45 protein-coding genes (1 of these 45 running past the window's edge) are annotated in these 57,671 nt (G+C 68.6%); 30 read left to right on the top strand and 15 right to left on the bottom strand.

All coding sequences use genetic code 11. The features are described from left to right. The 7 genes from V6D00_02570 to thrS form a co-directional block, all read left to right on the top strand. Positions 1 to 873: right-handed parallel beta-helix repeat-containing protein (locus V6D00_02570; GenBank protein ID HEY9898043.1), on the top strand; the 873-nt coding region annotated here is incomplete at its 5' end. A 57-nt stretch (positions 874 to 930) separates the two neighbouring features. Beyond that, positions 931 to 2,355, top strand: a complete 1,425-nt coding sequence (locus V6D00_02575) for a flippase (GenBank protein ID HEY9898044.1) — start codon at positions 931 to 933, stop codon at positions 2,353 to 2,355. A 220-nt stretch (positions 2,356 to 2,575) separates the two neighbouring features. After that, positions 2,576 to 4,672: a polysaccharide biosynthesis tyrosine autokinase gene (locus V6D00_02580; protein HEY9898045.1), complete on the top strand. Its 2,097-nt coding sequence runs from the start codon at positions 2,576 to 2,578 to the stop codon at positions 4,670 to 4,672. Further along, on the top strand, positions 4,669 to 5,868 hold the full coding sequence (locus V6D00_02585) for an O-antigen ligase family protein (GenBank protein HEY9898046.1): 1,200 nt from the start codon (positions 4,669 to 4,671) through the stop codon (positions 5,866 to 5,868). Before V6D00_02580 ends, V6D00_02585 begins: the two co-directional genes overlap by 4 nt. An 18-nt stretch (positions 5,869 to 5,886) precedes the next feature. Beyond that, positions 5,887 to 6,534, top strand: a complete 648-nt coding sequence (locus tag V6D00_02590; protein ID HEY9898047.1) for a polysaccharide biosynthesis/export family protein — start codon at positions 5,887 to 5,889, stop codon at positions 6,532 to 6,534. Positions 6,535 to 6,604: 70 nt separating this feature from the next. Then, complete coding sequence (locus V6D00_02595) at positions 6,605 to 8,035, top strand: sugar transferase (protein HEY9898048.1); 1,431 nt, start codon at positions 6,605 to 6,607, stop codon at positions 8,033 to 8,035. A gap of 99 nt (positions 8,036 to 8,134) precedes the next feature. Continuing rightward, entirely contained in the window at positions 8,135 to 10,147 is a 2,013-nt protein-coding gene (gene thrS / locus V6D00_02600; protein ID HEY9898049.1) for a threonine--tRNA ligase, read from the top strand. A gap of 56 nt (positions 10,148 to 10,203) precedes the next feature. Here the strand turns inward: thrS and V6D00_02605 are convergent, their stop codons facing one another. After that, complete coding sequence (locus V6D00_02605) at positions 10,204 to 11,706, bottom strand: hypothetical protein (GenBank protein ID HEY9898050.1); 1,503 nt, start codon at positions 11,704 to 11,706, stop codon at positions 10,204 to 10,206. Between the two features lie 319 nt (positions 11,707 to 12,025). Between V6D00_02605 and hemA the strand changes: the two genes are divergently transcribed. From hemA to V6D00_02620, 3 genes are all read left to right on the top strand, one after another. Continuing rightward, the gene (hemA, locus tag V6D00_02610; GenBank protein ID HEY9898051.1) at positions 12,026 to 13,339 is read left to right on the top strand and encodes a glutamyl-tRNA reductase; all 1,314 of its coding nucleotides are present in this window, start codon (positions 12,026 to 12,028) and stop codon (positions 13,337 to 13,339) included. A gap of 175 nt (positions 13,340 to 13,514) precedes the next feature. Continuing rightward, positions 13,515 to 14,276 carry a winged helix-turn-helix domain-containing protein gene (locus V6D00_02615; protein ID HEY9898052.1) on the top strand — a complete coding sequence of 254 codons (762 nt, stop codon included), beginning with the start codon at positions 13,515 to 13,517 and terminating at the stop codon, positions 14,274 to 14,276. A gap of 179 nt (positions 14,277 to 14,455) precedes the next feature. After that, the gene (locus tag V6D00_02620) at positions 14,456 to 15,361 is read left to right on the top strand and encodes a diguanylate cyclase (GenBank protein HEY9898053.1); all 906 of its coding nucleotides are present in this window, start codon (positions 14,456 to 14,458) and stop codon (positions 15,359 to 15,361) included. Here V6D00_02620 and V6D00_02625 read toward each other — a convergent pair. After that, entirely contained in the window at positions 15,358 to 17,634 is a 2,277-nt protein-coding gene (locus V6D00_02625; GenBank protein HEY9898054.1) for an N-6 DNA methylase, read from the bottom strand. The two genes, V6D00_02620 and V6D00_02625, sit on opposite strands and share 4 nt — an antisense overlap. Before the next feature lie 129 nt (positions 17,635 to 17,763). Here V6D00_02625 and V6D00_02630 point away from each other — a divergent pair, with 129 nt between their 5' ends. The 4 genes from V6D00_02630 (at position 17,764) to V6D00_02645 (ending at position 24,277) form a co-directional block, all read left to right on the top strand. Then, complete coding sequence (locus V6D00_02630; GenBank protein ID HEY9898055.1) at positions 17,764 to 18,300, top strand: class IV adenylate cyclase; 537 nt, start codon at positions 17,764 to 17,766, stop codon at positions 18,298 to 18,300. A gap of 408 nt (positions 18,301 to 18,708) precedes the next feature. Then, positions 18,709 to 19,107, top strand: coding sequence for a PDDEXK nuclease domain-containing protein (locus V6D00_02635; GenBank protein ID HEY9898056.1), 399 nt, complete (start codon positions 18,709 to 18,711; stop codon positions 19,105 to 19,107). Then, entirely contained in the window at positions 19,104 to 21,719 is a 2,616-nt protein-coding gene (locus V6D00_02640) for a PD-(D/E)XK nuclease family protein (protein HEY9898057.1), read from the top strand. The genes V6D00_02635 and V6D00_02640 overlap by 4 nt, the downstream gene beginning before the upstream one ends. Beyond that, positions 21,716 to 24,277, top strand: a complete 2,562-nt coding sequence (locus V6D00_02645; protein HEY9898058.1) for a UvrD-helicase domain-containing protein — start codon at positions 21,716 to 21,718, stop codon at positions 24,275 to 24,277. The genes V6D00_02640 and V6D00_02645 overlap by 4 nt, the downstream gene beginning before the upstream one ends. 51 nt (positions 24,278 to 24,328) lie before the next feature. Here V6D00_02645 and V6D00_02650 read toward each other — a convergent pair whose 3' ends face one another. The 3 genes from V6D00_02650 to lepA all read right to left on the bottom strand — a co-directional run bounded on the left by V6D00_02650 (position 24,329) and on the right by lepA (position 28,552). Further along, positions 24,329 to 25,606, bottom strand: a complete 1,278-nt coding sequence (locus tag V6D00_02650; protein ID HEY9898059.1) for a clostripain-related cysteine peptidase — start codon at positions 25,604 to 25,606, stop codon at positions 24,329 to 24,331. Between the two features lie 154 nt (positions 25,607 to 25,760). Then, positions 25,761 to 26,705 (bottom strand): hypothetical protein, encoded by a 945-nt coding sequence (locus tag V6D00_02655; protein HEY9898060.1) that lies wholly within the window; start codon positions 26,703 to 26,705, stop codon positions 25,761 to 25,763. Between the two features lie 41 nt (positions 26,706 to 26,746). Next, positions 26,747 to 28,552 (bottom strand): translation elongation factor 4, encoded by a 1,806-nt coding sequence (gene lepA / locus V6D00_02660; GenBank protein ID HEY9898061.1) that lies wholly within the window; start codon positions 28,550 to 28,552, stop codon positions 26,747 to 26,749. Between the two features lie 201 nt (positions 28,553 to 28,753). On the opposite strand from lepA, the gene V6D00_02665 reads away from it, so the two are divergent. Beyond that, positions 28,754 to 29,551: an EF-hand domain-containing protein gene (locus V6D00_02665; protein HEY9898062.1), complete on the top strand. Its 798-nt coding sequence runs from the start codon at positions 28,754 to 28,756 to the stop codon at positions 29,549 to 29,551. Positions 29,552 to 29,732: 181 nt separating this feature from the next. Continuing rightward, positions 29,733 to 30,998, top strand: a complete 1,266-nt coding sequence (locus V6D00_02670; protein ID HEY9898063.1) for a nitronate monooxygenase — start codon at positions 29,733 to 29,735, stop codon at positions 30,996 to 30,998. Between the two features lie 62 nt (positions 30,999 to 31,060). Here V6D00_02670 and V6D00_02675 read toward each other — a convergent pair whose 3' ends face one another. Both V6D00_02675 and V6D00_02680 read right to left on the bottom strand, forming a co-directional pair. Next, on the bottom strand, positions 31,061 to 31,609 hold the full coding sequence (locus tag V6D00_02675) for a hypothetical protein (GenBank protein HEY9898064.1): 549 nt from the start codon (positions 31,607 to 31,609) through the stop codon (positions 31,061 to 31,063). A 158-nt stretch (positions 31,610 to 31,767) separates the two neighbouring features. After that, positions 31,768 to 34,494 carry a pitrilysin family protein gene (locus V6D00_02680; protein ID HEY9898065.1) on the bottom strand — a complete coding sequence of 909 codons (2,727 nt, stop codon included), beginning with the start codon at positions 34,492 to 34,494 and terminating at the stop codon, positions 31,768 to 31,770. Between the two features lie 244 nt (positions 34,495 to 34,738). Between V6D00_02680 and V6D00_02685 the strand changes: the two genes are divergently transcribed. Together V6D00_02685 and V6D00_02690 are read left to right on the top strand one after the other, a co-directional pair. Beyond that, positions 34,739 to 35,149, top strand: coding sequence for a hypothetical protein (locus V6D00_02685; GenBank protein ID HEY9898066.1), 411 nt, complete (start codon positions 34,739 to 34,741; stop codon positions 35,147 to 35,149). Positions 35,150 to 35,331: 182 nt separating this feature from the next. Then, the gene (locus V6D00_02690) at positions 35,332 to 36,111 is read left to right on the top strand and encodes a hypothetical protein (GenBank protein ID HEY9898067.1); all 780 of its coding nucleotides are present in this window, start codon (positions 35,332 to 35,334) and stop codon (positions 36,109 to 36,111) included. A gap of 961 nt (positions 36,112 to 37,072) precedes the next feature. On the opposite strand, the gene V6D00_02695 is transcribed toward V6D00_02690, so the two are convergent. After that, positions 37,073 to 37,933 carry an MBL fold metallo-hydrolase gene (locus V6D00_02695; protein HEY9898068.1) on the bottom strand — a complete coding sequence of 287 codons (861 nt, stop codon included), beginning with the start codon at positions 37,931 to 37,933 and terminating at the stop codon, positions 37,073 to 37,075. A gap of 118 nt (positions 37,934 to 38,051) precedes the next feature. Between V6D00_02695 and V6D00_02700 the strand changes: the two genes are divergently transcribed. The 3 genes from V6D00_02700 to V6D00_02710 all read left to right on the top strand — a co-directional run bounded on the left by V6D00_02700 (position 38,052) and on the right by V6D00_02710 (position 41,758). Continuing rightward, positions 38,052 to 39,131 carry an NAD(P)/FAD-dependent oxidoreductase gene (locus V6D00_02700; GenBank protein HEY9898069.1) on the top strand — a complete coding sequence of 360 codons (1,080 nt, stop codon included), beginning with the start codon at positions 38,052 to 38,054 and terminating at the stop codon, positions 39,129 to 39,131. 53 nt (positions 39,132 to 39,184) lie between these two features. Next, positions 39,185 to 40,186: a hypothetical protein gene (locus V6D00_02705; protein HEY9898070.1), complete on the top strand. Its 1,002-nt coding sequence runs from the start codon at positions 39,185 to 39,187 to the stop codon at positions 40,184 to 40,186. A 129-nt stretch (positions 40,187 to 40,315) separates the two neighbouring features. Then, positions 40,316 to 41,758, top strand: coding sequence for a S8 family serine peptidase (locus V6D00_02710; protein HEY9898071.1), 1,443 nt, complete (start codon positions 40,316 to 40,318; stop codon positions 41,756 to 41,758). 58 nt (positions 41,759 to 41,816) lie between these two features. On the opposite strand, the gene V6D00_02715 is transcribed toward V6D00_02710, so the two are convergent. After that, positions 41,817 to 42,131, bottom strand: coding sequence for a MazG-like family protein (locus V6D00_02715; GenBank protein ID HEY9898072.1), 315 nt, complete (start codon positions 42,129 to 42,131; stop codon positions 41,817 to 41,819). 112 nt (positions 42,132 to 42,243) lie between these two features. Here V6D00_02715 and V6D00_02720 point away from each other — a divergent pair, with 112 nt between their 5' ends. From V6D00_02720 to V6D00_02730, 3 genes are all read left to right on the top strand, one after another. Beyond that, positions 42,244 to 44,487: a CHASE domain-containing protein gene (locus V6D00_02720; protein ID HEY9898073.1), complete on the top strand. Its 2,244-nt coding sequence runs from the start codon at positions 42,244 to 42,246 to the stop codon at positions 44,485 to 44,487. A gap of 72 nt (positions 44,488 to 44,559) precedes the next feature. Further along, a complete protein-coding gene (gene queF, locus V6D00_02725; GenBank protein ID HEY9898074.1) occupies positions 44,560 to 44,952 on the top strand; it encodes a preQ(1) synthase in 393 nt (130 codons plus the stop codon). A gap of 16 nt (positions 44,953 to 44,968) precedes the next feature. Next, positions 44,969 to 45,457 (top strand): hypothetical protein, encoded by a 489-nt coding sequence (locus V6D00_02730; GenBank protein HEY9898075.1) that lies wholly within the window; start codon positions 44,969 to 44,971, stop codon positions 45,455 to 45,457. A gap of 63 nt (positions 45,458 to 45,520) precedes the next feature. Here V6D00_02730 and V6D00_02735 read toward each other — a convergent pair whose 3' ends face one another. Beyond that, positions 45,521 to 45,970 carry a hypothetical protein gene (locus tag V6D00_02735; protein ID HEY9898076.1) on the bottom strand — a complete coding sequence of 150 codons (450 nt, stop codon included), beginning with the start codon at positions 45,968 to 45,970 and terminating at the stop codon, positions 45,521 to 45,523. Between the two features lie 12 nt (positions 45,971 to 45,982). Beyond that, the gene (locus tag V6D00_02740; GenBank protein HEY9898077.1) at positions 45,983 to 46,798 is read right to left on the bottom strand and encodes a DUF2382 domain-containing protein; all 816 of its coding nucleotides are present in this window, start codon (positions 46,796 to 46,798) and stop codon (positions 45,983 to 45,985) included. 192 nt (positions 46,799 to 46,990) lie between these two features. On the opposite strand from V6D00_02740, the gene V6D00_02745 reads away from it, so the two are divergent. Beyond that, a complete protein-coding gene (locus tag V6D00_02745; GenBank protein HEY9898078.1) occupies positions 46,991 to 48,307 on the top strand; it encodes an MFS transporter in 1,317 nt (438 codons plus the stop codon). Here V6D00_02745 and V6D00_02750 read toward each other — a convergent pair. From V6D00_02750 to V6D00_02760, 3 genes are all read right to left on the bottom strand, one after another. Next, positions 48,281 to 49,870, bottom strand: coding sequence for an ABC-F family ATP-binding cassette domain-containing protein (locus V6D00_02750; GenBank protein HEY9898079.1), 1,590 nt, complete (start codon positions 49,868 to 49,870; stop codon positions 48,281 to 48,283). The genes V6D00_02745 and V6D00_02750 overlap by 27 nt on opposite strands. Positions 49,871 to 50,010: 140 nt before the next feature. Beyond that, positions 50,011 to 50,973: a methionyl-tRNA formyltransferase gene (fmt, locus tag V6D00_02755; protein ID HEY9898080.1), complete on the bottom strand. Its 963-nt coding sequence runs from the start codon at positions 50,971 to 50,973 to the stop codon at positions 50,011 to 50,013. Beyond that, positions 50,973 to 51,419 (bottom strand): DUF1284 domain-containing protein, encoded by a 447-nt coding sequence (locus tag V6D00_02760; protein HEY9898081.1) that lies wholly within the window; start codon positions 51,417 to 51,419, stop codon positions 50,973 to 50,975. The genes fmt and V6D00_02760 overlap by 1 nt, the downstream gene beginning before the upstream one ends. Positions 51,420 to 51,563: 144 nt before the next feature. Here V6D00_02760 and V6D00_02765 point away from each other — a divergent pair, with 144 nt between their 5' ends. The 5 genes from V6D00_02765 (at position 51,564) to V6D00_02785 (ending at position 57,468) form a co-directional block, all read left to right on the top strand. Beyond that, a complete protein-coding gene (locus V6D00_02765; protein HEY9898082.1) occupies positions 51,564 to 51,812 on the top strand; it encodes a hypothetical protein in 249 nt (82 codons plus the stop codon). Positions 51,813 to 51,875: 63 nt separating this feature from the next. Further along, on the top strand, positions 51,876 to 52,580 hold the full coding sequence (locus V6D00_02770) for a response regulator transcription factor (protein HEY9898083.1): 705 nt from the start codon (positions 51,876 to 51,878) through the stop codon (positions 52,578 to 52,580). After that, positions 52,577 to 53,965 (top strand): ATP-binding protein, encoded by a 1,389-nt coding sequence (locus tag V6D00_02775; GenBank protein HEY9898084.1) that lies wholly within the window; start codon positions 52,577 to 52,579, stop codon positions 53,963 to 53,965. The genes V6D00_02770 and V6D00_02775 overlap by 4 nt, the downstream gene beginning before the upstream one ends. Before the next feature lie 52 nt (positions 53,966 to 54,017). After that, entirely contained in the window at positions 54,018 to 56,423 is a 2,406-nt protein-coding gene (locus V6D00_02780; protein ID HEY9898085.1) for an endonuclease MutS2, read from the top strand. Between the two features lie 262 nt (positions 56,424 to 56,685). Beyond that, positions 56,686 to 57,468 carry a recombinase family protein gene (locus tag V6D00_02785; protein ID HEY9898086.1) on the top strand — a complete coding sequence of 261 codons (783 nt, stop codon included), beginning with the start codon at positions 56,686 to 56,688 and terminating at the stop codon, positions 57,466 to 57,468. A 141-nt stretch (positions 57,469 to 57,609) separates the two neighbouring features. Here the strand turns inward: V6D00_02785 and V6D00_02790 are convergent, their stop codons facing one another. Beyond that, positions 57,610 to 57,671, bottom strand: partial view of a hypothetical protein gene (locus V6D00_02790; protein ID HEY9898087.1) — the end only. 574 nt of this gene lie beyond the right edge of the window; the window shows 62 of its 636 coding nt (coding positions 575–636); its start codon lies off the right edge, out of view; it ends in the stop codon at positions 57,610 to 57,612.

The raw sequence follows: 57,671 nt of genomic DNA on the forward strand, positions 1-57,671 counted from the left end.
AAGGCCGACAACCTGGTGATTCAGGGCTGCACGATCGGCGAGATCCAGAACCACGGGATCACCAACCACCTGGCCTACCACCCGGCGGGGACCGAGCCCCGGCTCAAGAACCTCGTGATCAAGGACAACAAGGTCTACAACACCTGCCTGGAGAACCCCAAGAAGTCGGGCCAGGGGATCAGCGTCGCGGCGGACGGCTTTTTGGTCAGCGGCAACGAGGTGTGGGGCTGCAAGGACATCGGGATCGACATCTGGCTCGGGGCCACGCACGGGGAGGTGGTGGACAACTGGGTCCACGACAACGCCATGGGCATGTACGTGGACGGGGCGCGCTACGTCCGGATCCACCGCAACCGGATGAACGCGAACCGGCGCACGGGCCTGACGGTCTCCTCGGAGGACCCGGCCTTCACCACCCGCCACATCTGGATCTTCAACAACCTCTCCTACGATCACACCGCCGGCGACGGCATGTCGATGTGGGACAACTCGGGCATCGGGGCCACCGACGTGCTGTTCGCCAACAACACGCTGCTGAACAACCGCTCGACATTCACCTTCTTCGGAAGGGGCAACACGGCCGAGCTCATGAACAACCTGGGCTACGCGACCGGTCTTGCGACCTACGACGAGAGCGCCAGGTCGTCCTACGCCATGCACGACAACCTCTGGCTGACGAGCCCGACGGGCTTCGTCTCGGCGAGCGGCAAGGACTTCCGCCTGACGTCGTCCTCGCCGGCCATCAACAAGGGCAAGGCCCTGCCGGTGCTCAGGGACGACCTGGGCAACACCTACGCGATCAGCACCGACTACCAGGGGCTCGGCAGGGCGGTTTCCGCCGCTCCCGACGCCGGAGCCTACGAGCTGCAGTGAATCATCGCCCACGTCGCACCACGCATCAGCGACACATGCAACAGAGAAAAGGACGCCATGCGAAACAAGGTCACCTTCAACACGGTGGTTCAGATCGGCTCTCGCGTGCTCGAGCTGGGGAGCGCGCTCTTCGTCAACGCCTGGATCGCCCGGCACTGGGGCAGCGAGGCCTTCGGGCAGATTGGCCTCTACATGAGCCTCTCCGGGGTGTTCATCTTCATGTTCGACTTCGGGCTCGGCAACCTGCTGATCCGGACCATCGCCCAGAACCGAGCCCAGGCGCGTCACTTCGTGCTCAACGGTCTGGTCGCCCTGCTGCCCTTCTCGCTGCTCGGCAGCGCCGCGGTGATCGGGATCGGGGTGGCCATCACCTCCTCTCGAAATCTGGGCCTGCTCGTGCTGGTCGCCCTTCACCTCGTCCTGATCGCCGCCTTCCTGCTCCTCCGGGCGGCCTTCCATGCCTACGAGCGCATGGAGCTCGAGAGCCTCTCGGTCCTGTTCGAGCGGGCATGCTGGATCGCGGCGGGAGTGTGGCTCGCCCTCCGGCCGCCGTCTCTGGTCGCCTTCTTCACGTGCTTCACCCTCTGCAAGCTCCTCAACGTGCTGGTCGCGGGGGGGCTTTTCATCCGCCACATCCGGCCGCATGCCGAGCGGGCCGTCCTCAGGCTCGCGACGCAGTGGGGCCTGATCAAGCAGACCATCCCCTTCGGCCTGAGCTGGGCCTTCGACTGCATCAACTCCAGCTTCAACCTTCTCTTGCTCTCGCACCTGGTGGGCGGCGCGGAGGTGGGATGCTACCGGGCCGCCGGCACCCTGATCGCGCCGCTCTCCTTCGTCGCCGCCTCGCTCAACAGCTCCTTGCTTCCCAAGATGAGCGAGGCGGCGAGCGCGCAGGAGAAGACGCTCTTCTGTTCCTACAGCGAAGCCGCCAACCGCCTGATCCTGGCGGCGGGCATCCCGCTCGCCCTTTTCATCATCCTCTTCGCCCCGGCCATCATCCACACCGTTTACGGGGCGGGCTTCGAGCAGGCCGTCTTGCTGCTGCAGCTCCTCAGTCTCGCCATCCCGCTGCGCTTCCTGAGCCAGTCCGTCGCCACGACCCTCCTGGCTGGTGACCAGCAGGCCCGGAGCATGCGCTGCTTCGGGGCGGCCGCGGCCTTCAACCTGGCGGGCAATTTCGTGGTCCTGCCGCACTGGGGCTCGGTGGGGGCCTGCCTCGTGACCATCGCGACCGACCTCCTGGTGCTGATCCTCATGAGCCACCAGCAGGGCTTCTCGCTGGGCGGAAAGGTCATCGAGCTCTCGCCTGCCCTGAAGTGCCTGGCGATCGCTTGCCTCGTCCTGATCCCGCTCGCCTGGGCGGGGGTCCCCCTCCTTGCCGCGGCGCTCATCTTCGCGCTCCTCTACCCGCTCCTGCTGATCCGAGTCAAGGCGCTGTCTGCGTTCGAGACCAGGCTGCTCTGGAGACCCGCGAGTCTCTAGATCGAGCACCGCGCGCGTCCCTCTGGACCGAGAGCCGGTGAGGCCCCTCCCTTACCGGGAGGGGCCTCACCGGCTCTCGGCCTGGTCCCTGGGGGTGTCGCCGAGAAACCTTGGCGCTTTTGCCCTTCGAAGACCTCCGGCCGAGTGGAAGGATGGAGGGGTTCGCTTGGCCGGTCGTATCACTAGACGTCGTCCACCAACCTTCCGAAAGGAACCTTCCATGACGTACGACACGCAGCAGCACCAAGACCTGATCTCGTTTCTCTCGCGCCGCTGGCGCGTGCTGGGGCTCACCTTCGCGGTCGTGGTCGCGGCCGGGAGCGCAGCCCTTCCCTTCATCCCGAAGACGTACCAAGCCACGACCAAGCTGCTCATCGTGAGGAATGACCAGCGCATGGGCGGCTTCAACATCGCCAACGAGTCGCTGCCCCAGCTCACCATGGACAGCAAGCCGCTCCAGACGCAGGCCGAGCTGATCCGCGTCAGCCCGGTCCTGAGGGAGGTGATTGCCCGGCTGGACCTGAGGGCGGCGGACGGCAGGCCCCTCACGCCCGATCAGCTGGCCGACCAGATCGCGATCAACCCCATCAAGGGGACCGACCTCATCGAGGTCTCGTACACCGCGCGCGACCCGCAGCGCGCCCAGCAGGTCGTCACGACCCTCTGCAGCGTCTACCTCCAGCACACCGAGCGCTCTCGCCGCGAGGGGATCAGCGAGGGAATGAGGTACGTCGACGAGCAGCTCGAGGCCGCTCGGGTCAAGTATGCCGACACCGAGAGCCGCCTCCAGGCCTTCAAGCTCAAGGCCGGCAGCATCGCCCTGCCCCAGGAGATCCAGGCCTCCGTCCAGGCGCTGTACGATCTGGACCAGACCATCCGCATGCGCCGGCTCGACCTGGAGAGCGCCCGGGCGCGCGTCGCCACCCTGCGCTCCCAGCTCGGCATGACCTCCAGGGACGCCCTCGAGCTGGCCGCGATCACCCAGAATCCTCGCCTGCGTGAGCTCCAGGCGCAGCTGCTCGCCGCCGAGGCCTCGCCGCTTCGCTCGCAGGGGCTCGCCCCCGATCACCCCGAGATGCTCGCGCTCGCCGATCGGGTCGCCGTTCTCAAGCGATCCATCGAGGAGGAGATCCAGGGCACCCTCGGCCACAAGGCAACCGTGCGATCGCTCGGCGACGTCCAGCTGGGGCTGCTCCAGCAGCTCGTCATGGCCGAGACCGAGGTCCGCACCCTCGAGAGCAACCTGCATGCCGCCGAGCGGAGCCGCGCGAAGCTGAACGCCGGCTTGGCCGTTTTTCCCGGGCGAGAGCAGCAGCTGGCGCGCCTGAGCCGCGACGCTGAGGTCGCCAACCAGCTCTACCGGCAGCTGCTCCAGAAGCGGGAGGAGGCGCACCTGAGCAGGGCGGTGCCCTCGGCCTACGCCCAGGTCGTCCAGCCCGCCGAGCTTCCGGGCGAGCCGAGCTTCCCCAGGAAGGGGGTCTCGATTCCCGCCCTCTTCCTGCTGGGGCTCTCGACGGCCTTCGGCGCCGGGCTGCTGAGAGAGCAGCTCGATCGCTCGCTGCGCTCGCAGGAGCTCGCCGCCTGCCTCCCCGAGGTGGGGATCATCGCCAGCATCCCCACCCTCTCGCGGCACGAGCTGAGGCGCGGCGAGCTGGTCGTGAAGCACGCGTCGAGCCCCCAGTACGTGGAGGCCCTCAAGGCCCTGGCGATCGCGCTCGAGGATCGCTACCCGGCCGGCGGCGAGGGGGCGGTGCTCGCCCTCACCAGCAGCCTGCCGGGTGAGGGCAAGAGCGTCACGGTGGCCAATCTCGCCTTCTGCCTCGCCGAGGCGGGGTACCGGGTCCTCCTGGTGGACGGCGATCTCAACCGGCCGCGGCTCCACGCGGTCTTCGGGGAGGAGAACTCCAACGGGGGCCTGGCCGAGCTGCTCAGCGAGCGCATTCACCCCCAGGATGCCGTCCGCCAGGTCGGCAAGGTCGGCCTGGTGAAGGCCGGGAAGGCCAAGCTCAACATGGCGCGCCTCAAGCGCAACCTCAAGCCCGCCCTCGACGAGTGGCGCCAGGCGTACGACTTCGTCCTCTTCGATCTGCCCCCGCTCGGCATGTTCGCGAACGTGGCCTACTTCGCCAAGCAGTGCGACGGAGTCATGCTGCTGGCCAACCTTCAGCGGACCTCGCGCGAGGCCTTCGGGATGGGCCTCCAGCAGTTGCGGAGCACCCGCATCCCGCTCGTGGGGCTGGTCGCGGTTGCGCAGCGGGCCCCCCTGGTGCGGATGTCGGGCTACTACCTCAGCGCCGGGGAAGGGGAGCGCCCATGACGCGGCTCTCGATCGCAGGGGCAGGGGCGTCGCTGCGCCTCGTGCCCTGGTGCCTCTTCCTCTTCCTGCTGCCGTTCGAGCGCCTGATCATGGGCTTTCGCCTCTGGCTGCCCTACAACCTGCTCGGAGTGGGGGCGGCCCTCCTGCTGGCGCTCGCTCCCCATCATGCCGGCGCCCAGGCGAGACTGCAGAGCCTCGCGGTGGCGTTCCTGACGATGGTGCTCTCTTTGAGCTACTTCTTCTCGCTCGATCCGGATGCGTCCATGCGGATGCTCGTCCTGGTGGCCTTCCACTGGCTGACCTACGCCCTCGCCTCGCTGGCCTCGCTCTCACCCGGCGAGTTCGAGAACTCCCTGAAGGCGCTCATGTGGGGCGGGGCGTGCGCGGCCCTCGCGGCGATCACCGCCGCCACGATGGGCCAGATCGGGGATTTCGACGGGCTCGAGCGGCCGACGCTCGTCGTCGCCGGGGTGCAGACGGACCCGAACTTCTTCGCCGCGGGCCTGTTGATCCCCTACGCGATCGCCCTCTTCCACGCGAGAAAGCGCCCCTGGTGGGGCCTCGCCCTGGCCGTCCTGATCGGGGCGGGCGTCCTCCTTCCCCAGTCGCGAGGAGGAGCGATCGGCCTGGTGGTCGTGACGTTCGCGAGCCTCCTGATGGCGCGGCGCTGGAAGGCGGCCCTCTTCCTGGGCGGGGCCCTGCCGGCCCTGTACCTGACCTGCTCCGCTGCGCTAGGCCGCTTCGATCTGCTCAGCGACACGAGCGGGGCGGGGAGAACCCAGGTGTGGCAGGCCCTCCTGGCCAAGGGCCTCGACCACTGGGCCACCGGCATCGGGCTGGGGGCCTCTCCGCGGGTCACCTGGTCGGCAGCCGGCCTCTTCGAGGCCCTCGAGCCCCACAGCCTGTACCTCGAGGCCTTCGTCGAGGCGGGGATCCTGGGGGGGGTGGCCCTGCTCGTGGTGCTCACGACTCACCTCTGGGGCCGGCAGGGCCATCCCCTGGTCGGCCCCGTTCGCGCCGGCTTGCTCGGTTTGTTCGCCTCGGCGTTCTTCCTCCACTTCCTGCCCTTCAAGCTCATGTGGGTCGCCTGGATTCTAGGCTCCCACCTGACGTCGATGCGAGCGCGCGAGGCGACCCCGTCCGAGGCGCTCGTCAAGGATCTCGATCCCCCCGTTCCTTCGTACCCGCAACGTTGACCAGAGGAGGCAGCAGCCATGTCGCACCACACCTCGCACCCGACCCGCTGGGGTATCGTCCTGGCCTTTTTCGCCGTCCTGTCGGGACAGCTCCCGGCCGCCGCGCTCGGGGCCGACTACCGGCTGCGCGACGGCGACGCCGTGAGCGTCTCGGTGCTCGGTCACCCGGACCTCTCGGTCCAGGCGCAGCCCATCCGGCCCGGCGGCCAGATCTCGATGCCGCTCATCCAGGCGCTCTCGGCCCAGGGGAAGACGGTCTCCGAGCTGACCGACGAGCTGACCGGCGCTTATCGCCCCTTCCTGAACAAGCCCCAGATCAGCGTGACCGTCGCCAAGTTCCGCCCCATGCGCGTGACCATCCTGGGCCAGGTGGGCAGGCCGGGCACCTTCGACTTCGAGGAGGCGCCGACGCTGGTCGACGTGCTTGCCACCGCGGGGGGGCTGAGCGAGCGTGCCGCAAGAAACTCCATCAAGGTCGTGGGCCCCGCGGGCTCGGGCAAGACCTACGACCTCGATCGGCTGCTGTCTCGCCAGGAGAGCAACCCTCTGATCCAGGAGGGTTCGATCGTCGAGGTCGGGGAGGTCTGGGGGCCCGACCTCTACCGGGTGACCATCCCGTTGCTGGCGGCCTTCGTCTCTTCGGCGGTATGGCTCCTGCGCCCCTGAGCCCGGGGTTGCCCCGGTCGTCCCACAGGCCTTGAAGCTCCAACTTGCTCGCTGTGTAGGGAGGAATCGTATGTCGTCAGGATCCATGGACTACGCCCCGGAAGATTCGAAGCTCCTCTTCTCCCCGGCCCTCGCTCCCGACAGGGCCCTCGGCTCGGCCCTCCACGCCTGGCTGCTCGCTTTGCGCGAGGCCGATCGGCGCCTCATCCTGTTCCTCAACGATGGGGCCTGGACGACGGCCGCCGCGCTCGGCATGCTCGCCTGCTCGGCTTTGCCCCTCGCCCAGGGCGGCGGGCTGTTGCTCGCGTGGCTCGTCGTCTCGATGGGCTGCTTCTACTCCTCGGATCTCTACTCGCTCGGCTCGCGGGGGGCCCGCCCCCTGCTCAGGGGGATGGCGCTCGGGGCCTTGGCGGCGGCGCTCGTCGCCTGGCGCCTGGGGGCGCCCGCCGAGCTGTTCTTCGCCCTCGTGGCGGCGGCATGTCTTGGGGGCGGTGCCCTGCTGATCAGCCGCAGCCTCCTCACCGACCTGTTCGCCAGCGCCGCTTCGAGTCGCCGGATGCTCTTGCTGTGCGAGGAGGCAGAGGCCCTGGAGGTCGTCGACGAGATCCGGCGCCACCCCCAGTGCGGCCTGCTCGCGCTGGGCCTGGTGACCGACGCGGCAGCCGCTCCGAGCCTGGACACCCTTTCGGTGCTGGGGGCACCGAGCCACCTGCCCGCGCTGGTCGCTCACCTGCACTCCGACAGCATCCTCGCAGGCTCCGGCGCCCTGCGCGGAGCCGAGTGGCGAAGCCAGCTCGCCCCCCAGGAGGAAACCATCGACCTGCCCAGCCTCTTCGAGCGCCTGAGCCGCCGGATCCCCGTGCGCTACCTCGACGAGCGCTACTTCATCGAGCGCTTCACCTGGACGCGAGGCTTCGGCTACCGGATCGCCAAGCGCCTCATGGACCTCGCCTTCACCCTTGTTGGCCTGGTCCTCGCCCTCCCGCTCTTCCCCTTCGTCGCGGCCGCCATCTACCTGGTCGATCGGGGCCCGCTCTTCTACTCTCAGGAGCGCGTGGGCCTCAACGGGCGCAGGTTCAAGGTCTACAAGCTCCGCACCATGCGCGTCGACGCCGAGAAGGGCGGGGCGGTGTGGGCCAAGGCCGACGACGACAGGGTCACCCCGGTCGGGCGCTTCTTGCGCCGGAGCCGCCTCGACGAGGTCCCTCAGCTCTGGAACATCCTGCTGGGGGAGATGAGCCTGGTCGGGCCGCGCCCCGAGCGGCCCGAGTTCGTCGCGGAGCTTGAGCGCGCGATCCCCCATTACCAGTGCCGCCACCTCGTGCTGCCCGGCCTCACGGGCTGGGCCCAGGTCCGCTTTCCTTACGGGGCCTCGGTCCAGGACTCCGAGGAGAAGCTCAACTACGACCTCTACTACCTCAAGCACCGATCCTGGTGGTTCGACCTGCTCATCCTCCTGCGGACCGTCGGGGTGGTGCTCAACAAGACCGGCGCGCGCTGATTCGCCGCTGCGCGCGGATGTTAAGATGGTTCTTCCGGAGGCCATCCGGCGGCCGCCGTTCGTAGGGCGGCCGGGATGGCCTCGTGATTAGGAGGAACCATGGCCGTAGAATCCGCCCCCATCGCGATCGAGCTCCCCGACGGGTCCAAGCGTGAGGTCCCTGGGGGCTCGACGATCGCAGACCTCGCCGCCTCGATCAGCCGCAGCCTTGCCAAGAAGGCCGTCGCCGCCCGCCTCGACGGCGAGCTGGTCGACCTGTCGCGTCCCCTGACCCGCGAGGCCAAGGTCGAGATCCTGACCCAGGACGCCCCCGAGGCCCTCGAGGTCCTGCGCCACTCGACCGCGCACCTGATGGCCAACGCCGTCCAGCGCCTCTTCCCCGGCGCCAAGGTCACCATCGGCCCGGTCACCAGCGACGGCTTCTACTACGACTTCGACTACGAGCGCGCCTTCACCCCCGAGGACTTCGAGAAGATCGAGGCCGAGATGCGCAAGCTCTCGGGCGCCGACCTGAAGGTCAGCCGCGAGGAGGTCGCCGCGGGTGGCGGTGCGGCCAAGGCCGGCGAGTTCGAGGCCCAGGGCGAGCCCTACAAGGCCGAGATCCTGCGCGACATCCTCGAGAAGGACCCCCAGGCCGTGATCTCGCTCTACCACCAGGGCGACTGGTCGGACCTCTGCACCGGCCCGCACCTGAGCTCGACCGGCATCATCAAGCACTTCAAGCTGCTGAGCACCGCGGGCGCCTACTGGCGCGGCTCCGAGAAGAACAAGATGCTCAACCGCATCTACGGCACCTCCTACTTCTCGGACGCCGACCTCAAGGCCCACCTGACCCGCCTCGAGGAGGCCGCCAAGCGCGACCACCGCAAGCTCGGCAAGGAGCTCGAGCTGTTCATGTTCTCGGAGGCGGCGCCGGCCATGCCGTTCTTCCTGCCCAAGGGCGCCTACATCTACAACAAGCTCGTGGCCTTCATCCGGGATCTCTACGATCGCTACGACTACCAGGAGGTGATCACCCCGCTCGCCTACAGCCCGGAGATGTTCCGCACCAGCGGTCACCTCGGCAACTACAACGAGAACATGTACCGGCTGTGGACCGAGGACGAGTGCGCCCACGCCGAGCCGGGGCACCTGCACGAGGAGCTGCAGGCGGACTCCTTCGTGCTCAAGCCGATGAACTGCCCGAGCCACTGCCTGATCTTCGGTACCCGGCGGCGCTCGTACCGCGAGCTGCCCTGGCGCGTGGCGGATTTTGCCCGCCTGCATCGCTACGAGCGCGGCGGGGTGGTCCACGGCCTGGCGCGCGTGCGGTCGTTCTCGCAGGACGACGCGCACATCTTCTGCACGCCCGAGCAGGTCCCCGGCGAGATCGAGAGGTTCATCAAGTTCCTCTACGAGGTCTACGAGGTGCTGGGCTTCAGCGAGGTCCAGATCAAGCTGGCGACCCGCCCCGAGAAGCGCATCGGCTCCGACGAGCTCTGGGATCGAGCCGAGGCGGCGCTGGCCAAGGGCCTCGAGAGCGGCGGCCTGCCCTACGAGATCCTTGAGGGCGAAGGGGCCTTCTACGGCCCGAAGATCGAGTTCCACCTGAAGGACGCGATCGGCCGGACCTGGCAGCTGGGCACCATCCAGTACGACTCGAACCTGCCGGATCGCTTCGACCTGATCTACATCGGCGAGGACGGCAAGGAGCACCGGCCCGTGATGCTGCACCGCGCGATCCTGGGCTCGCTGGAGCGCTTCTTCGCGGTCTACCTGGAGCACTGCGCGGGGGCGTTCCCGCTGTGGCTCGCCCCGACCCAGGCCGTCGTCATCCCCATCTCCTCGGAGAATGACGACTACTGCACCGAGGTCCTCGCCAAGATGAAGGCGGCGGGCCTGCGCGTCGAGCTGGACAACCGCAACGAGAGCCTCAACTACCGCATCCGCGAGGCCCAGGTCCAGAAGATCCCCTACATGCTGGTCGTCGGCAAGAAGGAGGTCGAGCAGGGCACCCTGGCGCTGCGCAAGCGCACCGGCGCCCAGGAGGTCCTGAGCGTCCAGGAGGTCATCGACCGGCTGGTCGCCGAGGTCCAGACCAAGGCCCTTCCCCAGGCCGTCGAGGCCAAGTAGAGCGCCCGTGCAACAAGCCCCCGCCCCGGATTCCGGGGCGGGGGCTTGTTGCACGCCTAGTGGACGCGGCTGGGGAAGGGCATCTCCATCTGGCGGGTGGGGACGAGGTTGCGGTTGTGGCTGTAGCCGATCAGCTGGTTCAAGTCGTTGACGCGCCGGCCGATGTCGTCCAGGTGACGGACCGCGCCGGTGACGGGATCCGGGACGTCGTGGCCCGTCATGAAGGGCGAGAGGGTGGCGGGCTCGTTCGCCTTGCGCGGCCGGACCTGGAGGAAGGCCTCGCCGGGGGGGAGGGTCTGCAGGCCGCCCTCGCGCAGGTGGCAGCCGTTGCAGGTGTTGAGCGAGAACTTGAAGCGGGCCTCCGGGTTGACGCCCGAGGCCTTCCAGAACAGGGGCGGATCGCTGATGCCCGCCGGCGGGAAGTCGCCGGCGCCGGGCACGAGCGCCGAGCCCGCGAGCATCCCGGCGGGAACCTGGTGCTGCTCGGCGAGGATGTCCTGCTCGTTGCGCCTGATGTAGTTGGCGAGCGCCTGCGTGTCGTTGAGCGCGATCTGCGGGGTGAGGGCCACCGGCGCGGGTTCGAGCTGGCCGCCGCGGGCGACGTGGAACTCGCGCATCTCCCAGGGGTGGTCCTTGAGGAACTGGAAGAAGTTCACGAAGTTGACGGGGTCGGCGGGGTTGGGGGGGCCGAACTTCGCGATCGCCTCCTGGGTGGAGAGCTCGATCTCGTTGGTGCGCAGCTGGTTGAGGGCGCTGCCGTTGGGCTTCGCGCGGTTGGCGCCGCCCTTGGCGAAGACGTCGGTCAGCTTCTGGAGCTCGGCGTTGTACTGGGGCCCGAAGTTCATGGTGCCCAGCTTGTGCCACCGCATGGCCCAGTCGGTGACGAGCCCCATGCGGATCTTGGCCAGCTGCTTGTTGTTGGGATCGTCCATGCGGTCGTACTTCATGCCGCCGAGCATGTTGAAGTCGACGCCGTACTCGAAGATGACGGTGAACAGGGGGCGGAACGGGTTGTTCTCGCCCTGGTCCCTGAGGTCCACCACGCCGAAGACCAGGCGGCCCTCGCCGGCGTTGCCCACCTTGCGCAGGTCGACGCGATTGGTGATGGCCAGAAGGCGGAAGGGCGCCTTGCTCATGTCGAGCCGGCTACCACCGCTCGCCTGTTTCCATGGGTCGATGATCAGGTCCTTGATCGCCTTGCGGGCCTGGACCTTCTGGCCGTTGACGTAGACGTCCTTGGTCCACTGGTTGAGCCAGTTGAGCACGAACTGCTCGGTGTTCTTGCCGCCCGAAAGGCCGTTCATCAGGGCGCCGAAGCTCCAGGGGCCCATGCCCTTGGCCCGGTAGTCGTTGACCACGCTCAGGTCGGTGACGACCAGCTCCTTGTGGGCGGCGATGGGGGTCGGCTCGCCGGGAGCGAAGGAGCCGCCCGCCTGGGCCTCGCGAGAGTCGCCGCTCGGGGCGGCCAGGTTGCCCGCCTTCAGGTTACAGCCGACCAGGGAGAGCGCCATGGTGGACACGACCACCCCGCTCACGATGGATCCGATTCTGCTTCGCATGCACACACACCTCTCTAGCTGATGACGGAGCCGATTGCCGCGCCGGGGCGAACTCGATCCGGTCGGTCTGCGTCGGTTCTTGCTTCGTGTGGCGTTGCACATACGCCGTGGCAGGAAGGGGGCGATGGGGCCGGGGGACGGGGCCACTGCCAGGCAACCGCGTATCATCCTAGCCAGAGTCCCCCCATAATACTTGGTTGGTTTCATCAAGCTTGGTTGTTCGGATCGAAGCTCCCAGAGAGCTTGGGGCGAACTGAACAAGCGAGCGTCATTCCTCCGCCGCTATGATCGGCCGGCCCATCGCGGCGAGGAGGATCCCATGTTCATTCACATGATCGGCCTGAGCCATCGGACGGCGCCGGTCGCGGTGCGCGAGCGCGTCGCCGTGCCGGCGCACGGCCTGCAGGGGGCCCTCTCGGATCTCCTGGCGGATCCCGGCGTCCTCGAGGGGGTGATCCTCTCGACCTGCAACCGGACGGAGGTCTACGCGGTCACGGCGGATCCATCGCTCGGCATCGAGGCCCTGCGCCGCTTCGCGGCGCGCGGCGGTGCCGACGCGGGGGGCTTCGAGGCGCGCGCCCAGGGCGAGGCCGTCCTACACCTCATGCGGGTCGCCGCGGGGCTCGAGTCCCAGCTGCTGGGCGAGCACCAGATCCTCGCCCAGATCAAGGAGGCTCTCGCGGCCGCGCAGCACCAGCGCGCCGCCGGCGCCATCCTGGATGCGCTCTTTCGCTTCGCGCTCAGCGCGGGCAAGCGCGCACGATCCCAGACCGAGATCGCGCGCGGGGCCGTCTCGGTCTCGGGGGCCGCCATCCACCTGGCGCGCGAGCATTTCGGCTCGCTGCGGGGCCGCGCCATCCTCATCCTCGGCAGCGGCAAGATGGGCGAGCTCGCAGCCCGCCACCTCGCGGGCTCGGGGCTCGATCGGATCTACGTCGCCAGCCGCACGCAGGGGGCGGCCCGGCGCCTCGCCGAGGCGACGGGCGGCGAGGTGGTCTCCTTCTTCGCCCTGGACGAGGTCCTCGCCCGGGTGGACGTCCTGGTGTGCTGCACCGGGGCGCCCCATCACGTGCTCTCGGCCTCGGACCTCGCGGGCCTTCACGCGCGCCGGGGCGGTCGCGAGCTGGTGCTCCTGGACCTCTCCATGCCGCGGAACCTGGATCCCGCCATCGCGGATCTGCCCGGCATGCGCCTGTGGGGCCTGGACGACCTCGAGGCGATCGCCCGCGAGCGCCGGCAGGAGCGCGCGGGGGTGGTGAGCGAGGTGGAGGCCATCCTGGAGGAGGAGCGCGCGGCCTACCTGGCCTGGCTGCGTTACTTCCAGATGAGCCCCGCCATCGCCTCCTTGCGGGACAAGGCCCACCAGGTCCGCGCCGGCGAGCTGGAGCGCTTCCTGGACAAGTACGCCGAGGCCTTCTCGGGCGATCAGCGCCGCCTGATCGAGGAGCTGAGCCAGGCCATCGTCAACAAGCTCCTGCACGGCCCCCTCTCGCGCCTGCGGGGCATGAGCGCGCAGGAGCAGCGGCAGCACGTCGGGACCTTGCAGGACCTGTTCGACCTTCCGGTCGAGGACTTCGCCGTGCACTACCGGCGGCGGCTCGTCGCGCGCCATGACGCCCTTCCCTCGCCCTAATTTCGGCATGATCACTTGATTCGAGGCGGCGATCTCTTTCTCCGTGATCATGATCGCCGCATTTGCGGCGATCGGGTGAAAAAACTTGCGCCCAGTGCATTTAGACGCGGGATCTCTGGGTAGAATAGCAGTAGAAAGCTTTTCGACGTTCGATCGCTCCTAAGATCGACATAACATGAGGACCACGAACATGACCTATCTCGAAGCCGCGCAGTTGATTCTGGCAGAGGCCCGCAAGCCCCTTACCGAGGCCGAGATCGTGTCGCGGGCGAAGCGGAAGGGCCTGATCGCCCCGCGCACCAGGGACCCGGAGCGCTCGATCGGGGTGGTCCTCAAGCGCGCCTCGCAGAACCCCGGGTCCAGCTTCGAGGCGACCGCGCCGCACACCTGGCAGCTCAAGCCCTCCAAGATCCTGGAGCACCCGATGAGCATGCGCGAGGCGGCCCTCAAGATCCTGACGCTCGCGGGCAAGCCCCTCCACTACCAGGAGATCACCAAGCGCGCGATCCGCGCGGGCCTCATCCGCCCCGAGGGCCGGACCCCCGCCTACACCCTGCGCGCCCGGGTCGGCGACGACATGCAGCGCAACGCCGACTCGCCCTTCGAGCGCGTCTCGGACGGCACCTACGGCCTGCGCGTCTGGCCCAAGGACATGCTCAAGGCCAAGAAGACCGCCCGCAAGGTCAAGGCCAAGGCGATCGCCAAGCCCGCCGCGGTCAAGGCCGCGAAGGCCGCCAAGCCCGCTAAGCCCGCCGTCCTCAAGCCGGTGAAGGCCGCCAAGGCCACCGTCACCAAGCTCGAGGCCAAGGAGCCCCGCAAGCCCCGCGCCAAGCGCGTGGTCGAGACCGTCGCCCCCGTGGTGCCGATGAAGCCCCGCGTGAGGGTCGCCGACTCCGAGTCGCTCGCGCGCCTGCAGCGTAACAAGGCGGCGCACTGAGCCGGAGGCGTCCGTAACGACGGGCGAACGAAGCGTTCACGGGACGGTCATCCCGATTGGGACGATCGTCCCGACTTTGAGGAGACAAGCGGTTTCGAGCCGCTTGTCTCGTTTTTTTTGGCGGGGCGCGGGGCAAGACTCCTCGGAGCAGACTCACTGACGCCTTGCAGGTTGATGAAATGACCGACTCCCCGATCCTGATCTACGCCTCCGCGGCGCCGCGCGACTGGGTCGCGCGGGTGTTCGAGGCGGCGGGGTATCGGGTCCTGGCGGCCTCGAACGGCCTGACCGCCCTCGATCAGGCGACCCGGACCACCCCCGCCATGATCGTGGCCGATGCGCGCTTGCCCGGTATCGACGGGGTGGAGGTGTGCCGGATCCTGAAGGGCATGTCGAGCATGCCCTTCACGCCGATCGTGCTGATCGAGCCCTCGTGCGCGGAGGTGGGCGAGCATGGCCGCTATTCCGAGGCCGACGACGTGTGGATCGCGCCGAGCACCCCTCAGGAGGTCGCGGCCCGCCTCAAGCTGCTTCAGCTGCGCCTGGATCGCCTCGCCGCCCTGCGCGGCGATCGCGATCGCCTCTACGAGCTGGCCTACCACGACCACCTGACGGGCCTGCCCAACCGCCGCTTCCTGGACGGGGCCCTGGCCGACGCGCTGGTCGATGCGCGCGCCCATGATCGGCCCATGGCGATCCTCCTGTTCGACGTGGATCGGTTCAAGAGCATCAACGATCGCTGGGGCCACCCGGTGGGCGATCGGGTGCTGCAGGAGATGGCGGAGGTCCTGCGCCGCAGCTCGCGCCGCCGGGACGTGATAGGGCGCTTCGGGGGCGAGGAGTTCCTTTACCTCTTGCCGGGCCACCCCCTGGACGAGGCGGTCCTGCAGGCCGAGCGGGTGCGCTCCGAGCTCGCCGCGCACCCCTTCTCGGCCCCCGACGAGGACGTGTGCCTCACGGTGAGCGTGGGGGCCACCGAGGTTCGGGGCGACGACACGCCCCACTCCGTCCTCGTGCGGGCGGATCGCCTGCTCTACGAGGCCAAGCGGGGCGGCCGCAACCGGATCGTCTCTTTGAGAAGCTAGCCCTGCAGGCCGGGCTGCCAGAGCCCGACCCTGGAGCCCTGGACCATGGCGCCGTACTTGGCGAGGAGCCCCGGCAAATCGGAGGTCGGGTCGCCGCCCCAGACCGCGGCGATGACGTCGTGGTCCGGCCGCGCCCAGCTCCGGTACAGCTCGAAGGCGTCGCGGGGCCGGTCGGAGGCCTCGAGGGCGCGCATGAGCCCCTGCACCATCACCCCCTCGGCGATCTTCGCGATCTCCTTGCTCGGCGTCTGGCGGCTCGTGCCGAGGCGCTTGGGGGTCGTCTCGGCGCGGATCGCCTCGCGCTCGGCCTCGGTGATCCCGTAGAGGTCGAAGACCCGGGCGTCGATCGCCTCGAGGGCCTCGAGGGCGCGCTTGCGCCGAAGCTCCATGGCCGAAAGCCGCTCCTTGGCGGCCGCCTCCAGGGCCTCGGGGGTCTCCCAGAGCGTCTCGGCGATCGTCGTGCTGAGGTCCCAGCGCGAGGTCTGCGAGAGCCAGTCGAGGACCAGGGCTGCGTCGCCCGCGATGGCGCGCTGCTCTCGCTCGGTCGCGATCAAGAGGGGCAAGGATCCGAGCGTCGGCGTGTCCAGGTGAAGGGTGAGCTGCGCCTTGTTGGCGATGACCAGCTGGAAGTAGGCCTCCAAGAGGCGCGAGTTGAGCAGCGCGAGCAGGTAGTGAGGGTTCCAGTCCGACTGGGGCTCGAGCACGTTGACGGTGTCGAGCGGCAGGCTGCCCGAGGGCAGGAGGGTCGCGACCACGGCGCTCGCGATGTTCTGGTAGACGATCCGAGGTGAGGAGAGCACGCTCGAGAGGAAGCGATCGCGCAGGGCGTAGCGGGGGCTGAGGCGCAGGAGGCCCTCGTCGCCGCCGTAGCGCCGGATGTCGCGGCCCCTGACCACCGGGGTCCCCTCGCTCCACAGGGCGATCGCGCTCTCCCTGGCCGAGATGCCCGCCCCGCGCCGGATCCAGGCCAGGTGCTGCAAGGGGACGCCCGAGACCTCGACCTTGGTGATCCAGCCGCCGCTGGTGCGGTTGGCGTAGATCGGCATGGTCGGGCGGTTGCGGAAGAAGCCGTGGCTCTGGGTGCCCAGCTCGCGGAACGAGCCGTCCCGGAAGGAGTCGAGGCGCACCTCGCCCTGGTCGTCCGGCGCCCAGGGCAAAGCGGCGTTCGAGAACCTGGCCTGGCGGTGCTCGGCGACGAAGGCGATCGTCTCGAGGTTGACGCCGGGGAAGGCCGCGCCGAGATCCAGGAGGGCCGTCAGCTGCATGTCCTCGACCAGGAGCCTGCGGCACTCGTAGTAGGCGCCGGTGCGGGTGACGCCGTGGGGGACGACGAGCCCCAGGCGGCCCTTGGCGCGCAGCAGGCGCGCGGATCGCTCGATGAACAGGGCCGTGGTGTCCTGTCGACCGCTGCCCAGGCGGTAGTGGCGCTGGAAGAAGTGCTTGTCCTGGCTCGAGATCTCGGCCCCGTAGGGCGGGTTGCCCACGATCACGTCGAAGCCGGGCTCGAGGGTCGCGTCGTGCTGCTGGAGGGTGTTGCGGCCGAGCAGGTTGGCTTTGAGGGGCACCTTGAGCTCGGGCACCAGCTTGAGCTGGACGAAGGCCAGCCGGATCTGGGCGAGCTTGAGGGCCCAGGGGTTGAGGTCCACGCCGAACAGGTGGCGCCCCATGACGCGCTTGAGGCGCAGGTAGCGGCCCTCGGCGCCGGTCTGCGAGGTCCAGACCCGCTCGAAGAGGGCCTCGAGCGAAAGCGACAGGAAGTTGCCGGCGCCGCAGGAAGGATCGAGCAGGCGGAAGTCCTTGGAGAGGGGCAGGTGCCTGGGCGGCAGGGTCGCCTCGAGCAGGTAGGTCACGATGGGCGCCGGGGTGTAGAAGGCGCCGTGCTTCTTGCGCTGGACGCTCGAGAGGTGGGTCTCGAACAGGCCGCCCAGCAGTTCGCCGTCCTCGTAGCCCCATTGCTGGGCCGAGAAGAGGTCGTGCAGGGTCTCGGTCAGCTCCGGCACCGAGGGGGCGCCGAGCTTGAGGGGCAGGGGGGCCGCGTCCGCGAACAGCGGGGTCTGGTCGCCGCCCAGGCCGCTCAGGGTGTCGAAGAGGGCCTTCTCGAGGGCTTCGCGATCGCCCGGGTGCTGCAGATGGCAGAACAGGGCGTTCGCCAGCACGAAGCAGGCGGCGGGCGGCTCGTGGACCGACAGGGCGTCGGCCAACAGGGCCACGCCGTGGGTCAGGAGGCCCTCCTTGGAGAGCTCGGAGCGGGTGCGGGGGCTCGTGGTCTGCATGCTCCCATTATCCGGCGCCGCCCGCACGGGTGGCAAGGGGCGCTTTTCGGCGGCGGGCGCGCTTAACGGGCCTTAACAGAGCGGAGCGAGGGTGCTACCATGCCCTCGCGCGAAGGAGGCGTCCATCACATGGAGAAGCGGGGATTCGAGATCGAGGCGAAGTTTCGCCTGAGGCCCGGGCAGCGCGAGGCGATCGCCCAGGCCCTTTCCGGCTGCTCGCACGAGCGCGCCGTGCAGGAGGACCGCTACTTCGACGCGGGCCCGGGCCGGGTGCTGCGCCTCAGGCAGGAGAACGGCGCCTGGCTCATCACCCGCAAGGAGGCCCCCACCGTCTCGGCCGACGGCACCAAGACCCGCACCGAGATCGAGACTCCGATCCCGGTCGACCTGGTCGAGCCGCTCGCCGAGGCCTTCGCCTGGCTGGGGCACCGGCCCCTGATCGTGGTGAGGAAGGTCCGTGACGCCTACGAGATCGACGGGGCGACGGTCTGCCTGGATCGAATCGAGGGCCTCGACGACGACTTCGCCGAACTGGAGGTGCTCGCCCAGGAGGCCACGGCCAAGGGCGCTCTCGACGCCCTGCGCGCGCGCTTCGGCCTCGAAGAGGACCAGATCCTGCTCCACAGCTACGCCCGGCTCCTGGCGGAGGCGCGCGGACAGGCTTAGAGTGTCTAACAAAAATATCCTTCGAGCCGCCCCCGGCGGCCATCGGTCGTAACATGCCTGGTTTTGTTAGGCGCTCTTAGTGAATACCCGGTAGCCAACCCACCTCCTTCCGAGTGACTGGGAGTAGGGACTCCTCCTGTTGGGTATTATTGCCTGATACTTTTGCCCCTTCGGGCCGATCGTTCGTAGCTGAGCCTTTGTCGTCGCCAACAGAGCGCGCGCCTGCCGAGATCATGGCCCACGGCAACGGGTTGGCGCTTGGTTGCTACGTGGGATCCGAGAAGGTCACGGCGGATGACGAACCTTTTGGTCGGAAGATGCGGAGACCGATCGTCTTGCCGGTAGAACAATATTTCGAGAGCGCCCGCCTCAAGGCGCTCATGCCAGAGAATCAGAGGAGGCTGGGGTATGGCTCGTGAAGACTATTTTGCTGCTGAGGAACCATTTGTGCAGGCGTCGCCTGCACAAATGAAAATGCCCGCTGATTACGGCAAGGTGCTCGATGGCCTCAAGGCCAAGGAGCGCGACCTGGAGCGTGGGCTCCTGGCTCACCTCAAGGACTTCTACCTCTCGCTCGTGGACGACAAGCTTCGCCATCCCGCCGATCAGCCGAGCATCGGTCTGATCCTTTGCAAAGAGCGAAACAAGCTGATCGTCGAGTATGCCTTCCGCGATATCCGCAAGCCGATGGGGATTGTGGCATACGAGCTGTTCGAGCAGTTGCCGGAGCAACTTCAGAACGCACTGCCAAGCGTGGAAGATCTCGAGCGAGGCATCGGGGAGGACAGAGGGGAGATCGTCGAATGACCCGGGTCTTATCGCGCGCGCTGCCTGAAGCTGCCTTGCTCGCGGCCTCGGCGCACCGCGTCGTCACCCCCAACGAGCGGGCGGCAAGGGCCCTCGGGGTCGAGCCCTGTTCGCTGCAGGGGCTGGCGACGAACATTCTCTCGGAGGCGGGTTTTGCGATCGCCTCCCCGCTACTTGCGGTGCGCCTCTTCAGGCAGGCCGCCGCGAGCCTGGGCGAGGCCCCCGATCTGGCCGTGACCATGGCTGCGACGGTGCGCGAGCTGTTCCGCACGGGGGCCGACCTGGAAGCCCTCGTTTCCTCTGCACCGCCCCGCGCCGCCAGGGTGGCGCGCCTTGCCTTCGCCTACCGCTCGGCCTTGCGCGCGAAGCGCCTGGTGGACGATGCCGAGTGCCTGCGCGTGGCGGCAGGGCGGGTGGAGGGCACACAAGTCCTGCTCGTGGCGGGTTACCCGCGCCTTGGCGAAGACGAGGTCGCCTTCCTCGACGCGATCGCAGGGCCCGCCTCGCGCGTCCACCTCCCGAACACCGGCGAGGCCCTCTTCTTCGAGAATGCCCTGGTGGCCGATTCCCTGGAGGCGCGCGGCTGGATGGTGGAGCGCCCGGAGGGCGCAAGGCCGTTCACCGGGCGCTACCTGGCGCCGGCCTTCGCACCGGTCCCGCCGCGGGCCTATCGCTACGCCAACCTCGAGGCCGAGGTGCGCGGGGCGCTCGCGCGCCTCAAGGTCCTCTTGAACAAGGGGATGCGCCCGGATCAGGTGGCTCTGGTCGCACGTGACGATGTGGCCTACGGCCCGATGGTCATGGCGATCGCCTGGGAGTACGGCCTGGACATCGGCGCCTTCTACGCGGTGCCCCTCGCCGCGACCCACGTTGGCGCCTGGCTGCGCCTTGCGATGGAGGTCGTGAATGGCGCCTTCCCCTATGAGACGACGGCGCGGCTGCTTGGCCATCGGCTCTCGGAGCGCCTGTCGCCCGAGGTCTGGGGCCAGGTCAGGAAGGGCCACCCGGTTGGCCTGGACGCATGGGTTGGCGTTTGCCCCGAACTGGGCCTGCTCGCATGGCCCGAGCGCGCAAGCAGGGCCGGATGGCGGCACCTGTTGCAGCAGATGCTCGATGGCTTCGACGTCTCGGAGCGCGCCGGCCGTTCGCCGCGCGAGGTGCTGGCGCTAGGCAAGCTGCACGAAGGGCTCGACACCCTTGCGCAGCCCGGGGACGAGACGCTGAGCCGGCATGGCTTCGAGGCCGAGCTGGTAGATTTGCTCAGCCTTCTCTCGGTGCCCGCCCATCCCGACGCGAAGGGTGTCGCCCTGCACACGCCGCTCTCGCTCTACGGGGCACGCTATCGCCACCTCATGGTGCTCGGGATGGCGGAGGGGCACTTCCCCGTGCGCGTCGAGAACGACCCGGTGCTTGACTTCCATGAGCGCAGGGCCCTCGAAGCGCTGGGGTGTCGTCTCGAAGGCGCAGCCTCGGCCGCGCGCCGCGAGGCTCTCTCGTTCTGGGCGTTGTTGCAAGTGGCCACCGAGGGCCTGGAGCTGTCGTATGCCGAGCTGGCGAACGGGGAGGCGCTGCTCCCTAGCCCCTACCTCGCGGATCTCGCCGCGGCCCTCGCGGATCCGCCCTCCGTTCCCGCGTGCAGCCCCGAGGAGTCGCGTCCCGCCCGCCTGCGAGGCGCGTACTGCGACGATCCGGTCTTGCCCTTCGCGCTCCACTCCCATCGCGTCGAGTGGGGCCGCGAGGCTTCGCCTGAATACGACCATTTCGACGGGGTTCCCGGCGTGCCGGTGGACCCGGCGACACGCCGCTTCAGCGCGTCCCAGCTCGTGACCATCGGCCAGTGTCCCTTCAAGTGGTTTGCCCAGCGCCTCTTGCGCCTGGCGGATCCCGAGGAGGTCGAAGGCGAGCTGAGCCCGGGGCTGCGGGGCACCCTCTTTCACCGGGCGCTGGAGCTTGCGGTCGAGGGGGCCTTGCCGCTCTTGGCCCCCCGTGCCCACGTCCTCTCGCGCCTCGACGAGGCCTTCGCTCGAGCCGAGGTCGAGTTGCAGGTCCAGGCCGTGAGCGCATGGACCGCGCAGCGTGACTTTCACCTGAAAACCCTGCGCGCCGCGGTGGAGGCCCCGGGCTTCGTGGCCGACGGTGCGGCCATCGTCCAGGTCGAGGGCAGGTTCACGGGCCGCGCCTTCGGCCTGAACTTCATCGGGTACGTGGACCGGATCGATCGCACCGACGACGGGCTGGTGTTCGTCGACTACAAGACCTCCTCCTCGCCGCCCAAGGGGGCCAAGGACGACGAGGGCAAGCCCAAGGTGGATGTGCAACTGCCGCTCTACATGGAGGTGGCGGCCCCCGCCCTCTTCCCGGGCGAGCCGGTGGCAGGGGCGCACTACTACTCTTTGACCAAGGGCGAGGTCCTCAAGAAGGCCGTCCCGAGCCCCGGCGACCTGGAGCGGCTGACCGGCAAGGTGAAGGCCCATCTCGAAGCGGGAAGCTACCCGGTGGCGCCCGACGTAGACGAGGCCTCGTGCCTGTATTGTGACCTGGCGCTGGTCTGTCGCTCGGGGCCGCGCCTGGCTCGCAAGCAGATGGGTGGAGAGGAAAACACGAACGCATGAGTCTCACGCCGGAACAGGAACGCGCCGCCCATGCCCCCGCCAGCGTGTCGGTGACGGCGGGGGCGGGCACGGGCAAGACCCACATGCTCACCGCGCGCTACCGTCATCACCTGGAAGCGCACGGCCTCTCGCCGCTCGAGATCGTGGCCGTCACCTTCACCAAGAAGGCCGCCGCCGAGATGCGATCGCGCATCCGGGAAATGGTCGCAACCTCGATGCAGGCCACCCCCGACCTGGTGGCGGAGCTCGAGGCCGCTCCCATCAGCACCCTGCACGTGCTCGCAGCGCGCATCTGCCGCGAGCACCCCGAGGCCGCCGAGGTCCCGCCCGACTTCGCTGTGCTCGATGAGCTGGAGGGCAAGCTGTGGCGAGAGGAGCGGATCGCCGAGCTGTTCACGGCGCTGCCCGAGACGATTCTCGAGGCGGTTCCCTTCTCGCTCCTGGACCCCGCCATCCGGGCGTTCCTCGACGATCCCTGGACCGCGCAGCGGGCACTGAGGCAGGATCCCGGCGCCTGGGCCGGCATGGCGCGCGAGGCGCGAAAGGAGGCCGCCGAGGCCCTGTTCGCGGATGAGACCTGGACGCAGACCGTCGGTTCGGTGCGCTCCCTTGTCGGTCCCGAGGGGGATGCGATCGAGAACACCAGGCGCTCGGCCCTTTCAGGCCTGGAATCGCTCGAGTCGGCGCACCAGGCGGGCACGAGCTTGCGTCAGGCGCTCGAGGCCCTTCAGGCCTTGCCGATGCGGGGCGGATCCAAGAAGAACTGGGGCGAAGAGAAATTCGAGGCCGTCAAGGTGGCCCTCAAGGCGCTGCGCGAACTCGTCGGGGATGCTCTGAAGGCCGGGCTCCTCACCCTCGAGCTGGGCGAGGCCGATCGCGTCTTGGCCGATCTCTTGCCTCTCCTGAGGGAGGCTTACGCCCTGGCCACGGCGCACATGGCCCGAGCCAAGCGAGAGGCCAAGGTGCTGGATTTCAGCGACCTGGAGCTCGGGGCCCTGCGCGCCCTCGGCCAGCTCGAGGTCGTGGCCTACTACGCCGCGCGCTGGAAGGCGTACTTGGTGGACGAATTCCAGGACACCAACCCGGTCCAGGCCGAGCTGCTCGAGCGCCTCACGGGAGGGGCGATCCTCACGGTGGTCGGCGACGAGAAGCAGGCCATCTACGGCTTCAGGCGGGCGGACGTGGCGGTCTTCCGGCGCTTTCGCGCTCGCATCGTGGCCGAAGGCGGCCTGCATGTCTCGTTGACTAAGAGCTTCCGCACTCACGGGGAACTGCTGGCCCCCCTCAATCGGCTTTTCGAGCCCGTCCTGGGCGAGCTGCACCAGGCGCTCGTCGCGACGCGGCAGGAGCATCCGGCAGGGACGCCCGTGGTGGTCGCTTTTTCCGTCGCAACGGACAAGGAGTTGCACAAGGGTGTGGACAAGTCGGCGCGTCAGCGATCCGAGGCGAAGCGCCTCGCGCGGCAGCTCAGGGAGCTGCTGGACGCGGGTGCCCTCGTCCTCGACAAGCCCAAGTGCGCGTTGCGCCCCATCCGGCCCGGGGACGTGGCCATCCTCGCGCGCACCTGGGAGCCGCTCGAGGTCTACGGCGAGGCGCTCGCCGCGGAGGGCATCCCGTTCGTGCATGCCGGGGGCGGAAGCCTGATGGATACCCGCGAGGCGAGGGACGGCTGGGCCTTGCTGCGCTTCTTGGCGAGTCCCGAGGACGACCTGGCCCTGGTCGCGGTGCTGCGCAGTCCCTTCTTCGCCCTGAGCGATCGCGCCCTGCTCGGCTTCGCCGCAGCCCTGCCCGCGGCCGGCGGCTACTGGCAGGCCCTGAAGGCGCTCGAGAACCCGTCCGCCGAGTGGGGCAGGGCGAGGGATATTCTCGGCCCCCTGCTCAGGACCGCACGCGCCGAGTCCGCGAGCCGGGCCCTGCAGGAGGTGGATCGGTACTGCGGCTACACGGCGGTGCTCGCGAACCTGCCCAATCCGGTGCGGCGCCTGGCGGACTGGCGAGCGTTCCTCGACTTCGTGCGGGGCCTGGAGGGCGACGGGACCGATCTCTTCCCCCTGGTGCGGCGCCTGCGCCGCTTGCTGGATGCCGAGGTGAACGTGCCACGCCCGTCCCTGGAGGCCCGGGATGCGGTCTCGCTCATGACCGTCCACGCCTCCAAGGGCCTGGAGTGGCCGCTGGTGGTGGTGCCTGACCTGGCGCGCTCGGCGCCTGCGGGGCGCGATCGCGTCCTGCTGGACGCCGAGCGGGGCGTGGCCCTGGGCCTGGGCAAGGAGCTGGAAGGAAGCGGCGATCCTGCCCTCTTCACCATCCTGAAGCAAGAGCAGCTCGCGCGCGAGGCGGCCGAGGCGAGGCGGGTGATGTACGTGGCGATCACCCGGGCGCGAGACTACCTCATGCTCACCTCCACCGATCCCAGGGGCGGCAGCATGGACTTCCTCTCCCCCGGATTCGCCGCAGCGGGGCTCGTCGTCGAGGCGGCACCCTTCGAGGCGGAGGATGCCCTGCCCCCGGAGCCTCGACTTCCGCCTCCGCCCGAGCCGCCTGAGAGCCACCTCTTCTGAGAACGACCAGGGGCCCGGCGAGTCTCGCCGGGCCCCTGGTGTGTTCGGGATTTACTTCTTGAGGTAGCTCTGCAGGAACTTGGCCCACTGGGTGGTGCCGAAGATCTGGTGCGAACCGTCGCTGTAGGCGGCGTTGTAGGTCTCGAGGCCGAAGTAGATCTTGAGGCCGGTGAAGGCGCCGCCGGGCAGGCGGTTGGTCATGCTCAGGACGACCGAGCGCGTCAGCTGGGTGTTCACTTCCTTGGCGAGGGCCTTGGTCGTGGCGGGCAGGCTCGACTCCTGGATCAGGTTGCAGAAGAGGCCCAGGTCGATGGCGTCCTCTTCGCCGCTGCCGGTGGCCGAGAGGTTCGCGGCCTTGTTGACGACGCCGGCGAGGGCGGCCTTGAAGGCGGGGGTCGAAAGGCCGGCCTGCAGGTCGGTGGCCAGCGCGTTGACGCCGGGGACGACGCGATCCTTGAGCTTCTGGAGGTCGATCGACGAGAGGGTCGACTCCTGGTTGGCCTTCTTGTACCAGGCGCTGTAGGTCTCGACGATCTTGCTCGAGAACTCGCGGGGGTACATGCCGGGGGTCTTCGAGAGGGCCGAGGTCAGGGACTGGTAGTCCCAGCCGTCGCCGGGCTCGACCTTCTCGGACGAGACCAGGAAGTCCGCCACGTCGCGCAGCTGATAGGCCGTCTCGGCGTGGCCCAGAAGGCAGGTGTCGAAGCCGATCACGTCGAACTTGGCCTTGCTCGACACCTTCTGGGTGGCGCGCCACAGGTCGACCAGGTTGAGGTTGTTGCCGCTCTGATCGTCCCAGCAGAAGGACTTGAGGTGGTTGGGCGAGGCGAAGGCGCCGCCGCCGTGGTTCCACATGACGAGCATCGAGCGCTTGGAGGGATAGTTCTTGGTGCCCCAGTTGATGAACTTCTCGAGGGTCGCCGACGAGCCGGTGTCGACTTCCTTGGAGGCCTTGGGGATGACCGCGCCGCCGTCGTCGATGACGGGCGAGACGAGGGTGCTGTTCACGCCCTTGGGGTCGTTCTTGATCTCGACGATGCGCGAGTCGCCTTCGCGGTCCTGGTCGACGAGGGCCACGACCTTCACGCGCTCGGAGGTCAGGCCGGCTTCCATCTCGTTGAGGTCCTTGGCGGCGAAGGGCGAGAGGTTGTTGTCACCCGCGATGTAGACGAAGACCGTCCAGTCCGAGGCGCCCGCCTTGGAGCCCTTGGTGCCCTGGGCGTTCATGTCCCCGGCGCCGCCGCCGAACAGCCCCGCGGGCATCACGCCGCAACCGGTCACCATGAGCGAAGTGGCAAGGCTGAGAAGCAGGGCGGATTTCTTGAACATGGTGACCTCCGAAGTGGTTGGGTTGGTGCCTGTTTGAAGGTTATCGGTTGTGCGAGGGTGTAACTGTCGTTAAAAAACAGTTAAAAGTGCTGCGAGGCGGATCCAAAAAAACCGCCCCCCGGAAGGCTCCGGGGGGCGGCGCGGGGCGGGATTCTTACAGGTTCTTGAGCATGTGCATGTAGGCGTCGGCGGCTTCCTTGAGCAGTTGCGCCTGCTGGAAGAGCGCGGAGTTCTCGCCGGCCTGGCCCTTGGTGGCGGTGAGCTGCTCGGTCAGCGTGATGATCTCGGTGACCGGCGCCCGGGTGGCCGCAGCGTGCGCGAGCCCTTCGTAGAGGGTCGCGAGCTGCGACTGGATCTGCTCGATCCCGGTCGTCAGCTGGTTGACCGCCGAGACGAGGTGGGTCAGGGTCTCGTTGCGATCCGCGCTGGTCGCGAGGCGGACGGCGCCGCTCGGGGCCACCGGGGCCATCGCCGGGACGAACGGGTTTGCCTCGACCGCGATCGCAGCCGGCACCGACGGGGCCTGCGGGATCGAGACGATCGGGGCGGGAGCCGGCGCATAGACCGGCTCGACGCGAGCGGGTTCGGGGGCCGGGGCTGCGAACACGGGCTCGACGGGCGGGGCTGCGAACACGGGCTCGACGGGCGGGGCCGCGAACACGGGCTCGACGGGCGGGGCCGCGAACACGGGCTCGACGGGCGGTGCCGCGAACACGGGAGCCGCCGGCGGTGCCGCGAAGACCGGATCGGCCGCAGGAGCCTCGAAGGCCGGATCGCTGGTGAAGCTCGCGATCAGATCGTTGATCTCGGTGTCGACCGAGGGGCTCGCGAACGGATCGAGCGAAGCGGCATCGAAGGCGGGGGGCTGGGCGGCGGCCGGTGCGGCTGGAGCCTCGAAGGGGAGCCCCTGGGGCTCGAAGCTGGGCGCCTGCGGCTCGAAGCCGACCGGCATCGGGTCGTTGGCGGTCTGGTAGAGGGCGAGCAGGTCGTTCAGGGTCGCGTCGTCGCCGCTGCCGGCGGGATCCTGGCCCCCCCAGTAGTTGCCCGTCTGGCCGGCGGGCATCCCTTCGGAGGGGTTGTTGAGAAACGGCAAGTCCACGTTCTGATTCCGCCTTTCGTGTTTTGATGACCCCGCGGGGGCTACTCGCCGAGCTTCAGGACGGCCATGAAGGCTTCCTGCGGAATTTCGACGCGACCGACCTGCTTCATGCGCTTCTTGCCTTCCTTCTGCTTCTCGAGCAGCTTGCGCTTGCGGGAGATGTCGCCCCCGTAGCACTTGGCGAGCACGTTCTTGCGCATGGCGCTGATCGTCTCGCGGGCGACGACCTTGTTGCCGATCGTCGCCTGGATGGGGACCTCGAACATCTGCCGGGGGATCAACTCCCGGAGCTTCTCGGCGAGCTGTCGACCGACCGACTGGGCGCGATCCTTGTGGATGATGGCCGAGAGGGCGTCGACGATCTCACCTGCCAGCTGGATGTCCAGCTTGACCAGCCTGGACTCCCGGTAGCCGACCAGCTCGTAGTCCATGGACGCATAGCCCTTGGTCCTGCTCTTGAGCTGATCGAAGAAGTCCGAAACGAGTTCCGCAAGCGGAATCTCGTAGGTCAACTGGGTCCGGTCGGTGCTGAGGTATTCCATGTTGATGAATACCCCACGCTTCCCTTGCGCTAACTCCATCACGGCGCCCACGTAGTCGGAGGGGGCGATGACGGAGACCTTGACGTAGGGCTCCTCCATCTTCTCGATCTTGACCGGATCGGGGAGGTTGGTGGGATTGTCGACCATGACGACCTCGCCGCCGATCTTGGTGATCCGGTAGACGACCGAGGGGGCCGTGGCGAGCAGGGTCAGGCCGTACTCGCGCTCGAGGCGCTCCTGGATGATCTCCATGTGGAGCAGGCCCAAAAAGCCGCAGCGGAAGCCGAAGCCGAGCGCAGTCGAGCTCTCGGGCTCCCACTGAAGCGAGGCGTCGTTGAGGGTCAGCTTCTCGAGGGCCTCGCGCAGCTGGGGGTAGTCCTCGGCGCTGGTCGGGTAGAGACCGCAGAAGACCATGGGCACGGCCTGCTTGTAGCCGGGCAGGGCCTCCTTGGCGGGGTTGTTCGCCAGGGTGATGGTGTCGCCCACCCGCGCGTCCTGGACGTTCTTGATGGCGCCTGCCAGGTAGCCGACCTCGCCGATGCCGAGCTCCTGGACCGGGGTCTGCTTGGGGCGCAGGACGCCCAGCTCGGTGATGGTGATCTGGGCGCCGGTCGCCGCCATGCGGATGGTGTCGCCGACCTTGAGCTTGCCGTTGAAGACGCGGAAGAAGACGACCACGCCCCGGTAGGCGTCGTAGTACGAGTCGAAGATGAGCGCCTGCAAAGGAGCGGCCGGATCGCCCTTGGGCGCGGGGATCTTGGCGACGATCTGCTCGAGGATGTCCTGGATGCCGATGCCCGCCTTGGCCGAGGCGAGCACCGCGTCGGAAGCATCGAGGCCGATCACGTCCTCGATCTCCTTCTTGACGCGCTCGGGCTCGGCACCCGGCAGATCGATCTTGTTGAGGACCGGGACGATCTCGAGGTCGTGCTCGAGGGCCAGGTAGACGTTGGCGAGGGTCTGGGCCTCGACGCCCTGCGAGGCGTCCACCACCAGGATCGCGCCCTCGCAGGCGGCCAAGGAGCGCGAGACCTCGTAGGTGAAGTCCACGTGGCCCGGGGTGTCGATCAGGTTGATGACGTAGTCCTGGCCGTCGTTCGCGCGGTAGTCGAGGCGCACGGCCTGGGCCTTGATGGTGATGCCGCGCTCGCGCTCGATGTCCATCGAGTCGAGCAACTGCTCCTCCATCTCGCGGGAGGCGACCGTGCCCGTGAACTCCAGGAGCCGGTCGGCCAGGGTCGACTTGCCGTGGTCGATGTGGGCGATGATCGAGAAATTCCGGATGCGATCCGTCGGGACGGTCATGGGGGCTTCCCTTCTACCTGTGTCGAGACCTCGAAGCGTCCATTATAGCGCGGAAAGCCGCCGCGAGCGAACCGAATCGGATCCCTGAATTTTAGCGTCGTCTTAAACTCTGCTTAAGAAAGATCCCCGGCGATCCCTGCGATAGTTCTTGCAGATTTCATAAACATTTCGTCCCGTCCATCTTCGGAAGGAGCGTCCGGTATGCGTCACACCAAGGCCCTGTCCACTCTGCTTGCCGTCTCGGCTGCGCTGACCCTGCTTGCGGGCTGCGGCATGACCCCCGGCGCGAGCGTCACGTCGCAGACCGAGGCGGTCGGCTTCGATGCGCTCGCCTCCAAGACCCTCAAGGAAGGCTTCAAGCAGGTCCACGAGGCGATCTTCAGCAAGATCGACACCAACGGCGACAAGTACATCGACGAGTACGAGGCCGGCCCCTACTTCAACCTGATCAAGGAGTTCCCCAAGGCCGACAAGACCAAGAGCGGCAAGACCGGCAACGGCAAGATCTCGCGCAGCGAGTTCCTGAAGTACGCCACCGCCGGCGGCTTCCTGACGGGCAAGGATAGCCCGGTCGCGTTCCTGAACCGGATGCGCGCCTTCCTCGCCACGGCCTTCAACCGCCTCGACCAGCGTGAGCCCGGCAGCGGCCTGTTCGGCAAGGGCGACGGTTACCTCTCGACCGAGGAGCTCAGCGACAAGGCGCTCGCCAAGCTGGGCCTGGGCTTCGCCTACGACAAGATCCACGTCCGGGTGACGATCCCGAGCTTCGATCCCGCCGACATCTCGGCCTCGGACAAGACCGGCGACGGCAAGCTCAGCCAGGCCGAGTTCGAGGACCTGTACATGACCTCGGTGGTCAAGGCCATCAACCCCAACTACGTCCCCGGCGGCAACACCCCCGCCCCGGCCCCGGTCGATCCGGCCCCGGCCCCGGCCCCGGCGCCCGCCGACCCCAACGCCCCGGCGCCCGCTCCTGCCGTCGAGTGGTGGGGCCTCTAGACCTCACTCGAAAAAGGACCGCCCCCGTTCGGGGCGGTCCTTTTTTATTGCTTTTGCAGCTGCCCAGGAAACGATGACGGATTCATGACACAACGCCAACCCGGCCATGATACGGCGTCCGTATCATTGAAGGAGGGCCGAGACGGCCCTCTTGTCCCGTCGATGAAAGGCAGGTTGCATCTTGAAACTGGACGATTTCCGGCTCACGCTCGGCTCGAAGCAGTACGTTCCCATCGTCATCGGCGGGATGGGGGTCGACATCTCCTCGGCCGATCTGGCGCTCGAGGCGGCCCGCCTCGGGGGGATCGGCCACATCTCCGATGCGCTCTCCGCAGCGGTCTCGGATCGGCGCTTCAAGACCACCTTCCTGCGGGACAAGGCCGAGCTGTACCGGGATCACCGCGAGATGGAGCACAAGCGCGACGTCCAGTTCGACCTCTCGGCCGTGCGCGAGGCCACCCTGCGGCACGTCGGCGGCACCATGGACGCCAAGCGCGGCGATGGCGCCATCTTCGTCAACATCATGGAAAAGCTCACCATGAACGCCCCCAAGGCGACCCTCAAGGCGCGGCTGGAGGCCTCCATGGACGCCGGGGTGGACGGCATCACCCTGAGCGCCGGCCTGCACCTGGGCTCGCTCGAGCTGGTCGCCGATCACGCCCGCTTCCGCGACGTCCAGTTCGGGATCATCGTCTCGTCGGCCAGGGCGCTCAACCTCTTCCTCAAGCGCGCCAAGCGCCTGGATCGCATGCCGGACTTCGTGGTGGTGGAGGGCCCCCTGGCGGGCGGGCACCTGGGCTTCGGCCTTGACGAGTGGCCCCGCGCCAACCTCAAGGACATCGTCAACGAGGTCATGGCCTTCCTCGCCAAGGAGGGGCTCTCCATCCCGGTCATCCCCGCGGGGGGCATCTTCACGGGCACCGACGCCGTCGAGTACCTCCAGGCCGGGGCCGCGGCCGTCCAGGTGGCGACCCGCTTCACCGTCACCCGCGAGTGCGGCCTGCCCGATTCGGTCAAGCAGGTCTACCTGGGGGCCGAAGAGGCGGACGTGGAGGTCAACACCCAGTCGCCGACCGGCTATCCCATGCGGATGCTCAAGCAGTCGCCCGCCATCGGCTCCAACATCAAGCCCAACTGCGAGACCTTGGGCTACCTGCTCGACTCCGAGGGGCGCTGCAGCTACCTCGAGGCCTACAACGCGACGCCCGTCGACGAGAAGGGACGCAAGCAGCCCGTGCGGGAGCGCACCTGCCTCTGCACCCACATGAACACCTTCAAGGTCTACACCTGCGGCCACTACGTCTACCGCCTCAAGGAGACGACGGTCCTCGAGGCGTCGGGGCGCTACCACGTGCCGAGCGCCGAGCACGTCTTCAGGGACTACCAGTACAGCGAGGACCACAAGATCGCCCTGCCGAAGCTCGATGGCTTGGTCGTTCCCGCCTAAGGGATCGGCTTCTCGCCAAAACAGCCCCTCGCCCCGACCGGGGCGAGGGGCGCGGCTTTTCTTCAGCCGCCGATGAGCCGGGCGACCGTCTCCAGCACCTCCGCGTAGGGCGGGGTGGTCGAGACCCGGTGGTCGCAGGCGCTGGCCTGGCCGTTCTCCAGGGCGATGAGCCCCAGGCGCCGCTCGACCTCGTCGGGCGTGCTGCCCCGCGCTTCCATGCGCTCCTTGAGGGTCTCGGGCGAGGGGCTCTCGAGGAAGATCGCCCGCGCCTTGCCGGGGGCCAACAGGTCGCGCAGGTGCTGGACGCCCGCCATGTCGAGGACGCACACCAGGTCGTGCCCCCCGTTCTCGAGGAACTGCCCGGCCGGCAGGCCGTAGCGCCGGCCGCCGTAGGTGGTGGACTCCAGCAGCTTGCCCGACGCCAGCAGGAAATCGAACTGCTCGTCGCTGACGAAGTAGTAGTCGATGCCTTCCTGCTCGCCGTTTCGCGGGGCGCGGGTGGTGCAGGTGACGGCGCGCTTGAGACCCGGCACGCGCCGGGGCAGGTCCTTGGCGAGGCTGGTCTTGCCCGTTCCCGACGGGCCGATCAGGATCCATACGTTGCCGGCCATGGGGTCTCCTTACAAAGGAACTTGATGAGATCCCCCCACCCCCAACCCCGCCCCACCGGGGGGCGGGGAGTCTGGTTGGCATGGGACTGCCCTTACCATACCGCCCAAAAGGCGAGGGGGGAAGGCGTCAGCCTTCCCCCCTCGAAACCCTCCAGGGCTTACTTGCCCTGGTAGGGGCCCGCGATCGCGAGGCCCGCGGCGTCGGGCTTGACGATCTTCCTGGCGGCCTGGTTGACGGCTTGCAGGGTGACGCCCTGGATCAGCTTGGGGTAGCGGCCCCAGAAGTCGAGGCCCAGGCCGTAGCGCTCGATCGAGCTGAGCGAGCCGGCCATCCCGGAGTTGGTCGCGAGGTCCACCGCGCTGCTGCCGATGAAGGCCGTCTTGGCCTTGGCCAGCTCGTCGGCGGTGACGCCCTTGGTGACGAACTTGCCGAGCTCGCGCTTGAGGGCGTCGAGGGCCGTTGGGACGTTGGCGGGGTTGACCGTGACGGTCGCGGTCCAGGGGCCCGGGCCGAAGGTGGGCCGGATGCTGGAGCGCGCGTCGTAGGTCAGGCCCATCTCGTCGCGCAGCTTGATGCCGAGGCGCGCCGACAGGGGGCTGCCGCCGAGCACGAAGTTGGCGATGCGCACGGCGTAGTAGTCCGGGTCCATCCGGCGGACGGTGGTGGGGTTGCCGTAGACGATGGCGACGTTGGTCTGGTCCATCATCGGGATGATGGTCTTGGAGGCCTTGGCCGGCATGCCGTCGGGGATGGAGACGGCCGCGACCGCGACCTTGGGCCAGGCGGCGAAGCGCTGCTCGAGCTTCGCGACCACGGCGTCGGCGCTCACGTCGCCCACCACCGCGAGCACGACGCCGTTGGGGCCGTAGTGCTTGGCATGGAAGGCCCTGAGGTCCTCGGGGGTGATGCTCTCGATGGCCTTGATCTGCTGCTGGGGGTCCAGGTCGTAGTAGGGGTGACCCGGCTGGTAGATCGCGTGGTTGAAGGCGCGTCCGGCCCGGGTGGCGGGCTGCTCCTCGGCCTGCTTGATCGAGGTGATCCAGTTGGCCTTGAGCTTGGCGAGCTCGCTCTCGGGGAACGCGGGGGTCATCATTTCCTCGGCGAGCACGTCGAGGGTGCGGTCCAGGTCCTTGGAGAGGGTCGAGCCGCTGATGCCGGTGGTCTCGGTGCCGCCCGAGAAGCCGACGCTCGCGCCGACGAACTCGAGGTCACCCGCGATTTTGAGCTTGTCGCGCTTGGTGGTCCCTTCCTCCAGCATGGAGGCGGTCAGAGAGGCGAGGCCCTCCTTGCCCTCGGGGTCGTGGACCCCGCCGGTGCGGACGAAGCCGTCGATGGCCACGGTGGGGTTGTTCTTGTTCTGGAGCACCAGGACGGTCATGCCGTTCGACAGGACGCGCCGCACCGGCACGGTGAGCTTCTGCTCCTTGACCGGGCGCTTCTCGAAGTCCATCAGGGGAAGGGGCTTGACCGGGGCGTTGTTCGCGACGGCCTTGCCGCTGCCGGCATTCTTGGGCTGGGGGCGCACCGGGCCGTCGGGGGTGGCGACGTAGTACCCGATGGTCAGGTTGTCGTCGTGGAGGTAGGTCTTGGCGACGCGCTGAATGTCGGCGGGGGTGACCTTCTTGACCTCGTCCAGGAGGGCGAAGGCCCGCTGCCACTTGCCCGCCATGGCCTCGTACTCGCCGAGGTTGATGGCGAGACCCTCGGTGCCGTTGTTCTGGAAGATGTAGCCCGCCTCGGCCTGGTTCTTGGCCTTCTGGAGCTCCTGGAGCTCGACCGGGGTGGTCTTGAGCTTCTCGAGCTCGGCGCGCATGGCCTGTTCGGCGTCCTCGTGCTTCACGCCGGGGCGCACGGTCATGCCGATGCGGAACAGGGAGGGATCGCGCTGGAGGCCGCAGTCGGCCCAGGCGTCGGTGGTGATCTCCTTGTCGACCAGGGCCTGGTAGAGGCGCGAGGTCCGGCCGCTGCCCATGAGGGTCTCGAGGACCTTGAGGGCGGCGATGTCCTTGTGGTTGACCGAGGGGATGTGCCAGCCGGTCTGGACCAGGTTGGTCTCGCCGCGCTTGCGCAGGGTGAAGCGGCGGATGCCCTCCTGGGGCTCCTCGGCGGTGTACATGGGCGGGATGTGCTTGGCGGCGGGGATGGCGCCGAAGTACTTCTCGATGAGCTTGATGGCGTCCGCGCTCTTGAAGTCGCCGACCAGCACCGCCACCGCGTTGTTGGGGTGGTAGAAGGTGTTGTAGAACTCCTTGAGGCGCGCGGTGGGGACGCCCTCGACGTCGCTGCGCCAGCCGATGGTCGAGTGGTGGTAGGGGTGGGCCTGGTAGGCCTGGGCGGTGATCGCCTCGTAGAGGTTCATGACGGGGCTGCTCTCGCCGCGCTCCATCTCGTTGCGCACGACCGTCATCTCGCTCTGGCGCTCCGAGTCGAGGATCAAGGAGTTGCGCATGCGGTCGGCCTCGAGCCGGATGCCCATCTCGAGCTTGTCGCTCGAGTAGGTCTCGAAGTAGTTGGTCCGGTCCGTCCAGGTGGTGGCGTTGAAGTCCGCCCCGTTGCGCTGCAGGAGCTGCGAGATCTGGCCCTTGCCGAGGTTCTTGGTGCCCTTGAACAGCATGTGCTCGAGCATGTGGGTCGAGCCCGTCCAGCCCGTGGCCTCGTTGCGCGAGCCGACCTTGTAGGTGACGACCCAGGTCACGACCGGCGCGGCGTGGTTCTCCTTGAGGATGACCTTCATGCCGTTCTTGAGGGTGTACTCCTGGATCGGGCCCGCGATCGTCTGGGTGCTCTTGATGGCGGGAGCGGCCAGGGCGTAGGCCGGCATGACGGGCACCGTCAGGGCGGTGCCGAGCGCCAGGGCCAGGGCGGCGAGGGGGTGTCGATTCATGCGGCGGTGTCCTCTCTCGAAAGTCCAGGCGCGAGCCGTGGAATGGAAGGCGTTTGCCATAGGGGCGGTTTGTCGCCGGGTGTACGAACGATGGCCCATGTTATCACGCCCCTTGCCGGGACGCAGGGCCGCCCGGGGTGGTCGCTTCCCCACGGCTGTGCTATGATGCGTACTGTTGCTTGTCAACATTGCACACGAGGAAACAACCCAGTAAGCCGTCTCCTGATCGTTGGAGGATCTGCCCATGGGAACTCCCGAGCAACACGCGTCCTTCCACCTCGGTCTCACCTGGTCCGAGGCGGTGCCGCTGCTCTCGCGCCTGATCACCTCCCCGGCCCCGCTGGATGGGAGCGATCGCGATCGCCTCCTGGCCGCGGCCGCGGCCTGCCGCCTCGCGCGCACCGAGCTCGAAACGGCCCACGAGCGCCATTCCCTTCTGCGTCTGGCCGCTCCGCTCTACTCGGAGGAGACCCTCGGCGAGGCCCTGCTCACCGCCGAGCGCGCCCTCGTCTCCCTGAGCCAGCCCATCGCCGGCGCCGAGCGCTTCATGCTCGCCTCGGGCCGCCTCCACTGGCTGTTCGAGTTCCTCTCGGACACCTGCAACCTGCTGCTGCGCGACGTGGCCCGCGGGACGCTGCCGCGAGCGGCGAGCTGATCCCTTAGAGCACCTAACGAAACCAGGCATGTTACGACCATTGGCCGCCGGGGGCGGCTGGGTGGAGCAGTTTCGTTAGGTGCCCTTATCTTAATCGAGGGTTATTCACCCCATAAGAAAGATCCCGGTCTCGCGCCGCGATATCCCGTATGTGTGGTGTTAATACGCCAAGGAGGGTCGCCGTGAGCCGGAACGTCAAGACCAAGGCCTTTTGGATCACCGCGCTGCTGGGCACGACGCTTCTGGCCGGCTGCGGCGCCGATCCCGGCGTGATGGTCGACAACGGCAAGGCGCAGAAGGACCTGAGGCTCAACAAGGGCCTTCCCGGCACCCAGCAGGGCGTCAACAACGACCAGGCCGTCCTCCAGGCCCTCTTCACCGACATGCGCCAGATGCGCACCACGCTGCGCAACGTGCAGTGCGACCTGACCGGCTACTTCGTCAGCGACAAGGACGGCTCGGTGGGATCCATCCAGACCCGCTTCTGCTACGAGCTGCCCAACAAGACCTCGCTCGCCATCAAGCAGAGCAGCGACGGCAGCACCGTCGGCACCAAGATGGTCTGGAGCGGCGGCCAGCAGATCGCCGTCAAGACCAAGCTGCTCGGCTTCTGGCTCAAGACCAGCGTCGACGTCCACGACAGCCGCACGGCGGACCACCGCGGCTACTTCATCGACGAGACCGGCATCAACCCGATGATGGACACCTTCTTCGACCCGCGCAACCAGGTGACGCTCGTCGGCCAGGGCAACCTCGGCAGCATGCCCGTCATCCAGGTCGGCATCGTCTCGCCCCGCAGCCTGAAGGGGGTCGCCCGCGAGGTCTTCACCATCGACTCCCAGCGCAAGATGCCCGTCATCCGAGAGCTGTACGACCGCAGCAACCGCCTGGTCCACCGCATCCGCATGGACAACATCGTCATGAACGCGACCATGCCCTCCAACGCATTCTCGCTCGATTAACCCGGGCCCGGGTCCACATGCGCCCGATGGCGATTGCCGCACCAGCCTCGCCACGCCCCTTACTCCGGGAAACCCCCTGAGGGACGGGGTTATGCCCCACTCGATCGGGCCCAGAACGGCCCGTGGATTAATCTTTGCTTAGCCAATTCTTAGAAAAAGCTTGCATTTCCTCGCCTAGCGCGATAGGATGAATTCATCGACCGGTTCTGGAGAGCCGGGAGGCCCGAGAGGGCGCCGCTTCAAGTCGAAGGGCCGCAAGGCGGGACGACGGGAGGGGTATCGAACACCCGAGGTTTCGATCGCGGGTGGGGAGCCGGAGCCCCGAGAGGGGGGACGGATAGGGGGCGCCGCCGAAGTGGCGCCGCGGGGTTTCATGACGGGTTCGTCGCCGGAAACGGGGGATGGCTCGGAGGGAAATGTCGCAGGGGGATGAAAGTCACCCTGAAGTGGACTCAAAGGTCCACGGAGGACGTACCGGACGCGTGAGTGTCCTGCGCCGCAAGCGCACCGGTGAAGCGACACTGGAAGGCCCCTCGACCCGGGTAGGGAGACGGTCTCGCAAGAGGCAGTCGACTCGCCGGGGAGATGAACGGAGCACCGGGCCGAAAGGCAGGGAGCGCGACTGGAAACAGTCGAGGGTGGAGCCGGAAGCGGCGCTGCCGGGACCTGGAGACAGGGAAGACGCCGTTCATTGGTCTCGCTTTTCCAGGAGTGAGCACGGGCGCACCCCGTCGAGAGTGCCACGGAGTCTGTAGCAGGCCTGAAAAGGCCGACGCCGGATTTCGGTGGGGATCGAATCGGTCCCTGAAACGTAGGTTGAGATACTTGCGATGGAACTACGGTGGGTGTGGCGACACCCGGCGCCTCGAGCGCGAGGTCGAAGTGACGACCGAGCCGGATCCAAAGCAGCAACCCCCGCGGAGCGAAAGCTCGGCGGGGATTGGTGTTTTTGGGGGGATCGTCAGTTTTTGCCTCGGGCTTCAAACGCTTCCCAGGCTTCCTGGCAGTGGGACGGCAGGATGAGCACGTCGGGCCGGGCCTGGTGAAACGCGTGAAGGCGGCTCATGGTGTCCAGGTAGCCCTTCCAGTCGGAGAAGATCAGGCGCGCGATCCCCATGGGCGGGCGGTTTTCCTTGAAGGCCCGGGTCTTGTAGACCGCGTCGGCCACCAGGAAGACGGGGCCCTCCTCGGTCCGGAGCATGAGGCCGTGGTGGCCCTCGGCGTGCCCCGGCAGGGGGACGGCGACGACGCTTTGGTCCCCGCACAGGTCGGCGCCCCGGTTGAACGGGGCGTAGGTCGCGCCCAGGTCGCAGGCGGGCAGGTCCTCGAAGTGGGAGGAGCGCGCCTCGAAGTCGTCGGGCAAGAGGCCCCTCAGGAAGCCCGCGCGCACCGCGCCGAGGCCCGTCAGAGGGCGCATGGCCGCGTAGCTCTCGGAAGAGTAGAGGTAGCGGGCCTCGGGAAAGTCCCGGACCGCCCCGACGTGATCCGCGTGAAAGTGGGACAGCACGACGGTCTTGACCTGCTCGGGCGCGACCCCTCGCGCGGCCAGCTGGGTGGCGGCGCTCTCTTCGGGGCTGAAGCTCACCGGCGTGAGCTTGGCGTAGAGGCGGTTGGGGTAGCTGGCGGTCTCCTGGTGGAAGCGATCGGAGTAGCCGGTGTCGAAGAGGATCGCGCCGTGCTCCGGGTGCGCGATGAGGGCCACCAGCGCGGGGAGGGTGCAGGGGCGCATGGGGGCCCCCTTCACGACGACCCCTTCCGGGTGGACGCAGGAGCCGGCGGCGAACAGGCGCAAGGTGACGGTGGGGGTGCGGCTGGTCTGCATCGACGGAGGTCCTTTCGGGATCGCGCGCTTTTCCCTGACGTGCGAGGGCGTGTCGGATGATAGCATACGATCCCTCGGGGGTCAGTGCGCCTCCTCGAGACCGAGCAAGGAGTCGTCGGTGCAGCAAGCTTTGGACGTGGCGGTGATCGGGGCGGGGCAGGCGGGACTGGCGATGGGCTACCACCTCGCCAGGATCGGCCTGAGCTTCGAGCTGCTGGACGCGGCCCCGGCGATCGGCCAGGTGTGGCGCGATCGCTACGACTCGCTCACCCTCTTCACGCCTTCCCAGTACAACGACTTGCCCGGCATGCCCTTTCCCATGGCACCCGACCGCTATGCCACCAAGGACGAGGTCGCGGATTACCTGGTGGCCTACGCCGAGCGATTCGAGCTGCCCGTCCGGTGCAACGCCCGGGTCTCGCGCCTTTCGCGGACGGCGGCGGGTTACCGGATCGAGGCGGGGGGCGAGGTCAAGGAGGCCAGGCAGGTCGTGGTCGCGACGGGGCCGTTTCAGCGCCCCTTCGTTCCGGCCTTCGCCTCGGCGCTCTCGCGCGAGGTGTTCCAGGTCCACAGCGCCATGTACCGGAACCCCGCGCAGCTCCCCGAGGGGGAGGTGCTGGTGGTGGGGGCCGGGAACTCGGGCGCCCAGATCGCCGAGGAGCTGTCCGGCTCGCGCAAGGTCTATCTCTCGGTCGGCAGGCGTGATCTCCACCTGCCGCGGCGCTTCCTGGGGCGCGAGATGTTCTGGTGGCTCAAGGCCGTGGGCTTCCTCGATGTCTCGCTCGCCACGCCGATCGGTCGGTGGCTGAGGCGGCGAGACGTCCAGTTCTACACCGATATCCCCCGGCTGGTCAGGGAGAACGGCCTGGAGCTTCTGGGGTGGGCGGTGGCTGCCGAGAACGACGCGATCGCCTTCGATGACGGCCGGCGCCTGGGCGTCAAGAGCGTCGTCTGGGCGACGGGCTTCCGGTACGATTTCGACTGGCTGCAGGTTCCTGTTCTCGACGAGCGGGGCAAGCCCCTCCATCGGCGGGGGGTGAGCGCCTCGGAAGGCCTCTACTTCCTCGGCCTGCCCTGGCTGTACCGGCGCAGCTCGGCCCAGCTGGGCGGCGTGGGACGGGATGCGGAGTTCCTGGCCCGGCGGATCGAGGAGGTGACCCTCGATCGCGCCGAAAAATCGAGCAAGCGAACCTCTTAGGCGCTGCGGGCGCACGAAACCCGCGGCCTGCCGGGGTCTGCTATAATGCTCGCGTGCCAAAACCCAAGACCATCCAGCTCCGCCTCAAGAGTCAGGCGCAGATCCTCTCCGCCTTCGTGTCCGCCTTCAGGCGGACGCTGATCACGCACAAGCCGGCGCCGTCCGACCACGAGCGCCTGGCCGAGATCGAAGAAGGGGCCATGCGGATCTGGGCCCACAACGTCTGTTTGTACTTCGACGACGACGTGGTCCTCAGGCTCAAGGACTTCGTCGCCGATCTGCAGGTGCTGGATCCGACCACGCCCTTCATCCCCGAGCTCAAGGACTCCTACGTCATCAACATCCGCGAGGGCCAGATCCGGCTGAGCGCCGCGAGCCTCGAGGCGCTCATGGGGCGCTACATCCTGCCTTCGGCGGGCTCGCCCCTCAAGGATGCGCGCCTCTCCATCTCGGGCGATCGCATGATCCTGCGGGCCAAGGCCCGCAAGTTCGGCCTCGACGTGCCCATCACCATGGAGTGCGAGGTGAGCGTGGGGCCCGAGGGGATGATCGAGCTCTTGCCGCAGCGCCTCGCCGTCTCCGAGGTCGGCATCGGCGGCATGATCAAGCTCTTCAACCTGGAGCTCGACCGTCTGCTTGAGATCCCCCCGGACGCCCCCCTGCGCGTGTCGGGCAACCAGATCACCATCGATCCGGCGGGGATCTTCCCCTCGCCCAAGGCGATCGGCCGCCCCACCGCGGTCCGGATCGAGCGCGGCGAGCTGGTCCTCGCCTACTCCGGCCCCGCGCCCGCCGAGGCGGCGCCCCTGCTCGACCCCCAGGCCCCCAACTACATGGTCTGCATGGGCCACGATCTGCTCGTCGGCAAGATGATGATGCACGACGCCCACTTCCAGATCGTCAACCAGGATCCCGCCTCGCACCTGGACTTCTCCCTCGACCACTACCGCTCGCAGCTGGCCGCGGGCAGCAGCTCGCTGCACGCCGGCGACCAGCTCCTGGTGCGCCTGCCCAACCTGGGGCCCTCGACGCGCGGCGGGACCGGCCCGATTTAACGGCCGATTTAACGCAAGTTTTGCCTAAGCTTACAGAGGCTTTAGGATCCCTTCCGCAACTCCCCCGGCCGGCACGGCGATATCTCTCTTGTCGAGGGCGCACGAATGCGCAGCTAGAGGAGAGAGCCGATGCACCGGATGATTCGCCAGACCTGCTCGCTGATCCTGGCTGCCGCCTCCTTCGGCCTCACCGGCTGCGGCCGCGACGCGATGGCCCCGACCGTCACCCCCTTCGTCGCCAAGAAGGCCGCAAGCGCCCAGAGCCCCGCTCAGACCGGCGCCGAGCTGGGCGGCCTTCCCGCCGTGACCCTCCCCCAGGACCAGGGCCTTTCTGCCGACTTCGGTGACGCCTCGATCGTCGCTTCCTTGCCCGGCGCGGGTGCCGCCCTCGACTCCGAGGCCCCCTCGGACGCCAGTGCCGACGGCGCCGACTTCACCCTCAGCCGCCCCATGGCCGTCCGCAACCAGATCATCGTCCAGGTCAAGCCCGGCGCCGCCTACCAGGTGGCCCGCTTCGCCCAGGAGACCGGCTCGCGCGTCGTCCAGAGCATCGACGTGGGCACCCGCTTCCAGGTCGTCACCCTGCCTGCCGGCATGAGCGTCGTCGACGGGATGGCCAAGTACGGCGCGGCCTCGGGCGTCGCCGCGGTCATGCCCAACCGCATCTACGGCGTCACCGCCTCGGCCGCCGAGCCCAACGACCCCTACTTCGGCAAGCAGTGGGGCGCCGACAAGATCGATGCGAGCGCCGCCTGGGCCAAGAACATCGACGCGAGCGGCACGACCGTCGCCGTCCTCGACACCGGCGTCGACTACCGTCACCCCGAGTTCGGAAGCCGCGTCATCCGGGGCTGGAACTTCGCCGACAACACCAGCGACGTGATGGACCGCTTCGGCCACGGCACCCACGTGGCGGGCATCATCGGCGCCGGCGGCAACAACGGCGTCGGCGTCGCCGGGGTGGCCTGGAACGCCAAGATCCTCGCGGTCAAGGTCCTCGGCGACAACGGCCAGGGCTCGACGGCCGCCGTCATCAGCGGCATCCGCTATGCCGCCGACATGGGCGTCAAGATCATCAACATGAGCCTCGGCTCGCCCGACACCACCGTCGACCCCGCCCTCTCGACCGCCATCGCCTACGCCAACGCCAAGGGCTGCCTGGTCATCGCCGCGGCCGGCAACAACCACGGCGAGGTCGGCTCGCCCGCCAACGACCCCGGCGCGATCGCCGTCAGCTCGACCTCCAAGTTCCTCTTCTGGGAGTACATGTCCTGGTTCTCGAACTCCGGCACCAAGATCGAGGTCTCGGCGCCCGGCGGCAGCATCTACTCGACCCTTCCCCTCGATGCCAACAAGACCGGCGCCACCGGCTACGGCAAGCTCTCGGGCACCTCGATGGCCGCTCCCTTCGTCTCGGGTGAGGCGGCGCTCATCTGGGCCAAGCACCCGAGCTGGACGGCCCAGCAGGTCCGCAACGCCATCACCAGCGGCGTGGACCACAAGGGCAGCGCCGGCCGCAACTCCCGCTACGGCTACGGCCGCATCAACCTCGAGAAGGCGCTTTCGCTTTAAGCGAGACCAGACGCGACGAAGGGGGCGGATGATTCCGCCCCCTTCGTCGCGTCTGGATTCAGGAGAGGTAGCCCTTGGCGCGGAGCTTGGCCTCGTGGTGGGCAAGGAGCGCCTGCAGGTCGATCCCGTGCTGCTCTTCGAGCACGTACATCATGGTGGCCGCGGTCTGGGCCACGTCCAGAAGCTCGCTTCCCACCAGGCCGAGGGCCTCGCCCTCGCTCAGGGTGGTCGCCTCGCCCGAGAGGCCGCGGAGCTTGCCGATGGCCTGGGCGAGCTCGCCCGCTTCCTCCATCAGCTTGAGGGCCGTGGATTCGAGCGACGGGCGCAGGCCGTCGAGTTTGGGGAAGCTGAGGGCGCGGCGTGTGGTGGTCATGGCCCCATGCTAGCACGACGACTGTCGTTCGTCGCCTTTCAGGGGCGCCGCGGAGTGGTTAAATGGTCCCGTGACGCGCCCTGGGGGGCGCATCGGAGCCGCAGGAGCCGCCATGGCCGCTGGGAATGAAGGGCTGAGCCGGGATGGGCCGAATCCCTGGCTCGGGCGTTACTGGCCCCTGGTACTGACGCTGTGCCTGGGAATCCTGCTCTCGTGTCTTTTCGCCCTGCGGGTCGCCGCCTATCAGCGCGATCGCGACCACCTGGTCTTCGAGCGGCACGCGAGCGACGTCGCGGGCACCCTGCGCGTGACCATAAGCGCCTACGAGGCCCCCCTGGCCAACATCCGCGCCCTCTTTTCCGCCTCCAACAAGGTCGAGCGGCACGACTTCGCGCTCTTCACGCTCGAGACCCTGGAGCGCCTGCCCGGGATCCTCAGCCTCGCCTGGCTCCCGAGGGTGCCGGGGGATGAGCGCGAGGCCTTCGTGGCGGCGGCCCGGCGCGGTGGCCTCACGGGCTATCGCTTCTGGCAGTGGGGCGAGCAGGGGAGCAGGGTGCCGGTCCCCGGGCAGCCCGAGTACTTCCCCGTCCTTTACGCCGTGCCCGAGCGCCTCGACTGGAGCCTCCTCGGCCAGTGCAACGCCTCGGCGGATCGTTTGCAGGCCCTCTACCGCGCGCGGGACACCGGTGAGCTCGCGGTGTCGAACCTCGCGCCGCTGCGCGTGCATGGCAACCAGCCCGGGATCCTGATGTCGCTTGCGATCTACGCGCCCGAGGCGCGCCCCGCGAGCCTCCAAGCCCGCAGGGCGAAGCTCGTAGGCTTCGCCATGATGGCGCTCTCCTTCGAGCGCCTCTTCGCGGACGCCCTTCGCCAGACGGACCTCGACGGCCTGCGCTTCCGGCTGATCGACGAGACCGCGCCGCCCTCGGCTCGGCTCCTCTACGCCAGCCGGGGGGATGATTCGCGCTCGGAGGCCAGCATCCGCGAGGGGGTGAACTGGCGCCTGAGCCGGGTGGTCGGGGGGCATCGCTGGACCTTCCTCTTCTATCCCGCGGCGTCGCCCTCGCCCTGGGGGGGCTGGCTGGCGCTGGTGGGCGGGTTCGCGGCCACGGGCCTGTCGTATCTTTACCTTCACGCTTTGCTCAGCCGCACCGCACAGATCGAGGCGACCGTCGTCCAGCGCACCCACGAGCTGTCGCGGACCAACGAGCGCCTGGCGTACGCCCTCTCGTCCCGCGAGGATGCCGAGCGGGCGCTCAGGGAGACCGAGAACAAGCTGCGTGCCGTCATCGACCACACGACGGACGCCATCTTCATCAAGGACCTCGCGGGGCGTTACCTCCTGGCCAACCCCGCGACCGCGGCCTTCCTCGGGAAGGCCCCCGAGGAGATCCTCGGCAAGGACGATCGGGCCTTCTTCGGTGCCGAGGCCGCGGGCTGGCTGATGGCGAAGGATGCCGGGATCATGCGCGAGGGAGGGGTCTCGACCGGCGAGGAGGCGCTCACCTTCAAGGACGGCAAGCCGCGCCTGTTCTTGTCGACCAAGTTCCCCTTCGTCTCGCCCGAGGGCAGGACCCTCGGCCTGATCGGGATGAGCCGGGACATCACCGATTACAAGCGATCGCTCGACGAGATGGTGCGCCGCACCGCGGAGCTCGAGCAGACCAAGGAGCTGTCGCGCCTCAAGGACCACTTCCTTTCCACCCTCTCCCACGAGATGAAGACCCCGATCTCCTTGATCGTGGGGTACGGCGAGCTCCTGCAGGACAAGTACGCGCCCGAGCCCCTCATCACCGGCCTGATGGACGGCTGCCGCCGCCTGACCGAGCACATCAACACCATCCTCGACTACAGCGCCCTGCTCTCGGGGAGCCTGCCCCTGTACTGGACCGAGGTGGACCTCGCCGAGGTGCTCGGCCAGGCGTGGTCCCTGGTCGAGCGGGACTTCGAGGCCAAGGGCCTGCACTGGGAATACACGATCGACCCGCAGACGCCCCCGGTGTGGGGCGATTTTCGCCGCATCACCCAGATCCTGCGCGAGCTGCTCGACAACGCCCGCAAGTTCACCCCCGCCGGCGGGCGCGTGGGGGTCCGGGTCGCACCGGAAGGCGACGGGGTGCGGCTCGAGGTGTGGGACACCGGCCAGGGCATCCCGCCCGAGGCGCAAGAGCGGATCTGGACGGCCTTCACCCAGATCGAGACCCAGGACGCCGCGCGGTCCGGGGGCCTGGGACTCGGCCTCACCATCGTCAAGCAGCTCGTGGAGCTGCACCGGGGGAGCGTGACGATGGGGTGCCGGCCGGGCGAAGGGTGCCGGTTCTCGGTCCTCTTGCCCACGCGGCGGCCCGGGGCGTGACGGCCTCTTGTTGACAGCTTCCGGGCGAGTCGCTAGGTTGGAGGCCTCGCTCCCATAGAAAGGATCCCCCTCATGGACAACCTCACCCAGCTCGGCAAGCAGACACGTTTCCCCCAGACGCCCGAGGAGGCCAAGCTCGAGAGCTTCCCCAACACCCACCCCGGCCGCGACTACCTGATCCAGTTCACCTGCCCCGAGTTCACCGCCTTCTGCCCCATCACGGGCCAGCCCGACTTCGCCGAGATCCGGATCGAGTACACCCCGGACGCGCTGTGCGTCGAGCTCAAGAGCCTCAAGCTCTACCTGGGCTCCTTCCGCAACGTCGGCATCTTCCACGAGAACATCACCAACCGCATCCTGGACGACCTGGTCGCCGTGCTCTCGCCCCGCTACATGCAGGTGGTGGGGGACTTCACCGTCCGCGGCGGCATCAAGACCGTCGTGACCGCCACCTACCGCAAGTAGGGGATCGGAGGGGCCCATGCGCCACCGGCTCGCCCTCGGGTTGTTCGTCGCCCTGCTGCCGGCGTGCGCCGGGGCGGGCCTTCATGAGGAGGTCGCGGTGCGCTTCAGCACGCGCTCGGATGCCGTCGTGATCACCCAGCGCCACACCACCGGCACGGTGGGCCCCCAGTACTTCCACGAGGACACCGTCGTGGTTCACGGCGACGGGGCGTGGCAGGCGACGCGCGTCTACCCCTTCACCGACCCCGAGCGCCGCGAGGCCCTGGGGGCGGGCACCCTCTCGCCGGAGGGACTGAAGGCCCTGGTGGACGTGGCCGCGGCGCAGCCGCGCTTCCTGGATCTGCCCGCCGTGTCGGACGACCGGAGCATCGGGGGGGGGACGCGCCGGATCGAGCTGGCTCTCGAGAGCGGCACCCACTCGGTCTCGGTCTCGGGGCGCGCCCCCGAGGCCTTCGAGCGCTTCGACCAGGCGATCGCATCGGCGACCGTGGCCCTGACCCCCTGACCGGAGCCATGGGCGAGGCCCGCGAATATTGGTTCGCGGGCCTCGCCCATGGCATCCTCGGCCTCAGCGCTGCTGGCCTTCCTTCCACTGCATGGGCATGTAGCTGTTCTCGCCGGTCTGCAGGTAGATCCGGTCGAGCGCCTTGGGCGGGGTCTTGCCGGGGGTGATCGGGCCGCCGCCGCCCCCTTCGGCCCCCTGCGCGACGTTCGCGTAGAGGTTGTAGCCTTTATCCTGGCCCACCACGCGCATCTGGCCCTGGGGGAAGGTCACGCGGTGCTGGGCGTCCTGGACGGGGACCCAGTCGTGGCCTCCATGCTGGACGACCAGGTTCGGCTTGGCGGCCGGATCGTAGTAGGCCGTCTGGTGCGTTCCCCCGCGCGGCCAGAAGCTGATCGCGATCGGGATCAAGAGCAGCGCGAGCAGCAGGAAGGGCCACAGGGGCATGGATTTGCGCGGATGCTCGGGAGGAAGGTGCTCCCGATCCGGCTCATGCTTGGCATGCAGCTTCGCCATGGTGGCCTCCCCTCATTCCTTCTTCAGCTCATCGATCCTGTTGCGCATCTTCTCGGAGAGGGTCTTCTCGTGCCGCTCGGGCTCGGTGCCGGAGAACTCGAGCTCCTCTTCGCGCACCTTGTCGTGGATGACCTTGTTCTCGGTCTCGACCTCCTTGCGCAGGATGATCTCTTCCTTGACGTAGGGCACCTTCTCGACCACGGCCTCCTCGGCCATGATCGACATGCGGATCTCCTTGTCGCCCTCTCCGAACTTGCCCTCGGTGAGCGGCTTGTTGACGGGGTGCCGCTCGATCTCGACGTGCTCCTTGCGCAGGGAGACGGTCTCCTCGACCGGAACCTCCTCGACCCGCTTCCTGGCGATCACCTCGCCGACCTGCGTGCTGCGCTTGCCGACCTTGAGCCGCTCCTCGATCAGGTTCAGGCGCTCGCTCTCGTGCTTGAACTCGGCGCGGCCGTAGTCGATCCCGGGCTCCTTGAAGAGCGTGGAGTAGGCCTGGGCTCCCTTGGTCATCGTGCCGCTCTCGTCGTAGACCGCGAAGCGGGTCGTGTCCTGGGCGCCCGCTTCGCGGAAGGTCGCCGCCTTCTTGGTCTCGTCGATGTCGATCAGGCCGATGGGGACCAGCCGGATCTGGTTTTCGACCTTGAGCCCCATGTAGCGGATGGGCAAGTAACCTCGGCTGTCCTCGTGGTCGTGCTCGGTGTCGACCAGCAGACTGTCGATCTCGCCCACCTTCTTGCCGAGCCGGTCGCTGACCGCCCAGCCCCGGATATCGGGTTCGCCCTCCGCCACGTGATAGTCGGGGAGGTCCTGTAACCGCCGAAGCATAACCGTCCTCCTTCCAGGATGGGGGCGCAGGCCGTCGTGGACGGGCGAGCGCCGGAAGCGCCTGCGTTTCGGCCATCTTCCCCCTCGCTTTCAGGGATGTAAATGCACGAACGGAGGATGGTGCGCCGTGCCCATGCGGCGCTCGGGTTGGCGGTACAATGAGGGGGATCGCTGAACGAGGAGAACCCGCCCGTGTCGGAACACCGCTTCGCTTCCCCCTCGCTCCCCACGCACGCCTGGGCCCTCTACGACTTCGCGAACACCTTCTTCGCGATGAACATGCTCTCCTTGTACTTCGCCCTCTGGGTGACCAAGGACATGGGCGCGCCCGATCTGGCCTACTCGACGGCCCTTTCCGCCTCGCTCCTGGCGGTCGCGGTGGCCTCGCCCTTCTTCGGGGCCCTGTCGGATCGCCTCGGCAAGCGCACGCCCTTCGTTGCGGGCTTCACCCTGCTCTGCTGCCTCTGCACGGCGCTCCTTGCCCCCTTGATCGGCTTTTTGGGCGCCGGGGCCCTGGTGCCCGCCCTGGTCCTGTTCTCGATCGCCGTGTTCGGCTACAACCTCGCGCAGGTCTTCTACAACGCCCAGCTCCCCGACCTGGCTCCCCCCGAGCGCCTGGGCCGGATCTCGGGCTACGGCACGGCCATCGGCTACGCGGGCTCGTTCGTCGGGATGCTCCTCGTCATGCCCTTCGTGACCGGGAAGATCCTCGCCTGGCAGACGCCGATCCCGGGCGGCGGCAACGTCGGGGCGTTCCTGCCCACCGCCCTCTTCTTCATGCTCTTCGCCCTGCCCCACCACCTCTTGGTGCGCGATAGCGCCAGGGCGGGCACCAGCGCCCGGCTCGGAGGAGGTCGCTCCTTTGGGCGCCTGGCCGAGACCTGGCGCGCCGCGCGGGGCATCCCCGGCATGGTCCCGTACCTGTTCGCCAACTTGCTCTTCTTCGACGCCCTCAACACCGTCATCGGGTTCATGGCCGTCTACGCGGTCAAGGTCGTGGGCTTCGACGAGCAGAAGCAGGAGGTCCAGCTGGTCCTCCTGCTGGCGACCCTGTTCGCGGTCGTCGGCGCGTGGGCCTGGGGAAGGCTGGTGGATCGCCTGGGCGCCAAGCGCACCCTCTCCTTGAACCTCGCCTGGTGGGTTCTTTCGCTGGGGGCCATCATCCTGGTGCGGGACAAGACCCTCTTCGCCTGGGTGCTGGGCCCCGCGGTGGGCGTCGCCATGGGAGGCACCTGGACCGCGTCGCGGGCCCTGCTGTCGCGGCTGGCCCCCCCCGATCGCCAGGCCGAGTTCTTCGGGCTGTACTCGCTTGCGGGCAAGTTCGCCGCCGTCATCGGGCCCATGACCTGGGGGCTGGTCACCTACGCCTTTTCGGGAGCGCCCGTCCTGAAGTATCAGCTCGCGATCGCCTGTCAGCTCCTCTTGGTGCTGGCGGGCGGAGTCTTGCTCTCGCGCGTCCCGGAGCCCGGCGAGGCGCTGCCCTCACAGGGCGATCTCGTGGTCGGCTAGGGCCTCGATGAAGGCGGGATCGTGGGAGACGAACACCAGGGTCCCGGGGTACTGCGCAAGGGTCGCTTCCAGGGCCTCGCGCGCGTCGAGGTCCAGGTGGTTGGTGGGTTCGTCCAGCAAGAGGATGTTCGCGCCGCTCAGCAAGAGCCTGGCGAGCGCGACCTTGCCCCGCTCCCCGGCGCTCATGGTGCGGATGGGCCGCTCGATGTGCGCGGCACCCACCCGCAGGCACGCGAGCAGGGTGCGGACCCGGCTCGGGTCGGGATCGACCGAGAGGCAAAGGGCGAGCGGGGTCTCGGCCGGGTCGAGGTTCTCCGCCTCCTGCGCGTAGTAGCCGATCTTGACGCCGCTGCCCCGGCTCACGGTGCCCGCGTCGGGTGTCACGAGCCCCTGCATCATCCGTAGCAGGGTGGACTTGCCCGTCCCGTTCGGCCCGGTGACGGCCCATCGCTCGCCCCGCCGGATGGTGACGGACAGGTCCTCGAACAGGTCCCCCGCCTCGAAGCCCTTGCGGACGGCGGAAAGCTCCAGCACCACGTCCCCCGAGCGGGGCACGTTGGCGAAGCCGAGCGTCGGGATGGGGGCCTCGATCCGGGGCTTCTCGGCGGGGGCCTCGCGGGTCACGCGCTCGCGCAGGATGCGGGCGGTCTTCTGGATCCGGGCGGCCTTGGCCCCGTAGAAGTCCTTGCTCAGCCGCGCTTCGGGCGGGGCCTTGTCGACCTGGGCCGCCAGCCGCATGCGCTCCTGGGCGGCGCGCTCGGCGGCGGCTGCGCGCCGCGCCTGGGCCTCGTAGCGCTCCCATGCCTGGCGCTCGCGCAGGGCGCGCTGCTCGCGGTAAAAGGCGTAGCCGCCCTCGTGCACGGTGAGGGTGCCGCCGCGCAGCTCGAAGGTGCGGCGGGCCATGCGAGCGAGCAAGGTCCGCTCGTGGGAGACCAGGACGTAGGCGCACGAGAGGCGCTCCAGGTAGCCCTCCAGCCACTCGCGGGCCGCAAGGTCCAGGTGGTTGGTGGGCTCGTCGATGAGCAAAAGGTCGGCGGGCGTCAGCAAGAGCTTGGCGAGCTCCGCGCGCGTGCGCTGGCCGCTCGACAGCCGTCCCATGCCGAGGCTCAGGGCCGAGGCCTGGAAGCCGAGGCCCGCGAGCACGCGCTCGGCCTCGGCTTCCAGGCGATAGCCGCCTGCCGCCTCGTACTCGGCCAGCGCGTCCGCGAACGAAAGGGCCGCCTCGGGCTCGTCGAGCCGGGTGCTCAGCTCCTGCTGGCGCAGCCGAAGCTCGGCGATCGCAGGCACCGCGCCCAGGACGTGGTCGAGCAAGGGGAAATCCGGCGGGGCGCTGGATTCTTGCGGCAGGTAGCCGAGGCGAAGCCCCGGCTGGCGTGCGATCTCGCCTTCTGTCGGTGCGAGCTCGCCCGTGAGCAGCCGCAGCAGGGTGGATTTGCCCGCACCGTTGGGGCCGACCAGGGCGATGCGATCGCCCGGACGGATGTCGAAGGTGAGATCCAGGAAGAGGGGAAGGGTCTGTCGAGGATGGCCGAACGCCACCCTGGCCACGTGCAGCAAGCTCATTCGCGAACTCCACCATGGGCCCCTCCGCGTTGCGGGGGCAGCCGGGTCGGGAGACTGGGAATGGCTTAGATCTTCATCGGGCGGACAAGACCTCCAAAAAAGAAGCGGTTTGCTTACTTAAACGCCTGGCTCGGGACCTGTCAAGCCCTGGGGGCCGGGGAGGCCCAGTTCCCCGACTTCAGGCGCTCGCCGTCGGCGGCCCACTTGCCGAGCTGGTTGGGCGGCACGAGGCGATCGCCCCGGCGAAGCCTGCGGCAGCGGATCGCCCCCTCGCGGGTCTGGACGAGGATGCCCGAGGCGTTGACCGAGAGGACCGTGCCGGGGCTCGCGCCCTGCCGGCCCTCCTCGGCGCTCGCCTCGAGCACCGCGAGCCGCTCGCCGCGCGCGGTCAAAAAGGCGCCGGGGTAGGGGCTGCAGGCGCGGATGGTCCGCAGGATCTGCTCGTCGTCGGCATTCCAGTCCAGCCGCCCCTCGCGCAGCGAGAAGAAGGGGGCCGGAGTGCTCTCGGCGGGCTGGGGGCGCGGGTAGAGGGTGCCGTCCTGCACCCCTTCGAGCGTCTCGAGCAGGATGGCGGGCGCCGCCTTCGCCAGGCGACGGATCAGGCGCTGGGCGTTGTCGCCCGGCCGGATGGGGTGCCGGTGCTGCAGCAGGATCGGCCCGGCGTCCACGGTCTCTTCGAGCAGGTGGACGGTGAGACCCGTCTCCTCGTCTCCCGCCCAGATGGCGCGGCTGACGGGGGCGGGCCCCCGGTGGCGCGGCAAGAGCGACGGGTGGACGTTGATGCCGCCGTAGGGGGCGATCGCGAGCACCTCGGGGGGCAGGACCTTGTCGAAGGTGGCCACCACCAGAAGGTCCGGCTTGAGCGCGGCGAGCCGGCGCACCAGCGAAGGGTCGCGCAGGGTCTCGGGGGTCAGGACCGGCAGGCGGCGCTGCTGGGCGATCTCGGCGACGCCCGGCGGCTGGCGACGGCCGAAGAGGCGCTGGAGGAGGGTGCGTTTCGGGGAAGCCAGGGTGACGACCCCGGCCACCTCGTGGCCGGCCGTGAGGAGGGCCGAGAGGCATGCCTCCCCCATGACGTCGACGCCGAAGAACAGGATTCGCATCAGGGCTCCTTGGGAACGGGGGGATTGGCCTCGCGCAGCGTGAAGCGCCGCTCGGCGCAGATGGAGGTCCAGTCGCAGCCTTCGCAGACCTGGGCCATCAGCTCGGCGTGGTGGTCGTGGATGTGGGCCATGGTACTTTCGAGCTCCACCACCTCGCCCTCGCGCCAGCCCATCGCCTCGATCAGGCGGCGATCGCGCGCCCCGATCGAGGCCTGGTAGCGGCAGCTCCCTTCCTCGTTCGGATCCTGGAGGTTGGGGCAGGCCCGGCACAGCGGGTCCGCCACGCTGATCGCCCGGGCGTGGGAGTAGGCCCCGTCGCGCAGGTCGTGCCAGACCCGGTTCATGTTGGCCACGAAGTCGGGAGAGTAGCCCTTGCCCTGGTAGGTGGTGACGCACATGAGGTGATGGGCGCGCAGCGGCAGGGTTTTGACGGGGAGCTCATGCATGCCTCTATGCTACCATCGCTTTCGCCTTTTTCGCCTTCTCAGCGAATCCTCAGGATGCTCTCAGCCCTCTCTCGGTTTCGGGCGCTAGAGTGAAGCCATCGAGACGGGGGCGAGCGCCCCCGACCAAGCAGAGGAGTCCCGTCCATGACCATCCGCATCAAGCCTTTCCTCGCCGCCCTCTCGGCCGTCGTCGCCCTTGGCGCCGGTGCCGCCATGGCCGCCGAGCAGCCCGCCGCGACCGCCACGACCGCGAAGCCCGCCGTGACGACCAAGGTCGTCACCCCGGCGAAGGCCGCCCCCGTCAAGGTCGCCACCGTCAAGGTCGCCACCAAGGCCACCAAGGCCACCAAGGCCACCAAGGCTCACGCCAAGAAGCACGCCGCCAAGAAGTAGACTCCCCTCGCGGGGCGGTCCCTGGTAAGATGGGGCCGCCCTTTTTTTTCGGGAGCGATCGCCATGGACGCCGGGTCCCAGGTCCCGAAGGCCCGTATCCTCATCATCGAGGACGAGCCCGACATCGCCGAGTTCATCGCCGCCGAGCTGCGCTTCGAGGGCTTCGAGGTGCGCGTGGAGGCGGACGGTGCGCGGGGATTGGTCGCCGTGCGCCAGGAGAGCCCGGACCTGGTGATTCTCGATCGCATGCTGCCCGGCATGGACGGCCTCGAGATCTGCAAGCGCCTGCGCCGCGCCTCGGACGTCCCCATCCTCATGCTCACCGCCCGCGGCGACGTGGCCGACCGGGTCGAGGGCCTGAACAGCGGCGCCAACGACTACCTTCCAAAGCCCTTCGACCTCGACGAGCTGCTGGCGCGCGTCAATGCCCAGCTGCGCGCTCGCCGTCCCGCCCCCAGGCAATACTTCGAGGTGGGCGAGCTGAGCCTCGAGCTCGAGAGCCGCGAGGTGCGGCGCGCGGGCGAGGAGATCGCGCTGACCCCCAAGGAGTTCGACCTGCTCGCCTACCTCATGCAGCACGCCCGGCAGGTGAAGCCCCGCGAGCAGATCCTCCAGGCGGTCTGGGGCTACGACTTCGAGGGCGAGGACAACGTGCTCGAGGTCTACATCCGCTACCTGCGCAACAAGATCGAGCGCGAGGGCCTGCCCAAGCTGATCCACACGGTGCGCGGGGTCGGCTACGTGATCAAGGATCGTGGCGCCAGTTGAGCATCCGCCTGCGTCTCACCCTGCTCTTCGTCGCGCTGCTCGCGGCGGTGGGACTCGCCCGCAGCATCGCGGTCCTGGAGGGCCTCTCGAACACCCTGCACGGCATCGCCCTTTCCGACGCGCACAGCCGGATCCGGCAGCTTCGGGACTACCTGGCGCTGCGCCATGCCGAAGAGCACCGCCTGGGACGCAACCTGCGCCTCGACCGCCCCGAGGCCCTCCCCCGCGCCTTCTCCGACGACGGCATGCTGCTTCAGCTCACGGCCCCCGACGGCCGGATCCTCAACCGCAGCGCCAACCTGCGCGCCTCGCGCCTGCCGCTCCCGGCGCATGCGGGGAGCCGGGCGGTCTCGCTCTCGCTCGGCGGCACGTCGCCGGAGCGCCTGCTCCTGGTCTCCGAGCCCCTGCAGCTGGGGCACCATGGCCCGGCCGGCTGGATCCAGGCGGCCTACCCGCTCGACGCCATCGACCGCACCACGCACCGCATGACCCTGGTCGAGCTGGGGGTGGGCCTGGCCTCGCTCGTCCTGGCCTTCGCGGTCGGCTACTTCTTCGCGGGGCGGGCCCTGTCGCCGGTCGCCGCCATCACCTCCGAGGTGGGGCGCCTGACCCGGCGCGACCTGCATCGCCGCCTGGAGGTGGGCCCTGCGCCCCACGACGAGATCGATCGCCTCACCCTCACCTTCAACGGCCTGTTCGATCGCCTCGAGGAGAGCTTCGAGGCGCAGCGGCGCTTCGTGGCGGACGCCTCGCACGAGCTGCGCAGCCCCCTGACCGCCATCCACGGCCATCTGCAATTGATCCGGCGCCGGGGCGACGCGAATCCCGAGCAGGCCAAGGTCTGGCTCGAGACCGCCTCGCGCGAGGTGGGGCGCCTGATCCGCCTGGTCAACGAGCTCCTGGACCTGGCGCGGGCCGAGGGACAGGCGCTGATCGCAGCCCCCGCGCCGGTGGAGCTCGGGGCGCTCGCGCGCGAGGTGGCCCTCCAGTTCCAGGTGATCGCCCCGCGGATCCGCGCGGAGGTGGGCGCACCGCTCTGGGTGCGCGGGGACGAAGATCGCCTGCGCCAGGTGCTGATCAACCTGGCGGACAACGCCGTGCGCGCCACCCGCGACGGAGGCGACGTGCGGATCGAGGTCAGGCGCGAGCACGACTCGGCCCTCGTCGTGGTCGCGGACACCGGCGGCGGCATCCCGCCCGAGCGCCTGGAGCGGATCTTCGATCGCTTCTACCGGCTGGATGCCGCCCGCGGCAGGGAGCGCGGGGGGGCGGGTCTGGGCCTGTCCATCGCCCAGGCCATCGTGCGGGCCCACCGGGGCGAGATCTCGGTCGAGAGTGCCCCGGGGCAGGGGGCGCGCTTCACCATCCGCCTGCCGCTGGCCTGAGAGGCGCCTGATCGAAGCGAGCGCCGGGTGGTATCATGGCCTCCTTATGGCAATGGACGAAAAAACACTGAAGATGCTCGAGTGGCCCCGCGTCGTGGAGCTGCTCTGTGAACGCGCCACCACCGAGTCGGGCAAGGACCGCTGCAGGGCGATCGAGATTCACACCGACCTGGACGCCGTCTCCCACGCGCTGCGCCTGACCACCGAGGCCAGAGGGCTCTTGATCGAGACCCAGACCTTCCCCATGGGCGGCCTCCAGGATCTGCGCGGCGCCATCCGCCGGCTGGACCAGGGCGCGGACCTCGACGGCCACGAGCTGACGGCGATCGCGCACACGCTGGTCGCCGCGCGCCGGCTCAAGAGCTTCCTCTCGGATCACGACGAGGAGTTCCCGGCGCTCGCCGAGCTCGGCGTGCCGATCGTGCCCCTGCCCAAGCTGACCGACGAGATCCTGCGCTGCTTCGACCCCTCGGGGGAGGTGGCCGATCACGCGAGCCCCGCGCTCGGCGCCATCCGCCGCAAGCTGCACGAGACCCAGGGCGAGATCCGCACCCGTCTCCAGCGCATGCTGCGCTCGCACGCGAACGCGCTCCAGGAGACGATCATCACCATGCGCGGCGAGCGCTTCGTGCTGCCCGTGCGCTCGGACGCCAAGGGCCAGGTGCCGGGCATCGTCCACGACCAGTCCTCGACCGGCATGACCCTCTTCATCGAGCCCATGGCCGTGGTCGACCTGAACAACCAGGTCACCAAGGCCCACCTGGACGAGCGGGACGAGATCGCCCGCATCCTCGCGCGCCTGACCCAGCTGGTCTCGGCCAACAGCGAGGAGATCCGCTGGACCATGGAGGCCGTCGCCGAGATCGACTTCACCTACGCCAAGGCCCGGCTCTCCATGGCCCTCGACGGCCACCACCCGCGCCTCGACCGCGAGGGCGCCACCGTCGTGTACGGCGCGCGCCACCCCCTCCTGGTGGCACGGGGGCTCTCGAGCGAGACCAAGGGCGCCAAGGTCGTCCCCATCGACGTGGGGGTGGGCGATCGCCACCAGGTGGTCGTCATCACCGGCCCCAACACCGGCGGCAAGACCGTCACCCTCAAGACCCTGGGCCTGGTCACCCTCATGACCCAGGCTGGCCTCCACCCGCCGGTCGCGCCCGGCTCCCAGGTGGCGGTGTTCCGCAAGGTCTTCGCCGACATCGGCGACGAGCAGAGCCTCCAGCAGAACCTCTCGACCTTCTCGGGTCACATGCGCAACATCATCCGGATCACGACCTATGCCGACCACCGGACGCTGGTGCTCCTGGACGAGCTGGGCGCGGGCACCGATCCCCAGGAGGGGGCGGCCCTGGCGCGGGCCCTCATCGACGTGTTCATCGAGCGCGGCAGCCGGCTGGTGGCGACCACCCACTACGGCGAGCTGAAGCTCTTGGCCTACGAGAAGTCAGGGATCATCAACGCCTCGGTGGAGTTCGACGTCAAGAGCCTCTCGCCGACCTACCGCCTCTTGATGGGCGTGCCGGGCCAGTCCAACGCCATCACCATCGCCTCGGCCCTCGGCCTTCCCCCCGTGGTGGCGGCCTCGGCCAAGGAGTACCTGAGCCGGGGCAAGGACGATGCCGCCGAGGTCATCTCGCGCCTCGAGGCCGAGCAGCACGCCGCCGCGGTCGCCCGCGCCGACGCGGACCGCAAGCTGGCCGAGGCCGAGCGCATGCGCGCCGAGTACGAGGCCAAGCTCGCCAACTGGAGCCAGGAGCGCAAGGACCTGCGCGAGAAGGCCCGCGACGCCCTCGACCAGGAGCTCGAGTCCGCCCGCGCGGAGATCGCCTCGGTCACCCGCGAGCTCCAGGGCGCCCGGACCGCCCAGACCGCCCAGAAGGCCCACGACCGGATCAGCAAGCTCAAGCACCGCATGCAGAAGACGGAGCGCCCGGCCAACACCGTCAACGCGCGCACGCTGCTGGTGGGCGATCGCGTCTTCCTGCCGCGCCTCAACCAGACGGGGATCGTCCAGTCCCTGCCGGACGCGAGCGGCGAGGTCGTGCTCCAGATCGGGATCATGAAGGTGACGGCCAGGCTCGCCGAGCTGCAGATCGAGCCCAAGGGCGGTGACAAGGGCGCAAAGGCGGCCTCCAAGGCAAGCGCGCCGGAGCCCCAGGCCTTCAAGCCCTCCAGGAAGGCCGGCCGCTCGGGCGCCGAGGAGCCCGGCCGCCAGGCCGGGATGGAGATCGATCTGCGCGGCATGATGGTTCACGAGGCGATCACCGAGCTCGAAAACTTCCTCGACACGGCCATGGAGGCCGATCTCAAGAGCGTCTGGATCATCCACGGCGCCGGTACCGGTGCGCTGCGCAAGGGGATCCGCGATCACCTGAGGACCAGCCCCTACGCCGCCTCGTTCCGACCGGGCGGGCACGGCGAGGGCGGCGACGGGGTCACGGTCGTCCAGCTTTCTTGAGCCGGTTAGGCCGGGGTTAATCCGAACCTCCGACGGGGATCACGTGCGCGATGCGCGTGATCCCCATCACCGTCAGGGCCTGGATTTGCGCCCCTCGATGTCAACAAGTTGCGAGGGTGGTGAAATTTAATTTCAGTTTCCGGCGAAATTAACTCATACTTAACGGTGGCCCGACAAGATCCCGCGCCGTGCCCCGTATAAACACCTTGTGAACAGCGGGCTTGAATGAGAGCGGGCCCGGTGAGACGTGAGGAGAGCGAAAATGAGCAAGGTCGTCGGTTACATCTGGATGCACCCCGAAGCCATCAACGCCGAGAAGGTTCGCGCCGAGCGCCATGCGATCGAGGCCTACTGCGCGGCTCACAACCTCGCCCTGGACGGGATGCAGGTCGATGCCGGCGCCCTGGGCAACGCCCTCGAGCGGCCCGAGATGAAGGCGATCGCCGAGAAGTCCGAGATCACCGTCGTCGTCGCCTCGATGGTCAGCCTCGGCCGCCGCTTCCACGACGTCGCTACCGTGCTCGCCGAGTTCAACCACAAGGACATCCGCTTCATCAGCGTCGAGGAGAACATCGACACCGGCCGCCCCGACGGCCAGCAGCTCCTCAAGCTCTTCGTGACCATTCCCCAGGTCGCCAGCTGGGTCCGCGCCCCCAAGCCCGCCGCCGAGACCAAGGTCTTCGTCCGCAACCGCGAGGTGCTCCACAACGGCGGCACCTGCCCCTACGGCTACACTCTCGACGAGATGACCAACCAGTTCGTCGTCAGCCGCACCGAGGCCGCCGTGATCCAGCGCATCTTCCACGAGCGCGCCGCGGGCCGCAGCCTTCGCCAGATCGCCAACGACCTCACCCGTGATGCGATCGCCACCAAGCGCGGCGGCCGCTGGCAGGCCAACACCGTTAAGACCATCCTCGAGAACATCTTCTACACCGGCGACTACCAGTGCCAGGGCCGCCTCTACCCCAACGACCACGAGGCCGTCATCTCCAAGGACCTCTTCGCCCAGGTCAACTCGGCCCAGGAGATCCTCCAGGTCTGCTAGGCAGCTCTCACGCTCTCTCTCAAACAACGCTCTCTCAACCCTCGGGGGGCCGACTCAGTCGGCCCCCCGAGGGTTTTATGGCGCCCGTTCGCTGAAGTCGAAGGCCCCGCGACACTGCCGCGGGGCCTTCGGGGCACGGGGTCACGCCGCTGGCGCGGGAGGCCTGTCGTTTTTCTCCGAGCGTGCGAGCAGCGCGAAGTCGA

Source organism: Pantanalinema sp. (assembly GCA_036704125.1).
Lineage (GTDB): Bacteria > Cyanobacteriota > Sericytochromatia > S15B-MN24 > UBA4093 > JAGIBK01.

Excerpts from the sequence above, each read along its gene's own strand:
- V6D00_02575 (HEY9898044.1), top strand. The coding sequence starts at position 931 with ATGCGAAACAAGGTCACCTTCAACACGGTGGTTCAGATCGGCTCTCGC.
- V6D00_02580 (HEY9898045.1), top strand. The coding sequence starts at position 2,576 with ATGACGTACGACACGCAGCAGCACCAAGACCTGATCTCGTTTCTCTCG.
- V6D00_02585 (HEY9898046.1), top strand. The coding sequence starts at position 4,669 with ATGACGCGGCTCTCGATCGCAGGGGCAGGGGCGTCGCTGCGCCTCGTG.
- V6D00_02590 (HEY9898047.1), top strand. The coding sequence starts at position 5,887 with ATGTCGCACCACACCTCGCACCCGACCCGCTGGGGTATCGTCCTGGCC.
- V6D00_02595 (HEY9898048.1), top strand. The coding sequence starts at position 6,605 with ATGTCGTCAGGATCCATGGACTACGCCCCGGAAGATTCGAAGCTCCTC.
- thrS (HEY9898049.1), top strand. The coding sequence starts at position 8,135 with ATGGCCGTAGAATCCGCCCCCATCGCGATCGAGCTCCCCGACGGGTCC.
- V6D00_02605 (HEY9898050.1), bottom strand. The coding sequence starts at position 11,706 with ATGCGAAGCAGAATCGGATCCATCGTGAGCGGGGTGGTCGTGTCCACC.
- hemA (HEY9898051.1), top strand. The coding sequence starts at position 12,026 with ATGTTCATTCACATGATCGGCCTGAGCCATCGGACGGCGCCGGTCGCG.
- V6D00_02615 (HEY9898052.1), top strand. The coding sequence starts at position 13,515 with ATGAGGACCACGAACATGACCTATCTCGAAGCCGCGCAGTTGATTCTG.
- V6D00_02620 (HEY9898053.1), top strand. The coding sequence starts at position 14,456 with ATGACCGACTCCCCGATCCTGATCTACGCCTCCGCGGCGCCGCGCGAC.
- V6D00_02625 (HEY9898054.1), bottom strand. The coding sequence starts at position 17,634 with ATGCAGACCACGAGCCCCCGCACCCGCTCCGAGCTCTCCAAGGAGGGC.
- V6D00_02630 (HEY9898055.1), top strand. The coding sequence starts at position 17,764 with ATGGAGAAGCGGGGATTCGAGATCGAGGCGAAGTTTCGCCTGAGGCCC.
- V6D00_02635 (HEY9898056.1), top strand. The coding sequence starts at position 18,709 with ATGGCTCGTGAAGACTATTTTGCTGCTGAGGAACCATTTGTGCAGGCG.
- V6D00_02640 (HEY9898057.1), top strand. The coding sequence starts at position 19,104 with ATGACCCGGGTCTTATCGCGCGCGCTGCCTGAAGCTGCCTTGCTCGCG.
- V6D00_02645 (HEY9898058.1), top strand. The coding sequence starts at position 21,716 with ATGAGTCTCACGCCGGAACAGGAACGCGCCGCCCATGCCCCCGCCAGC.
- V6D00_02650 (HEY9898059.1), bottom strand. The coding sequence starts at position 25,606 with ATGTTCAAGAAATCCGCCCTGCTTCTCAGCCTTGCCACTTCGCTCATG.
- lepA (HEY9898061.1), bottom strand. The coding sequence starts at position 28,552 with ATGACCGTCCCGACGGATCGCATCCGGAATTTCTCGATCATCGCCCAC.
- V6D00_02665 (HEY9898062.1), top strand. The coding sequence starts at position 28,754 with ATGCGTCACACCAAGGCCCTGTCCACTCTGCTTGCCGTCTCGGCTGCG.
- V6D00_02675 (HEY9898064.1), bottom strand. The coding sequence starts at position 31,609 with ATGGCCGGCAACGTATGGATCCTGATCGGCCCGTCGGGAACGGGCAAG.
- V6D00_02680 (HEY9898065.1), bottom strand. The coding sequence starts at position 34,494 with ATGAATCGACACCCCCTCGCCGCCCTGGCCCTGGCGCTCGGCACCGCC.
- V6D00_02685 (HEY9898066.1), top strand. The coding sequence starts at position 34,739 with ATGGGAACTCCCGAGCAACACGCGTCCTTCCACCTCGGTCTCACCTGG.
- V6D00_02695 (HEY9898068.1), bottom strand. The coding sequence starts at position 37,933 with ATGCAGACCAGCCGCACCCCCACCGTCACCTTGCGCCTGTTCGCCGCC.
- V6D00_02710 (HEY9898071.1), top strand. The coding sequence starts at position 40,316 with ATGCACCGGATGATTCGCCAGACCTGCTCGCTGATCCTGGCTGCCGCC.
- V6D00_02715 (HEY9898072.1), bottom strand. The coding sequence starts at position 42,131 with ATGACCACCACACGCCGCGCCCTCAGCTTCCCCAAACTCGACGGCCTG.
- V6D00_02720 (HEY9898073.1), top strand. The coding sequence starts at position 42,244 with ATGGCCGCTGGGAATGAAGGGCTGAGCCGGGATGGGCCGAATCCCTGG.
- queF (HEY9898074.1), top strand. The coding sequence starts at position 44,560 with ATGGACAACCTCACCCAGCTCGGCAAGCAGACACGTTTCCCCCAGACG.
- V6D00_02730 (HEY9898075.1), top strand. The coding sequence starts at position 44,969 with ATGCGCCACCGGCTCGCCCTCGGGTTGTTCGTCGCCCTGCTGCCGGCG.
- V6D00_02735 (HEY9898076.1), bottom strand. The coding sequence starts at position 45,970 with ATGGCGAAGCTGCATGCCAAGCATGAGCCGGATCGGGAGCACCTTCCT.
- V6D00_02740 (HEY9898077.1), bottom strand. The coding sequence starts at position 46,798 with ATGCTTCGGCGGTTACAGGACCTCCCCGACTATCACGTGGCGGAGGGC.
- V6D00_02750 (HEY9898079.1), bottom strand. The coding sequence starts at position 49,870 with ATGAGCTTGCTGCACGTGGCCAGGGTGGCGTTCGGCCATCCTCGACAG.
- fmt (HEY9898080.1), bottom strand. The coding sequence starts at position 50,973 with ATGCGAATCCTGTTCTTCGGCGTCGACGTCATGGGGGAGGCATGCCTC.
- V6D00_02760 (HEY9898081.1), bottom strand. The coding sequence starts at position 51,419 with ATGCATGAGCTCCCCGTCAAAACCCTGCCGCTGCGCGCCCATCACCTC.
- V6D00_02765 (HEY9898082.1), top strand. The coding sequence starts at position 51,564 with ATGACCATCCGCATCAAGCCTTTCCTCGCCGCCCTCTCGGCCGTCGTC.
- V6D00_02770 (HEY9898083.1), top strand. The coding sequence starts at position 51,876 with ATGGACGCCGGGTCCCAGGTCCCGAAGGCCCGTATCCTCATCATCGAG.
- V6D00_02780 (HEY9898085.1), top strand. The coding sequence starts at position 54,018 with ATGGACGAAAAAACACTGAAGATGCTCGAGTGGCCCCGCGTCGTGGAG.
- V6D00_02785 (HEY9898086.1), top strand. The coding sequence starts at position 56,686 with ATGAGCAAGGTCGTCGGTTACATCTGGATGCACCCCGAAGCCATCAAC.